This is a genomic window from Ralstonia sp. 110700041-2 (assembly GCF_056280165.1).
In genome coordinates this window covers 225,357-280,579 of sequence record NZ_JBSFAI010000008.1, presented here as the reverse complement: position 1 = coordinate 280,579, position 55,223 = coordinate 225,357, and the positions used below count along the sequence as shown (strand labels likewise).

The 55,223-nt window shown below is 62.9% G+C and carries 57 protein-coding genes, 1 tRNA gene and 1 other annotated feature (1 of these 59 only partly in view); of the genes, 38 read left to right on the top strand and 20 right to left on the bottom strand.

Annotated features, from left to right (window positions below; translation table 11 throughout):
- Positions 1-230: 230 nt before the first annotated feature.
- The gene (gstA, locus tag ACUXH0_RS14510; protein WP_012435366.1) at positions 231-842 is read right to left on the bottom strand and encodes a glutathione transferase GstA; all 612 of its coding nucleotides are present in this window, start codon (positions 840-842) and stop codon (positions 231-233) included.
- Positions 843-1,120: 278 nt separating this feature from the next.
- On the opposite strand from gstA, the gene ACUXH0_RS14505 reads away from it, so the two are divergent.
- The 3 genes from ACUXH0_RS14505 to ACUXH0_RS14495 all read left to right on the top strand — a co-directional run bounded on the left by ACUXH0_RS14505 (position 1,121) and on the right by ACUXH0_RS14495 (position 4,106).
- Positions 1,121-2,355, top strand: a protein-coding gene (locus ACUXH0_RS14505; protein ID WP_182594120.1) for an IS3 family transposase whose coding sequence is annotated in 2 segments (ribosomal slippage) — positions 1,121-1,403 and positions 1,403-2,355 — 1,236 coding nt in all. Because the reading frame shifts where the segments join, the coding sequence is not laid out codon by codon here.
- Positions 1,399-1,515 (top strand) — a sequence feature (AL1L pseudoknot). Its footprint overlaps the gene before it by 117 nt.
- A gap of 33 nt (positions 2,356-2,388) precedes the next feature.
- A complete protein-coding gene (locus tag ACUXH0_RS14500; RefSeq protein WP_220485447.1) occupies positions 2,389-3,027 on the top strand; it encodes an NmrA family NAD(P)-binding protein in 639 nt (212 codons plus the stop codon).
- Positions 3,028-3,041: 14 nt separating this feature from the next.
- Positions 3,042-4,106, top strand: a complete 1,065-nt coding sequence (locus ACUXH0_RS14495; protein ID WP_065851771.1) for an RNA polymerase subunit sigma-70 — start codon at positions 3,042-3,044, stop codon at positions 4,104-4,106.
- Positions 4,107-4,180: 74 nt separating this feature from the next.
- On the opposite strand, the gene ACUXH0_RS14490 is transcribed toward ACUXH0_RS14495, so the two are convergent.
- The 3 genes from ACUXH0_RS14490 to ACUXH0_RS14480 all read right to left on the bottom strand — a co-directional run bounded on the left by ACUXH0_RS14490 (position 4,181) and on the right by ACUXH0_RS14480 (position 7,137).
- Complete coding sequence (locus tag ACUXH0_RS14490) at positions 4,181-5,431, bottom strand: sensor domain-containing diguanylate cyclase (RefSeq protein WP_012435389.1); 1,251 nt, start codon at positions 5,429-5,431, stop codon at positions 4,181-4,183.
- A gap of 130 nt (positions 5,432-5,561) precedes the next feature.
- Positions 5,562-6,338: an EAL domain-containing protein gene (locus tag ACUXH0_RS14485; protein WP_012435390.1), complete on the bottom strand. Its 777-nt coding sequence runs from the start codon at positions 6,336-6,338 to the stop codon at positions 5,562-5,564.
- A 487-nt stretch (positions 6,339-6,825) separates the two neighbouring features.
- Complete coding sequence (locus tag ACUXH0_RS14480) at positions 6,826-7,137, bottom strand: hypothetical protein (RefSeq protein WP_012435391.1); 312 nt, start codon at positions 7,135-7,137, stop codon at positions 6,826-6,828.
- Positions 7,138-7,256: 119 nt separating this feature from the next.
- Between ACUXH0_RS14480 and dusA the strand changes: the two genes are divergently transcribed.
- Positions 7,257-8,276, top strand: coding sequence for a tRNA dihydrouridine(20/20a) synthase DusA (gene dusA / locus ACUXH0_RS14475; protein ID WP_080515818.1), 1,020 nt, complete (start codon positions 7,257-7,259; stop codon positions 8,274-8,276).
- A gap of 72 nt (positions 8,277-8,348) precedes the next feature.
- On the opposite strand, the gene ACUXH0_RS14470 is transcribed toward dusA, so the two are convergent.
- Positions 8,349-8,424 (bottom strand) — tRNA-His (locus ACUXH0_RS14470).
- Positions 8,425-8,514: 90 nt separating this feature from the next.
- On the bottom strand, positions 8,515-8,910 hold the full coding sequence (locus ACUXH0_RS14465) for a nuclear transport factor 2 family protein (RefSeq protein ID WP_012435393.1): 396 nt from the start codon (positions 8,908-8,910) through the stop codon (positions 8,515-8,517).
- 131 nt (positions 8,911-9,041) lie between these two features.
- On the opposite strand from ACUXH0_RS14465, the gene ACUXH0_RS14460 reads away from it, so the two are divergent.
- The gene (locus ACUXH0_RS14460) at positions 9,042-10,772 is read left to right on the top strand and encodes a dipeptidase (protein WP_012435394.1); all 1,731 of its coding nucleotides are present in this window, start codon (positions 9,042-9,044) and stop codon (positions 10,770-10,772) included.
- 16 nt (positions 10,773-10,788) lie between these two features.
- On the top strand, positions 10,789-11,100 hold the full coding sequence (locus ACUXH0_RS14455) for a cupin domain-containing protein (protein ID WP_004626475.1): 312 nt from the start codon (positions 10,789-10,791) through the stop codon (positions 11,098-11,100).
- Positions 11,101-11,446: 346 nt separating this feature from the next.
- Here ACUXH0_RS14455 and ACUXH0_RS14450 read toward each other — a convergent pair whose 3' ends face one another.
- Both ACUXH0_RS14450 and lexA read right to left on the bottom strand, forming a co-directional pair.
- Positions 11,447-11,632 (bottom strand): hypothetical protein, encoded by a 186-nt coding sequence (locus ACUXH0_RS14450; RefSeq protein ID WP_004626476.1) that lies wholly within the window; start codon positions 11,630-11,632, stop codon positions 11,447-11,449.
- A gap of 119 nt (positions 11,633-11,751) precedes the next feature.
- Complete coding sequence (lexA, locus tag ACUXH0_RS14445) at positions 11,752-12,402, bottom strand: transcriptional repressor LexA (protein WP_012435395.1); 651 nt, start codon at positions 12,400-12,402, stop codon at positions 11,752-11,754.
- Between the two features lie 253 nt (positions 12,403-12,655).
- Between lexA and ACUXH0_RS14440 the strand changes: the two genes are divergently transcribed.
- The 9 genes from ACUXH0_RS14440 to ACUXH0_RS14400 all read left to right on the top strand — a co-directional run bounded on the left by ACUXH0_RS14440 (position 12,656) and on the right by ACUXH0_RS14400 (position 19,491).
- Positions 12,656-13,432 (top strand): ferredoxin--NADP reductase, encoded by a 777-nt coding sequence (locus ACUXH0_RS14440; RefSeq protein ID WP_012435396.1) that lies wholly within the window; start codon positions 12,656-12,658, stop codon positions 13,430-13,432.
- Positions 13,433-13,569: 137 nt separating this feature from the next.
- Positions 13,570-14,562: an asparaginase gene (locus ACUXH0_RS14435; RefSeq protein ID WP_004626483.1), complete on the top strand. Its 993-nt coding sequence runs from the start codon at positions 13,570-13,572 to the stop codon at positions 14,560-14,562.
- Positions 14,563-14,655: 93 nt separating this feature from the next.
- Positions 14,656-15,024, top strand: a complete 369-nt coding sequence (gene rpsF / locus ACUXH0_RS14430; RefSeq protein WP_003265889.1) for a 30S ribosomal protein S6 — start codon at positions 14,656-14,658, stop codon at positions 15,022-15,024.
- Between the two features lie 41 nt (positions 15,025-15,065).
- Positions 15,066-15,392 carry a primosomal replication protein N gene (gene priB / locus ACUXH0_RS14425; RefSeq protein WP_004626487.1) on the top strand — a complete coding sequence of 109 codons (327 nt, stop codon included), beginning with the start codon at positions 15,066-15,068 and terminating at the stop codon, positions 15,390-15,392.
- Between the two features lie 12 nt (positions 15,393-15,404).
- Entirely contained in the window at positions 15,405-15,683 is a 279-nt protein-coding gene (gene rpsR / locus ACUXH0_RS14420; RefSeq protein WP_037022304.1) for a 30S ribosomal protein S18, read from the top strand.
- A gap of 24 nt (positions 15,684-15,707) precedes the next feature.
- Entirely contained in the window at positions 15,708-16,160 is a 453-nt protein-coding gene (gene rplI / locus ACUXH0_RS14415) for a 50S ribosomal protein L9 (protein WP_004626491.1), read from the top strand.
- A 141-nt stretch (positions 16,161-16,301) separates the two neighbouring features.
- The gene (locus tag ACUXH0_RS14410; RefSeq protein WP_012435397.1) at positions 16,302-17,690 is read left to right on the top strand and encodes a replicative DNA helicase; all 1,389 of its coding nucleotides are present in this window, start codon (positions 16,302-16,304) and stop codon (positions 17,688-17,690) included.
- 149 nt (positions 17,691-17,839) lie between these two features.
- Entirely contained in the window at positions 17,840-18,466 is a 627-nt protein-coding gene (locus ACUXH0_RS14405) for a DUF47 domain-containing protein (RefSeq protein WP_004626497.1), read from the top strand.
- 14 nt (positions 18,467-18,480) lie between these two features.
- The gene (locus tag ACUXH0_RS14400; protein WP_004626498.1) at positions 18,481-19,491 is read left to right on the top strand and encodes an inorganic phosphate transporter; all 1,011 of its coding nucleotides are present in this window, start codon (positions 18,481-18,483) and stop codon (positions 19,489-19,491) included.
- A gap of 82 nt (positions 19,492-19,573) precedes the next feature.
- On the opposite strand, the gene ACUXH0_RS14395 is transcribed toward ACUXH0_RS14400, so the two are convergent.
- From ACUXH0_RS14395 to ACUXH0_RS14340, 12 genes are all read right to left on the bottom strand, one after another.
- Positions 19,574-20,323, bottom strand: a complete 750-nt coding sequence (locus tag ACUXH0_RS14395) for a C40 family peptidase (RefSeq protein ID WP_012435398.1) — start codon at positions 20,321-20,323, stop codon at positions 19,574-19,576.
- A gap of 141 nt (positions 20,324-20,464) precedes the next feature.
- Entirely contained in the window at positions 20,465-20,890 is a 426-nt protein-coding gene (locus tag ACUXH0_RS14390) for a hypothetical protein (RefSeq protein ID WP_012435399.1), read from the bottom strand.
- A 121-nt stretch (positions 20,891-21,011) separates the two neighbouring features.
- Positions 21,012-22,739, bottom strand: a complete 1,728-nt coding sequence (locus ACUXH0_RS14385) for a PhoH family protein (protein ID WP_004626505.1) — start codon at positions 22,737-22,739, stop codon at positions 21,012-21,014.
- Positions 22,740-23,202: 463 nt separating this feature from the next.
- Positions 23,203-23,667, bottom strand: a complete 465-nt coding sequence (locus ACUXH0_RS14380) for a peroxiredoxin (RefSeq protein ID WP_012435400.1) — start codon at positions 23,665-23,667, stop codon at positions 23,203-23,205.
- A 95-nt stretch (positions 23,668-23,762) separates the two neighbouring features.
- On the bottom strand, positions 23,763-24,656 hold the full coding sequence (locus tag ACUXH0_RS14375) for a 4-deoxy-4-formamido-L-arabinose-phosphoundecaprenol deformylase (RefSeq protein ID WP_012435401.1): 894 nt from the start codon (positions 24,654-24,656) through the stop codon (positions 23,763-23,765).
- 35 nt (positions 24,657-24,691) lie between these two features.
- The gene (locus tag ACUXH0_RS14370; RefSeq protein ID WP_004626510.1) at positions 24,692-25,750 is read right to left on the bottom strand and encodes a bifunctional UDP-4-keto-pentose/UDP-xylose synthase; all 1,059 of its coding nucleotides are present in this window, start codon (positions 25,748-25,750) and stop codon (positions 24,692-24,694) included.
- Between the two features lie 16 nt (positions 25,751-25,766).
- Entirely contained in the window at positions 25,767-26,696 is a 930-nt protein-coding gene (locus ACUXH0_RS14365; RefSeq protein ID WP_024541672.1) for a formyltransferase, read from the bottom strand.
- A gap of 8 nt (positions 26,697-26,704) precedes the next feature.
- Positions 26,705-27,700, bottom strand: a complete 996-nt coding sequence (locus ACUXH0_RS14360) for a glycosyltransferase (protein WP_004626514.1) — start codon at positions 27,698-27,700, stop codon at positions 26,705-26,707.
- 7 nt (positions 27,701-27,707) lie between these two features.
- A complete protein-coding gene (locus ACUXH0_RS14355; protein ID WP_012435404.1) occupies positions 27,708-28,868 on the bottom strand; it encodes a DegT/DnrJ/EryC1/StrS family aminotransferase in 1,161 nt (386 codons plus the stop codon).
- A 40-nt stretch (positions 28,869-28,908) separates the two neighbouring features.
- Positions 28,909-29,280, bottom strand: a complete 372-nt coding sequence (locus ACUXH0_RS14350) for an SMR family transporter (RefSeq protein WP_012435405.1) — start codon at positions 29,278-29,280, stop codon at positions 28,909-28,911.
- Positions 29,281-29,406: 126 nt separating this feature from the next.
- Entirely contained in the window at positions 29,407-31,077 is a 1,671-nt protein-coding gene (locus tag ACUXH0_RS14345) for a glycosyltransferase family 39 protein (protein WP_012435406.1), read from the bottom strand.
- A gap of 4 nt (positions 31,078-31,081) precedes the next feature.
- Complete coding sequence (locus ACUXH0_RS14340) at positions 31,082-31,462, bottom strand: Mth938-like domain-containing protein (protein ID WP_004626524.1); 381 nt, start codon at positions 31,460-31,462, stop codon at positions 31,082-31,084.
- Between the two features lie 298 nt (positions 31,463-31,760).
- Here ACUXH0_RS14340 and ACUXH0_RS14335 point away from each other — a divergent pair, with 298 nt between their 5' ends.
- From ACUXH0_RS14335 to ACUXH0_RS14225, 23 genes are all read left to right on the top strand, one after another.
- Complete coding sequence (locus tag ACUXH0_RS14335) at positions 31,761-33,002, top strand: pyridoxal phosphate-dependent aminotransferase (protein WP_182594121.1); 1,242 nt, start codon at positions 31,761-31,763, stop codon at positions 33,000-33,002.
- Between the two features lie 98 nt (positions 33,003-33,100).
- Positions 33,101-34,420, top strand: a complete 1,320-nt coding sequence (locus tag ACUXH0_RS14330; RefSeq protein ID WP_004626528.1) for a homoserine dehydrogenase — start codon at positions 33,101-33,103, stop codon at positions 34,418-34,420.
- Positions 34,421-34,435: 15 nt separating this feature from the next.
- Entirely contained in the window at positions 34,436-35,881 is a 1,446-nt protein-coding gene (gene thrC / locus ACUXH0_RS14325) for a threonine synthase (protein WP_004626529.1), read from the top strand.
- A 4-nt stretch (positions 35,882-35,885) separates the two neighbouring features.
- Positions 35,886-36,503 carry a uracil-DNA glycosylase family protein gene (locus ACUXH0_RS14320; protein WP_012435408.1) on the top strand — a complete coding sequence of 206 codons (618 nt, stop codon included), beginning with the start codon at positions 35,886-35,888 and terminating at the stop codon, positions 36,501-36,503.
- An 81-nt stretch (positions 36,504-36,584) separates the two neighbouring features.
- Entirely contained in the window at positions 36,585-37,844 is a 1,260-nt protein-coding gene (locus ACUXH0_RS14315) for a molybdopterin molybdotransferase MoeA (RefSeq protein ID WP_012435409.1), read from the top strand.
- A gap of 12 nt (positions 37,845-37,856) precedes the next feature.
- Positions 37,857-38,114, top strand: a complete 258-nt coding sequence (moaD, locus tag ACUXH0_RS14310; RefSeq protein ID WP_004626535.1) for a molybdopterin converting factor subunit 1 — start codon at positions 37,857-37,859, stop codon at positions 38,112-38,114.
- A gap of 16 nt (positions 38,115-38,130) precedes the next feature.
- Positions 38,131-38,652 carry a molybdenum cofactor biosynthesis protein MoaE gene (locus ACUXH0_RS14305; RefSeq protein WP_004626536.1) on the top strand — a complete coding sequence of 174 codons (522 nt, stop codon included), beginning with the start codon at positions 38,131-38,133 and terminating at the stop codon, positions 38,650-38,652.
- A gap of 15 nt (positions 38,653-38,667) precedes the next feature.
- Positions 38,668-39,048, top strand: coding sequence for a fluoride efflux transporter CrcB (crcB, locus tag ACUXH0_RS14300; protein ID WP_012435410.1), 381 nt, complete (start codon positions 38,668-38,670; stop codon positions 39,046-39,048).
- Between the two features lie 146 nt (positions 39,049-39,194).
- Complete coding sequence (locus ACUXH0_RS14295; RefSeq protein ID WP_012435411.1) at positions 39,195-41,372, top strand: 3-hydroxybutyrate oligomer hydrolase family protein; 2,178 nt, start codon at positions 39,195-39,197, stop codon at positions 41,370-41,372.
- Positions 41,373-41,542: 170 nt separating this feature from the next.
- Positions 41,543-44,131, top strand: a complete 2,589-nt coding sequence (clpB, locus tag ACUXH0_RS14290; RefSeq protein WP_012435412.1) for an ATP-dependent chaperone ClpB — start codon at positions 41,543-41,545, stop codon at positions 44,129-44,131.
- A 282-nt stretch (positions 44,132-44,413) separates the two neighbouring features.
- Positions 44,414-45,433: a sulfate ABC transporter substrate-binding protein gene (locus ACUXH0_RS14285; RefSeq protein ID WP_004626544.1), complete on the top strand. Its 1,020-nt coding sequence runs from the start codon at positions 44,414-44,416 to the stop codon at positions 45,431-45,433.
- Between the two features lie 37 nt (positions 45,434-45,470).
- The gene (gene ssuE / locus ACUXH0_RS14280) at positions 45,471-46,094 is read left to right on the top strand and encodes an NADPH-dependent FMN reductase (RefSeq protein WP_004626546.1); all 624 of its coding nucleotides are present in this window, start codon (positions 45,471-45,473) and stop codon (positions 46,092-46,094) included.
- 117 nt (positions 46,095-46,211) lie between these two features.
- A complete protein-coding gene (locus ACUXH0_RS14275) occupies positions 46,212-47,204 on the top strand; it encodes a sulfonate ABC transporter substrate-binding protein (RefSeq protein WP_012435414.1) in 993 nt (330 codons plus the stop codon).
- 5 nt (positions 47,205-47,209) lie between these two features.
- The gene (locus ACUXH0_RS14270; protein ID WP_182594172.1) at positions 47,210-48,241 is read left to right on the top strand and encodes a sulfonate ABC transporter substrate-binding protein; all 1,032 of its coding nucleotides are present in this window, start codon (positions 47,210-47,212) and stop codon (positions 48,239-48,241) included.
- A gap of 43 nt (positions 48,242-48,284) precedes the next feature.
- Entirely contained in the window at positions 48,285-49,448 is a 1,164-nt protein-coding gene (ssuD, locus tag ACUXH0_RS14265; protein WP_012435416.1) for an FMNH2-dependent alkanesulfonate monooxygenase, read from the top strand.
- Between the two features lie 18 nt (positions 49,449-49,466).
- On the top strand, positions 49,467-50,279 hold the full coding sequence (gene ssuC, locus ACUXH0_RS14260) for an aliphatic sulfonate ABC transporter permease SsuC (protein ID WP_012435417.1): 813 nt from the start codon (positions 49,467-49,469) through the stop codon (positions 50,277-50,279).
- A 19-nt stretch (positions 50,280-50,298) separates the two neighbouring features.
- Positions 50,299-51,138: an ATP-binding cassette domain-containing protein gene (locus tag ACUXH0_RS14255; RefSeq protein ID WP_004626557.1), complete on the top strand. Its 840-nt coding sequence runs from the start codon at positions 50,299-50,301 to the stop codon at positions 51,136-51,138.
- A 70-nt stretch (positions 51,139-51,208) separates the two neighbouring features.
- On the top strand, positions 51,209-51,424 hold the full coding sequence (locus ACUXH0_RS14250; RefSeq protein ID WP_004626558.1) for a TOBE domain-containing protein: 216 nt from the start codon (positions 51,209-51,211) through the stop codon (positions 51,422-51,424).
- 40 nt (positions 51,425-51,464) lie between these two features.
- Positions 51,465-52,349, top strand: a complete 885-nt coding sequence (locus tag ACUXH0_RS14245; protein ID WP_004626559.1) for an EAL domain-containing protein — start codon at positions 51,465-51,467, stop codon at positions 52,347-52,349.
- A 10-nt stretch (positions 52,350-52,359) separates the two neighbouring features.
- Positions 52,360-53,034 carry an RBBP9/YdeN family alpha/beta hydrolase gene (locus ACUXH0_RS14240; RefSeq protein WP_004626560.1) on the top strand — a complete coding sequence of 225 codons (675 nt, stop codon included), beginning with the start codon at positions 52,360-52,362 and terminating at the stop codon, positions 53,032-53,034.
- Between the two features lie 117 nt (positions 53,035-53,151).
- On the top strand, positions 53,152-54,066 hold the full coding sequence (gene cysT / locus ACUXH0_RS14235; protein WP_182594122.1) for a sulfate ABC transporter permease subunit CysT: 915 nt from the start codon (positions 53,152-53,154) through the stop codon (positions 54,064-54,066).
- Between the two features lies 1 nt (position 54,067).
- Positions 54,068-55,048, top strand: a complete 981-nt coding sequence (gene cysW, locus ACUXH0_RS14230) for a sulfate ABC transporter permease subunit CysW (RefSeq protein ID WP_182594123.1) — start codon at positions 54,068-54,070, stop codon at positions 55,046-55,048.
- A protein-coding gene (locus ACUXH0_RS14225; protein WP_012435419.1) for a sulfate/molybdate ABC transporter ATP-binding protein crosses the window boundary here: on the top strand, positions 55,045-55,223 show its 5' portion. It continues 931 nt past the right edge of the window; only the first 179 of its 1,110 coding nucleotides appear in the window; it begins with the start codon at positions 55,045-55,047; its stop codon lies off the right edge, out of view. The genes cysW and ACUXH0_RS14225 overlap by 4 nt, the downstream gene beginning before the upstream one ends.

Genomic DNA, 55,223 nt, shown 5'->3' with positions numbered 1-55,223 from the left:
CTACCTGACCCCGATGCAGTTTGCGCAGGGGCATGAGCAAGAGTTTTTAACCTCGGACTCTAACTGTGCTTCGTACTAAAACCGGGGGCAGGTCAATGCCTTTGCCCAAGCCGCGGCTTGCTCCAACAATCATCGCGACCTTTCCGTGCAAACCGCTGCTCGTCGCAGTTGCAGGCACAGGCGTATTTGGTGAGTTCATGGAGTCCTCTTTGACCAGAAGTATTAAGGCGTCACGCGTCGATCAGACCTTGAGCGCGCATTGCTGCAGCGACTGCAGGACGCGCGGCGACACGCCCTTGGAAGCTTTGCAGGTGGCCGAACTGGGAAATATCCAACTGAATGAGCTTCGCCCAACGCGTCAAGGTAAAGAGATACGCGTCTGCGACGCTGAATTGGTGGCCGAGAAGAAACTGCGTGCGTGAAAGCTCAGTGTCGAGTACTGCATAGTGGCGCCGGAGGCTGGACTGTCGCTCTTCGCGGGTCTGAGCCGGCGTCTCGCGGCGAAATAGTGGGCTGTAGCCGCGGTGAATGTCGGTGCCCAGGTAATGCAGCATCTCGTGCAGGCGGGAGCGTTCGAACGTGCCGTTGGGAGGCGCCAATCCGACTGCGGGCGCCTGGTCGGCTAGAAATTGCAGGATCGCAGCGTTCTCCGTTAGAACCTGGCCATCAGACAGTTCAAGAGCCGGAACGAAGCCCTTTGGATTGATAGTCAGATAGTCGATACCGGTATCGGTTTTAAGCGTGGGAATGTCGACAGAGACAGCCGTGATCGGGATACCAGCTTCGGCAGCGACGATGTGCGGTGCGAGAGCGCAGCTTTGGGGCGCGTAGTAGAGCTTCATGATTGATCCATGAGTGGATGGGGCAATCGCCCCTGTCATCTACTCTGGGGCTTACTGATATGACTGGGCATGCGATCGATATTCATCGGTGCGCCAGCAAAATTTCGCTCATCGTCAGGGCGACCGATGAGAAGGGCGGGGCAGATCAGTCTTGTTCAGCAGGGGATCGCAATATCGGTCCCCGCTGGCCCCTCGACTGACTACCCGGAGATACAAATATGCTGTTGCTGAATCGCCCCGGGATTTGAGGAGGCTCCAACTCTTGAGAGAATGGAGCAATGAACAAGACGAACAAGTTCTCACCCGAGGTGCGCGAGCGCGCCGTGCGCATGGTGCAAGAGCACCGATGCGAGTATCCGTCGTTGTGGGCGGCGGTTGAATCCATCGCGCCCAAGATTGGCTGCGTGCCGCAGACGCTGCTGGACTGGGTCAAGCGCGAGGAGGTCGATGGCGGGCAACGTGACGGCCTGACCAGCAGCGAGCGCGAGGAGCTCAAGCGGTTGCAGCGCGAGGTCAAGGAACTGAGCCGCGCCAACGAGATTCTCAAGACGGCCAGCGCGTTTTTTGCGCAGGCGGAGCTCGACCGCCGACTCAAGTCGTGAAGGCGTACATCGACCGCTACCGCGATGCGTACGGGGTCGAGCCCATCTGCAAGGTCTTGCAGATTGCCCCGTCTTGCTACCGGCGCCACGCGGCCCAGCAACGCAAACCGGCGCTGCGCTGCAAACGTGCCCAACGCGACGACGCGCTTATCCCCGACATCGAGCGCGTCTGGCATGCCAACTGGCAGGTGTATGGCGCCGACAAGGTCTGGAAGCCGATGAATCGCGAGGGCATCCGTGTCGCGCGTTGCACAGTCGAACGCTTGACGAAGCGTCAGGGGTTGCGGGGCGTGCGTCGTGGCAAGGTGGTGCGGACCACGACGCCGGATGCTTCGGCGCCATGCCCATTGGACCGGGTCCAGCGAGTGTTCAAAGCCGAGCGGCCCAATCAACTGTGGGTGTCCGACTTCACTTATGTCAGCACTTGGCAGGGCTGGCTGTACGTGGCGTTCGTCATCGACGTGTTCGCGCGGCGCATTGTGGGCTGGCGGGTGAGCAGCACCATGCGTACCGACTTCGTGCTCGATGCCCTGGAGCAGGCGCTGTATGACCGCCAACCCGCCAGCTCTGATGCCTTGGTCCACCACTCGGACCGGGGCTCGCAATACCTGTCCATTCGCTATACCGAGCGATTGGCCGAGGCTGGCATCGAGCCCTCGGTCGGCAGCCGTGGCGACAGCTATGACAACGCACTGGCCGAAACCATCAACGGGCTGTACAAGGCCGAATTGATTCATCGCCGAGCACCCTGGAAGTCCAGGGAATCCGTCGAACTGGCCACCCTGCAATGGGTGCACCGGTTCAACCACATCCGACTGCTTGAGCCCATCGGGTACATCCCGCCGGCAGAAGCTGAGGCAAACTACTGGCGGCAACTCGCCAGCGAGGCCGCTGAAGCAGCCTCAACTTAAACCAACCGGCCTCCTCGAAAGCCGGGGCGATTCATGTTCCGTACGCAAGTGACTTTCATCGACGCCTGTAGAGCGGCTGGCGTTCATCACCTGATCAAGCTATCCGGACTGAACGCAGGACGAGAAACGACGTTCGTGTTCAGCAACATGCACAAGCGGATCGAAGAGCACCTGCGAGGTAGTGGCATGGCGTGGACGAGCCTGAGACCCACGGGTTTCATGCAGGAGTACATTTTTGAAGCACCGAGCATCGTTAACGATGGCTCGCTGTATCTGGCGCTCGACAACATCAAGCTGAGTCCGGTTGATTTGATGGACGTTGGAAAAGTTGGATTCCAGTTGCTTCGTGATGGCGGCTACCATGGGGAGGTGCTGCCCATGACGGGCCCCGACCTTTTGAGCATGGCTGACGTCGCCCAGCATTTGTCGACAGCAACGGGTCGCAAGGTACGGTATGTGCCCATCAGTCCGCTCGAGCGTTGGCGCGCCCTGGTTGCGGCTGGTATTCCTACGGAGGTGGCCGACGCGCTGGACAAGCAAGTCCACGAGCGGCTCCAGGGCGGGTCTGAGTCGACCATTGAACTATCGACGCACAAGCGCTTCAACGTGTTGCCGACGTCTTTTAGCCAATTTGCCGAACGGCATGCCATGGACTTTGGCGCAGGCCAGTAAAGCGGGAACAAAGCATGAAGCCTCAGGACAGCAGGCTGGGAGTTGACCCCGGCAGCGATGAATCAGGTGGCAGGGATATCAATGAACTTCTCGGCGCGGCGCGACGGGAAATCAAGGTGCACTGTTACCGCATGTTGGGGTCACTGCATGAGGCTGATGACGCCGTTCAGGATGCGTTCGTTCGTGCATGGCGAAGCTACGGCACGTTCGATGGCCGCGGTTCGTTTCGAGCGTGGCTCTATCGGATCGCGACAAACGTCTGTCTTGATGCGCTCAGCAAACGGAAAAATCTAGCGCGCCGCCTCCCAGATCAGCTCGACGGCCCCACCACCGCCATGCCGGACGGACAACCTGCGCCTGATGTTGCTTGGCTGGAGCCTTACCCCCAATCGGAACTGGACGCCGTCACCGACCCAGGCCCAACTCCTGAGGCGCGCATCAGCATGAGGGAAGCTACGGGCCTGGCGTTCATGGCGGCTATCCAGCAACTCGCCCCACGACAACGGGCTGCGCTTTTGCTGTGTGATGTACTGGGGTGGTCGGTAGCGGAGACGGCAGGTTTGCTGGGAGGGTCTGTCGCCTCAATCAATAGCGCCTTGCAACGCGCCCGCTCGAAGTTGGCCACTGGTTACAGTTCCGGAGAGATCACCAACGTAAGCGAGACAACGCCAAGCGAAAGGAGTCTTCTTCGCGGCTACGTACAAGCGTGGGAAGAGCGCGATGCCGATCGGTTGGCCACACTGCTCAAGCACGACGCGATCTATACGATGCCACCGCTCGCGCAGTGGTATGCCGGACGAGAATCGATACGAGCCTTCTTCGCATGGGCGTGGCCGGCATATTCGGACATACGGATGAAAGAAATCCGCGCAAATGGCGAACCTGGATTTGCTGCGTATTTCCGTTCGCGCTCCTCACCAATGGCGCCGCTGGCAGCGCACTCACTGCATGTCGTTTCGGTTGATGCAGACGGAATCTCACGGATGACCCTCTTTGTGGGCGGGAATGTGACGCGCCTTTTTGATGCGTTCGGCTTGCCCACGACTATCGCTGACGCTGCTTCTCCGACTCTTTCTTGATCTCAAGGGATCTCCCGGAGGAGCCGCATGACGGTTTCGTTGTCGCGGTGCTCTTCGGCCTGCGATTTGGCCAATCAAGCCGCGATTGACAGCCGGTTGCGCCCGGCGCGTTTCGCATCGTAAAGAGCCGAGTCAGCACGTGCGATGAGCTCATCGATCGCCTCGTCTGGGGCCAGCGTCGCGAGCCCGAGCGAGAGGGTCAGCGCGGGGACTTCCCCATCTTCATGGGCGTTGACGCGATCGAGAATGCGCTTGGCAAGGTCGACGGTATCCGTCTGTGAGCATTCGTCGAGCACGATCATGAATTCTTCGCCACCCCAGCGAATGACAGCGTCGCGGCTGCGGACCGCTTGCCGGAGCATGTCGGCCACCTCGGCCAGTACGCGGTCTCCGGTGGGATGACCGAACTCGTCATTGATTCTCTTGAAGTGGTCGATGTCGCACATGACGAGGGTAAGGGGGCGCTGCAGCGTCCTGGCGGTCCTGTACCGCTCCGCAAGGAGTTGCTCGCCATGGTGACGATTGTGCAGACCGGTGAGCTTGTCTTTGGTGGCTGCACGTAACAGTGCCTGTTCCCGCTCTACGCGTTTGGTAATGTCTTTGCTCACACTAACGTAGTGGCTTATACGCCCTTTCTCTCCGAATATCGGCGAGATGCTTTGTTCTGCATGGTAGAGCGAGCCGTCACGGCGCCGATTGATGAAGGTGGCGCGAAAATTTTGTCCGCTGGCAAGCGAGCGGCGCATAGCCGCATAAAAAGCCTCGTCATGTTTGCCTGACTTGAACATGGCGGGCGTGCTGCCTTGGATTTCGTCGACCGTGTAGCCCGTGGACTTGGCGAAGGCAGCATTCGCGAAGATGATCCGAGCTTTTGCATCCGTAAGCATGACCGGGTCACTTGTTGCATCAAGCGCGCGTGCGAGCAGTCTGTTTGTCTGCTCTGCCTGTTCGTAGTCGGAAATATCCTGTTGCACCGAGACAAAATTGGTGACCAACCCGCTGTCGTCGCGAACTGGTGAAATGCTCCAGCGGACGGTGTAGCTTGAGCCGTCCTTTCGATAGTTCGTTGCGGTGCCCTCGAAGAGTCGCGCCTCTTTCAGGCAGATGCGAAGTTCATCAATCAATGCCGGATCGGTGTCCGGACCTTGAAGAATCCTAAGGGAGTGGCCGCGTAGCTCGTCCAGAGAATAGCCCGTCATGGCTGTGAACGCTGGATTGGCAAATTGCACTCGGCAACCGACAGCGATGTCGGCATCGGTGATCACGATGGCATTCCATGCCTGCGTAATGGCCGCCTCGAATAGTTTTAGCAGTGGTGGGCTCATAAGTTACCGGGCTCGGTTGTCCAATCGAACGGGGTTGATGGGAATCAGCCGTCCGCCAGCCCGGACGGATCGGCCCGAAGCTGGATAGCCGGTGTGCCCGCAGTCGGTCTGGCTAAAGTCCGTGTGACCATCAGCGAGTGTTTGATACCGGTGGCATTGCTCTGAACGTAGGCTTTGCGAACAGATAGCCTTGCATGAGCGTGATACCCGCGGCAGCGAGGAAGTCGCGTTCCGGTGCCGTTTCAACACCTTCGGCAATGACCCGGATCCCGAGGTCGTTGCAGATGCTGAGCACACCGCAAACAATGCGTTGACGCACCAGATCTGAATCGATTCCTCGGATAAGTGCCATATCCAACTTGATCAGGTCCGGCTGGAAATCGGCGAGTAGGGTGAGCCCGGAGTGGCCGGCACCGAAATCATCAATCGCGGTTTGGAAGCCGAACGATTGATATGCCCGAAAGATCTCCAGGAGGTGGGGGCGGTTGATGATGTCTTCGCCCTCGATGGTTTCGAAGATGATCCGATTGATGGGAAAGCCGAATTTTTCGGCCGCTTCAAACGTTGTGCGGATACATGCGGCAGGCTGATACACCGCATTCGGCATGAAATTGATGGATAGAAAGGTGTCCATCCCTATCCCGGCCGCCTGCTCAATTGCGGTGGTGCGGCACCGTTGGTCAAACCGGTAACGGTTTGCCTCGTCCACTTGCGTCAGCACCGATGCCGCAGGCTCTCCGTTGGGTCCGCGTACGAGCGCTTCGTGTGCGTAGGCGTCGCCCGTGCGCAGATCAACGATCGGCTGAAATGCGAAGGCCATCTCGATAGCGGTGCCATCATCGGAGTTGCATCCGGAGCAGCGCTTGTTGGGTGCCGATGGTTGGCTTGCGTTATGGATCTGAATCATCTTGGCAAAACGAGTAAAGGATTTTGGGCAACGGCTTCACGCCTGGTCGGGGCGTGGTCGTTGAACACTGCACGCTCCTGCCAAGCAGGCTTGTGCGACGTTGACTTCACTCGAAGTGCAGTACAGCGCCAGTAGTGGATCGACGCGAGCTAACTTCGCTCACGTGACGGGGAAGGGGGAGTTGGATAATAGATCAATTGCCCATCCCGCGCAGTGCACTCTTAGTCGGCAAAGAGGGGGGCGGGGGATGACCGATCACCGCTGCCGGCGGATCCAGCTCGCCAATGCCAGTAGTACGCACAGGCCAGCCAGCCACAGCGGCAAACGTGTAAGTCCGAAGATCGCCGCTCGGTAGCTCGGGAGTGAGGCGTACCACTCTGCTGGTTCGGGCTGGGCAGACAGCGCGTACGTCAAAAAATGAGCGGTGACGGCGACAAGCCAAGCGCCAACAACTACCCGCGTGCGAGCCATAGCTTGACCGCGTTATTTACTTCGGTGGCGATCTCAGGTGCCACCAACCGGTCCTTGTAAATTGTTTGGTGCGCCTGAGCGGCTGGACAGATTCGCAGATGTACCGATCGATGACCTCCGAGAGCAGCGGATCTTCCTGCTTGGCGGTCTTCAGGGCGCCTGACTGGTCGAGCTCCTTTTCGCGCTTCACGAGCCAGGCCCGCGCAGCCGGCGCACGGTCGAACGTCTTGGTCTCTGTATGTACGACCACGCCGCCTTCCTTCCGGCGGATTTGGGCCGTGTACCCTATACTCCCGTCCCTGCGTTTTCGCTCGCTGATCGAGCCCATTTTTCCTCGGTGCCACGCCGTAGCATTGGGCCGAAAAAATGAGCGGAAACCGCCACAAATCTCATGAAATCGCGCAGAAAACAGTAGGGTGTAAGCGCTTGAATTCAAACCGTATTCCAATGAAATCAACGCCTAGGCGGCTGAGCGTGGCCCCGATGATGGATTGGACTGACAGACATTGCCGGTTCTTCCATCGCCAGATCTCGCGCCACACGTGGCTCTACACCGAAATGGTGACCACGGGCGCGCTGCTGCACGGCGACGTCCCGCGCCACCTCGATTTTGACGAGTTCGAGCATCCCGTGGCGCTCCAGCTCGGCGGCAGTGAACCGGACGATCTGGCCCAGGCCGCGCGCCTCGGCCAGCAATGGGGCTACAAAGAAATCAACCTCAACTGCGGCTGCCCGTCGGAGCGCGTGCAGCGCGGTGCGTTCGGCGCCTGCCTGATGGCTGAGCCCAAGCTCGTCGCGCAGGGTGTCACGGCGATGCGCGATGCGGTGTCGATTCCGGTCACGGTCAAGCACCGCATCGGCATTGATGCAATCGAGACCTACGATTTCGTGCGCGATTTCGTCGGCACCATCGCCGAGGCGGGTTGCGAGACGTTCATCGTGCACGCGCGCAATGCCATCCTGAAAGGCCTGAGCCCGAAGGAAAATCGCGAGATTCCGCCGCTGCGCTACGAAGTCGTCTATCAGCTCAAGCGGGATTTCCCGCATCTGGAAATTCTGCTCAACGGTGGGGTGCAGACGCTCGAGCAGATCGACACGCACCTGGCGCACGTTGATGGCGTAATGATCGGCCGTGAGGCGTATCACCATCCGCATCTGATGGCTGCGTTCGATGCGCGCTACTACGGCGCAGGCACCGAGGCCCCCACGCGCGCCGAGGTGGAAGACGCGATGATCGGCTACGTCGGCCGCTGGGTAGAGCGTGGCGGCTACGCAGGTGCGGCGGTGCGGCACATGCTGGGGCTGTATCGCGGTGTGGCGGGCGCGCGCGGCTGGCGGCGCGTGCTGTCGGACTCCAAGGCGCTGGGCCGCGTCAAGACGCTGGCCGACGCCCATGCACTGTTCGACGAGGCGCGTGCCCACCTGCGGCGTGGCGAAGAATCGAATGAGGAGGCGGTAGCGGTTTGATGCGGGGAAAGGGGCGTTGCCCCGATCGCTGAATGCAAAAAAGCCCGCGAATGCGGGCTTTTTCTTGAAACTTGGGGTGACTGATGGGATTCGAACCCACGACAACCAGAATCACAATCTGGGACTCTACCAACTGAGCTACAGCCACCGTTGTTGCCTGACCGGCGTGTCGCCGTTCAAGGAAACAGCGATTATACAAACATTCTTTCGCCTTGCCTAGAGGGTTTCGCAACGGAGTTCAACGACTCTCCGCCACGATGGTTCCCTGGTGGTATATGACCTTCCAGCCATCCAGCGTCCGCCGCCACAACGTCGCCCGCCGCGTCGTCCGGTTCGACTGCACCAGCGTGTACGTCAGCAGGTAGTTGTCCGGCGCAATCTCTTGGCAGCGGAAATCGCGCGTTTGCCAGAAATCCTCGCCGATGTGGCCGTGCCGGGCATCGAGAACGCCAAGCACATAGCTGCGGCTGTAGCGCTGACCCGAGGCACCGGTTTCCCAGAAGTCTTCCGTGGTCATGCGCTCGAAGTCTTCGCGGCGCGTGCCGAACTCGGGGCGATGGAAGATGGGTTCGCGCCGGCGCAGTTCTTCCAGCACGCTCAACAGACCGGGGGCGGTGTCCAGAGACGGTTCCATGCGGCAAGCCTCCTGGGAAAGCTCCAAGCATACCGCGCAGCGGGCGTGCCTTAGCGTTTTCGCGCTGCACAATGCGTGGCTTGCGCTTCGCCCCTATGATGGCGCCTTCGCCTTTTTCGGAAACCACTTCGATGCAACGCACTGCCCGTATTGGCCTGTCTTCGCTGACGATCGCACTGTCGCTGGCTTGCGGCACCGGCGCCTTTGCCGCCACGATTCAGAAACCGCAACTCGACGCGCTGCTCGCCGCCGAGCAATCCAAGGCATCGGCCGATCTGAACAGCTTTCTTGCGGCAGCCGCGAAGGCCGATCCGCAAGTCGCGGGCAGTGTCGCCGCGTACCAGAAGAAGGCTCCGGTGGCCGGCGATGACCTCGTCAACATCGGGCGCCTGCTGGGTCTGTACAACCGCCTGCACAACCAGCAGGCCGTGATTGGTTCGATCGAAAAGATGGTCGCGCTGCCCACGGTGCGCGACGACAAGATTCCGCAGTACGAAAACCCCGCCATCGTCGCGTTTGGCAAGCTGATCGAGGGCATGGCGCGCGATTTCGGCTTGAAATACCGCAACGTCGACAACCGCGTCTTTGAAGTTACGCTGCCCGGCACCGGCTCGGACGAGTTCGGCATCCTGACGCACGCCGACGTCGTACCCGCCAAGGCCGAGGAGTGGGTGCTCGGCGACGGCACCAAGCTCGATCCGTTCAAGGTCACGCGCGTCGGCAATCTGCTGTACGGCCGTGGCACGATTGACGACAAGGGCTCGATTGCCGCCGCGATGTACGCCATGAAAACGGTCAAGGACAGTGGCGTGCCGCTCGCGCGCACCATCCGCCTGATGATCGAAACCACCGAAGAAACCGGTGGCGATGGCATGAAGTACTACCGTGAGCACACGCAATTGCCTGCGTACAACATCGTGCTCGACAGCAAGTACCCGGCCGTGGTTGCTGAGAAAGGCTCGGGCGCATTGAAGGTGTTCTTCCCTGCGCAAGCTGGCGATGCTTCGCATACGGCCATCGTTTCGATGACGGGCGCGGCGTCGGCAAGCTCCATCCCACAAACGGCCACCGCCACGCTCAAGGGCGGTGATCTGGGCCTGGCCGCCGCCGCGCTCGAAGCCAAGCGCGATGGGTTCGTGAACAGCTTGGCAGGGCAGGGCAAGTTCTCGATCGACATCGCGCGCACGGGCGACAGCATCGTCGTGAAGGTGACTGGCGCCTCCGCACACGGCTCGCGTCCGGAAGAGGGCGTCAACCCGCTGCCGCGCCTCGCGCTGTTCCTGCGTGCAGCCGATCTCGGCTTGGCAGACAACGCCTACGCTCATGCCGTGCGCTACCTCACCGACCTTTACGGCACCGACTACCTCGGCACTACCATGGGCGTCGCCTACAAGGACGACTTCATGGGGCCGCTCACCATTTCGCCTACGGTGATCGGCGACAAGAATGGCCGCGTGGAGGTGAGCGCCAACGTGCGCATGCCGCGCGGCAAAACGCCTGATGCGCTGCGCGGTGAAATCGCCGGCAAGATCAACGCATGGGCCAAGGCCAACCATGTCGCCCTCGAGATCAACCACGATCAAGGCAACTGGATGGCGCGCGATCCGAAGGGCGCGTGGCTGTCGACGCTGCTCAACATTTATGGTGACACCACGGGCCTCGACGCCAAGCCCGTGCCGACGGCCGGCAGCACGACGGCCAAGCTGATGCCGAACGCCATCAATTTCGGCCCGGCCATGCCGGGCAAGAAGTACACGGCGCACAACGCCAACGAGTACAAGGAAGTGCAGGACCTCGACCTCGATATGCAGATGTTCACCGAGATGTTGGTGCGCATCGGCAACCTGCAGTCAATGCAATAACCGACGCACGATCGCCATGAACATCATCCGCGCCAAGTCGTTCACCGCCGAGCGTGCCTGGGGCGCGCTCGATATTGCCAATATGAGTGGCATTACCACGCGCCTGCATTGGACGGACCAGCCTTACCGCTGGCATGTGAACGACGGTGAGGAGGTGTTCGTGGTGCTCGACGGTACGGTCGACATGCATTACCGCGAAGCCGGCGAGGAGAAAGTCGCGACGCTGGAACCCGGCGATATCTTCTTCGCCGGTATCGGCTGCGAGCATGTGGCGCACCCGCGGGGCGAGGCGCGAATCCTCGTCGTCGAGAAAGCGGGGAGCGTTTAGCGGCTCGCCTGCCGGTCGCGGCGCAAAAAAAAGCCCGCAATGTGCGGGCTTCGAATTCAGCGATCTCATTGCCCCTGAGGGCATTAGCAATACTACTGTCACGTACGCCAAACAACATCGGGGTAAACGTCCGTTTCACCGACGGAACATCGTTAAATGTGCCGTTGCAGCAACTTACGAGCAGAAAAAAACAGCCCGCTCAAACGGCGGGCCGAAAATCAGTTGAAGAAAGCCCTGTCCTCAGGGCACGGCAAGTGTATGAAATCAGTTGCGGCGGCAGCATTGGGGTATGCCCTGATCGGCCGCTGCAGCGCGCTTCACAGCCCTCATCGGCCTTCTCTTTCCCTCAGCAGCTTTCGGCGCCAGCAGTGCGCGAGGCCGCTGGAATCGCATCCAGCATGCGGCAGATGGCGGCCATGCTGCCGACCATCGTACGGCGCTGCTCCCCTTGATAGATGCGCACGCCCTGGGTTTGGCGGAAGGGAACCGGCTGTACCGGGCGGCGGCGGGAAGACATCGATCCGAGTCGCATGGCAGACCTCGTGAGTTCGGGTGGAAAAGCGAGTGGCAAGACTCCGCCCCGGCGAGCCGCTGGCTCACCTTCAAGTGGAATCAAACAGCGAAGGTTTGGCGCTGAGATGCGCCGGAGACTTACGGAGCAGCAGGCCGGATCAGACCGACGGCCAAGCCCTCCAGGTGAAACTCATCGCGATCCAGATCAACGTGGATCGGTTCGAAATCGGGGTTCTCGGCAATCAGCTCGACATGCCGGCCCTTGCGCTGGAAGCGCTTGACCGTGACGTCGTCGCCCAGTCGAGCCACGACGATCTTGCCGTTGGTGGCTTCACTGGCGCGCTGCACGGCCAGTAGATCGCCATCGAGAATGCCGGCGTCGCGCATGCTCATACCACGCACCTTCAGCAGAAAATCGGGCTGCGCAGAGAACAGCGACGGATCCACTTGGTACTGGCGATCAATATGCTCGGCAGCCAGGATCGGACTACCGGCGGCCACGCGGCCCACCAGCGGCAGTGTCAACTGCATCAATCCCATCGACGGCAGCGAGAACTGATGCTGCGCCGTGTCGCCCGCCGCCCGCAGCCGAATGCCACGCGAGGCGCCCGGCGTCAGTTCAATCACGCCCTTGCGTGCCAACGCGCGGAGGTGTTCCTCAGCCGCATTGGGCGACGAGAAGCCAAACTCCGCGGCAATCTCGGCGCGCGTCGGCGGAAAGCCCGTGCGCTGGATCGTCTGGCGGATGAGGTCATAAATCTGCTGCTGGCGGGGGGTGAGGGTGGCCATCGGCGTACTGTATATTTGAACAGGTGCTGTGATTTTATACAGTGACGCAGGAAGCGCAAGTGATTTTGTTGTGACCTGTTGCGCAGGCGCCCAGTCCTTATGACCGGCGTCAAAACCCATGCGACTGGTTAGAAGCTTATGCGCAATCCATGCAGGCGCGGCCGCGGCGAATCGCATAAAATCAAGGCCTTGACCGATTTTTGCATCGCCACATAACCCGATTGAGCTTCATTGGGTTGGCCCGAATGTCACCATGTCCGCCTTCAATCAAGAGACCGTTCTGAGCGTCCATCACTGGAATGACTCGCTGTTCAGCTTCAAGACCACCCGCGACCAGGCGCTGCGCTTCCATAACGGCCACTTCGTCATGATCGGGCTGGAGGTCGAAGGCAAGCCGCTGATGCGCGCCTACAGCATCGCGAGCCCGAACTACGAAGAGCACCTCGAGTTCTTCAGCATCAAGGTGCAGAACGGCCCCCTGACGTCGCGACTGCAGCATCTGAAGGTGGGCGACAAGCTGCTGGTGAGCAAGAAGCCGGTCGGCACGCTCGTACTGGATGACCTGCTACCCGGTAAGAACCTGTATCTGTTCGGCACCGGCACCGGCCTCGCGCCGTTCATGAGCATCATCCAGGACCCGGACACCTATGAGCGCTTCGAGAAGGTCGTGCTGCTGCACGGCGTGCGCCAAGTGAGCGAGTTGGCTTATGCCGACTTCATCACCCGGGAATTGCCGAACAACGAGTTCTTTGGCGATCAGGTGCGCGAAAAGCTGATCTATTACCCCACGGTTACGCGTGAGCCGTTCCGCAACATGGGCCGCCTGACGGACCTCGTCGACAGCGGCAAGCTGTCTGTCGATATCGGCCTGCCCCCGATGGATCCGGCAGTCGACCGCGCCATGATCTGTGGCAGCCCGGCCATGCTGGAAGACACCTGCAAGCTGCTCGACGACCGCGGTTTCAAGATCTCGCCGCGCATGGGCGAAGCGGGTGACTACGTGATCGAGCGCGCCTTCGTCGAGAAATAATCGATACGGCTTCTGTTGCAAACGCCGGCCTGGGTGCCGGCGTTTTGTTTTTGCCGGCGCCCCGGGCAATCCCGCGTCGGCAAAGGCGATGCGGGCGGATACAATGCGCGCCTTGCCCACCACGCATGTCTGCAACGATGTCCTTGCCTACCATCGCCATCCTCGCCACCGGCGGCACGATCGCCGGCTCTGCTGACGACGCTGGCTCCGCCGCACGCTATCGCGCTGGCGCCGTCCCCATCGATCAACTGCTCGCGGCCAGCAAGCTTGGTTTGGAGCGCCTCGCCAACGTGCGCGCTGAACAGGTCGCACAGATCGATAGCAAGGATCTGACCTTCGACGTATGGGAAAAGCTGGTGGCGCGTATCCGTCACTGGATCGACGTCGAGCGTGTGGATGGCGTGGTCATCACGCACGGCACTGACACGCTGGAAGAGACCGCGATGCTACTGCACCTGACGCAGCAGACCGATACACCGATCGTCCTGACTGCGGCGATGCGGCCGTCGACGTCGCTGTCGGCGGATGGCCCGCTGAATCTGCTGAATGCGGTGCGGCTGGCGGCCAGTCCGTCTGCGCGCGGGCGAGGCGTGCTGGTGGCGCTCAACCAGCGCGTGCATGCCGCCCGCGATGTCCAGAAGGGTCACACTTACGCGGTTGAGGCGTTTGTTTCGCCGGACACCGGCGCGCTGGGTTTCGTGCTCGACACGCAGGTGCAGTTTCAGCGGGTAGGGCAACGTGTGGCCGCAGCCGACGTGCTGCCGATGCCGCCTGCGGGCCAGTGGCCCTGGGTTGAGGTTGTGGCGAGCTATGCCCAGCCCGATGCTCGCGTGGTGGATGCGCTGGTTGCCGCGGGCGTGAAGGGGCTGGTGATTGCCGCAACCGGTGCGGGTTCCATCCATGCCAATCTTGAAGCGGCGCTGAACCGGGCGAGTCAGCAGGGGGTTTTCGTACTGCGCTCCACGCGTACCGGTGCTGGCGTGGTGCCTGCGCTGCCTAGTGCGGACCGCTGGGCGTCGAGCGGTACGCTCAACCCATATAAGGCGCGTGTGCTTCTGACGTTGCTTTTAGCCTCTGGTCGCGCCCAGGCAGAAGTTGCCTCGCTTCAGCAAGTCATTGATCGATATTGAAAAAGTCGCAAAAGCCTGCGTATAATAGCAGGCTAACCAACCTTGCTGCACCGGAGTGTGACGCCCGGGCGGCTTAATCCACAAGGAGCGTCAATGCGTCATTACGAAATCGTATTCATCGTCCATCCGGACCAGAGCGAGCAAGTGCCCGCGATGATCGAGCGCTACAAGAGCACGGTCACCTCGCAAGGCGGCCAAGTGCACCGCGTCGAGGACTGGGGCCGTCGTCAACTGGCCTACATGATCCAGAAGCTCGCGAAGGCTCACTACGTGTGCCTGAACATCGAGTGCGGCAAGGAAACCCTGGCTGAGCTTGAGCACGCCTTCAAGTTCAACGACGCCGTGCTGCGTCACCTCATCGTTCAGACCAAGAAGGCTGAAACGGCGCCGTCGCCGATGATGAAGGAAGTCGCACGCGAAGAGGCCAAGAAGGCCGCCGCTCAGACCGAACAGGCCGCCTGATGCCGCGCGGTGCTGCGCAAGCCTGATCGCGCATCACCAGCATGAACGAAACCCTCGGGGACAACGCCATCAACCGCCTGCAGCTCGTCGCCACTCTGGTCGAGCGCGAGGTGATGCGATACACCCCAGCCGGCGTGCCGATCGTCAATTGTCTGCTGGCATACAGCGGGCAGGCGGTCGAAGCGCAGACAGTGCGGCAGATCGAGTTTTCGATGGAGGCACTGGCAGCCGGCAAGATGGCTTCCGTTCTGGATCGCATCGCTCCGGGCACCGTCCTGGATTGCGTGGGATTCCTGGCTCGCAAGCACCGCAGCAGTAAGGCACTGGTCTTTCACATCTCCGGATGTAACGTATTCGTAAAGGATTGAATCATGGCATTCATGAACAAGAAGCAGCGCGACGCGAAGAACAAGAAGCGCTTCCAGCAGCAAAACCCGTTGTTCAAGCGCAAGAAGTTCTGCCGCTTTACCGTGGCTGGCGTTGAGCAGATCGACTACAAGGATCTGGACACGCTCAAGGACTTCATCGGCGAGAACGGCAAGATCACGCCGGCCCGCCTGACCGGCACGCGCGCGATCTATCAGCGCCAGCTGGACACGGCCATCAAGCGCGCACGTTTCCTCGCGCTGATGCCGTACACCGATCAGCACAAGCACTAATCAGCGGGATAAGGAGAACTGACAATGCAAATTATTCTGCTCGAGAAGGTCGTCAACCTGGGTAACCTGGGCGACGTGGTGCGCGTGAAGGACGGTTACGCTCGTAACTTCCTGATCCCGAACAAGCAAGCTCGCCGCGCTACGGATTCCGCCATCAAGGAATTCGAAGCCCGTCGTGCTGAGCTGGAAAAGCTGGCTGCTGAAAAGCTGGCAGCTGCACAAGCCGAAGGCGAGAAGCTGAACGGCCTGACGCTGCAACTGTCGCAAAAGGCTGGTGTGGATGGCCGTCTGTTCGGCTCCGTCACCAATCACGACATCGCCGACGCACTGGTTGCACAAGGCTTCAAGGTCGAGAAGGCGCAAGTGCGTATGCCGAATGGCCCGCTGAAGACCGTTGGCGATCACCCGGTCGTCGTGTCGCTGCACACCGATGTGGCAGTCGACGTGACGGTGTTGGTGCAGGGCGACGCAGTCTAAGCACGCAAGCTGCACCTCGCGGCGCCTGGGCAGCCGGCCGGCGCGAGTCAAGAAGGCAGGGACGAAAGTCTCTGCCTTTTTTGTTGTCCTTTGTGTCAGGGGTTCAAATTGAAGACTGAGCAGCGCCGTTATAATCCCGCCATGAACGCGCCCTCCGATCCCCAGCTCGATTCCCTCAAGGTGCCCCCGCATTCCATCGAGGCCGAACAGTCGGTGCTCGGCGGGTTGCTGTTGGATAACGCCGCCTGGGATCGCATTGCCGATTTCATCAACGAGCACGATTTCTACCGCTACGACCACCGGCTGATCTTCCACAATATCGGCAAGTTGATCTCGCAGGCCAAGCCGGCTGACGTGATCACGGTGTACGAGCAACTGCAGGCCGCTGGCAAGGCGGAAGAGGTGGGTGGCCTGGCGTACCTGAACGCGCTGGCCCAAAACACGCCGAGCGCCGCCAATATCCGTCGCTATGCGGAGATCGTTCGCGACCGCGGCGTGCTGCGCCAACTCGTGACGATCGCCGACGAGATTTCCGCTGGTGCCTTCAACCCGCAGGGGCGCGACGTGCGCCAGTTGTTGGACGAGGCCGAATCCAAGGTGTTCGCGATTGCCGAAGAGGGCTCGCGTGGGCAGAAGGGCTTCCTGGAAATTCAGCCGCTGCTGACGCAGGTGGTCGAGCGCATCGATGAGCTGTACCACCGCGATAACCAGAGCGACATTACCGGTGTGCCGACGGGTTTCGTTGACCTCGATCGCATGACCAGCGGTATGCAGGGCGGCGACCTGATCATCGTGGCCGGTCGCCCATCGATGGGTAAGACGGCATTCTCCCTGAACATCGGCGAACACGTGGCGGTGGAGCAGGGCCTGCCGGTGGCTGTGTTCTCAATGGAAATGGCGGGTACGCAGCTCGCCATGCGTATGCTGGGTTCGGTCGGTCGATTGGATCAGCACCGCCTGCGCACCGGCCGACTGCTCGACGAGGATTGGCCGCGCCTGACGCATGCCATCCAGAAGATGAACGACGCGCAGCTCTTCATCGACGAAACCCCTGCGTTGAACCCGATGGAGTTGCGTGCACGTTCGCGCCGGCTTGCACGCCAGTGTGGACAGCTCGGCCTGATCGTCATCGACTACCTGCAGCTGATGTCGGGCTCGGGCAGCGGTGAGAACCGTGCGACCGAAATTTCGGAAATCTCGCGATCGCTCAAGGGTCTGGCGAAGGAACTCAACTGCCCCGTGATCGCATTGTCGCAGTTGAACCGAAGCTTGGAGCAGCGCCCGAACAAGCGTCCTGTGATGTCGGACTTGCGCGAATCCGGTGCTATCGAACAGGACGCCGACGTGATCCTGTTCATCTATCGCGATCAGGTCTACAACCCCGATTCTCCGGACAAGGGTACGGCCGAAATCATCATTGGTAAGCAGCGTAACGGCCCGATTGGGACCGTTCGCCTTACGTTCCTGGGTGAATACACGAAGTTCGACAACTTCACCGGGGGCAATGCCTTCTTTGACAACGACACGTAACGTGTAATTCGTGTCGGCCTGCCACAACGTGCCACGCATGTCGCGAGGCTGGTTCCGGTAAAATATTGCGTTTTAATGACAGCGCCGGCGGTGATCCCGTCCGGCGTTGTTTTTACGACTCCTGCTTTTTTCCGTTCCCAAGGATCATCATGTTCGGTCGCTTCATGCCCACCGAAGGCAAGTTTTTTGAGTACTTCAACCAGCACGCCGAGTGCGCCGTCAAGGCGGCCCACGCGCTGAAGGAGCTGGTCAACGATTTGCCCAATGCCGAAATGCATGCACGCAACGTGCAGAATTTTGAAAAGAAGGCCGATCGCATCACGCATGACACGATCGAACTGCTGCACAAGACTTTCATCACCCCGCTTGATCGCGACGAGATCCACAAGTTGATCACGACGATGGACGACATCCTCGACCTGATGGAAGACGTGTCGCTCACCATCTCGTTGTACGACGTGACCAACGTGACGGACGAGGCGCGCCAGCTCGCGACCATCTGCGTGGCTTGCTGCGAGGAAGTCCGCAAGGCCGTGGCGCTGCTCAGCGACATGAACAACGGCCGCCAGATCCTCACCATTGCCCACGAAATCGACCGTCTTGAGTCGGATGCCGATCGCGTGATGCGCGCTGCCATGGCCAAGCTGTTTCGCACCGAGAACGACATCAAGCTGCTGATCAAGCTCAAGGCGATCTACGAACAACTGGAGAGCATCACCGACCGTTGCGAGGATGTCGCCAACATCATCGAAGGCATCGTGCTCGAAAACGCCTGACGAGACGACGCCTCATGCATACGCTTCAGATCAGTCTCTGGGTGGTCGTTCTGCTGGTGGCGCTGGCCATTGTGTTCGACTTCATGAATGGCTTTCACGACGCGGCCAACTCCATTGCGACGGTGGTGTCGACCGGCGTGCTCAAGCCGCAGCAGGCAGTGGCCATGGCCGCTGCCTGCAACGTGATCGCCATTTTCATCTTCCACCTCAAGGTGGCAACCACGGTGGGACGGGACACGATTGATCCGTCCATCGTCGATCATTACGTCATCTTCGGGGCGTTGGTCGGCGCCATCGCGTGGAACATCATCACGTGGTACTACGGCATTCCGTCCAGCTCGTCGCACGCGCTCATCGGTGGCTTGGTAGGCGCGGCTGTGGCCAAGTCCGGCACGGGCTCGCTGGTGGCCAGTGGCTTGCTCAAGACCGTGGCGTTCATCCTGATTTCGCCGTTGCTGGGTTTTATCCTCGGCTCGCTCTTGATGGTGGCGGTGTCCTGGCTGTTCTTCCGAACGCCGCCATCCAAGGTGGACCGATGGTTCCGGCGCTTGCAACTGCTCTCCGCTTCGCTGTACAGCCTGGGCCATGGCGGCAACGATGCGCAGAAGACCATCGGCATCATCTGGATGCTGCTGATTGCGGGCGGCTACGCGTCGGCCACGGCAACCGAACCGCCGATCTGGGTCATCGTCTGCTGCTATGTGGCGATCGGCTTGGGTACGCTGCTGGGTGGCTGGCGGATCGTGCGCACGATGGGTCAGAAGATCACCAAGCTCAAGCCGGTCGGCGGTTTCTGCGCGGAAACCGGTGGCGCCATGACGCTGTTCTTCGCTTCGGCGTTGGGCGTGCCAGTGTCGACGACGCACACCATCACAGGCGCCATTGTCGGTGTGGGCGCGGCGCAGAAAGCTTCTGCCGTGCGCTGGGGGGTGGCAGGCAACATCGTCTGGGCGTGGGTGTTGACGATTCCCGCGTCGGCGTTCATGGCGGCCATCGCCTGGTGGATCGGTCGACACGTGCTGTAAGCAAAGCCGGCCTCGGATTCACTTCGCAAAAACGAAACGCCCACCAAACCGGTGGGCGTTTTGCATTGGGGCGAGCGATGCGCTACTGCGTGGCAAAGCGCGCGATGGGGTCGTCATCCGCAGGCGGCGTCGCAGCCGCCGGCACGCGTGTCGACATCAGGCTGTCGGCCTGAGCATCGCGTGTGCGGGCGAGGGTACCGAGCGGATCATCGTCGATTGGGCTGGCAGGGCTGACGGGCGCCGGCGTGATGGGGGCGATGGTCGGCGCCGGTGCATCGGGCAGGTTGCTCACGGCCACGACACGGCGTGCGCCCCCGTAGCGGTTGGCCCAATAAGACTTGGTCATGTCTTCAAGGCGCACCGTGCCGCCTGTGGCCGGTGCGTGGACAAACCGGTTCTGCCCGACATAGATGCCCACGTGCGAGTTCGGCTGGCCGGTCGTGTTGAAGAAGACGAGGTCGCCCGATGCAACATCGCGGCGATCCAGTGAGGTGCCGCGGCGGCCCATTTCGGCGGCGGTACGCGGCAGGTTCACAGACGCAGCGCGTTGCACGACGTAGCGCACGAGCCCGCTGCAATCGAAGCCGCTGTCGGGTGTATTGCCGCCGTAGCGGTAGGGCGTGCCGACCAGCGCCATGGCTTCGATGGAGATTTCTTCCAGACCGGCGCTCGGATCCTGGATCGGGGCGCCGCGCGTGCGCAGGCCAGTATCGCGCGAGGCGGTGGAGCGGGTCGGGGTCGAGGAGCATGCGGACAGCAGGCACACCAGCGCCAGCAGGGCGGCGCCTGCCAGTCGCATGTTGCCGTGGGGAAAGCTGTGCCGCGTGAGCATTGGCCATCAGGAGAGTCCGGATAGCGAGCATGCTATGCGCGCCGCGTCAGAAAGCCAAACTGCGTGTTGGCGAGGCGCAACGCCAAGCAGGGCGCGGGTCTGCGAATTTTGCCCTGATGGCGTCGCGCTTTGCGGGCAGGTTTACCAGCGTAGTTGGACGTTGCGCGTGCTGCCCGTCTGCACCGTCGCCCGCTTGGTGGTGCCTTGGTATGTGGCGATGACGTTGTAGCTGGCCGGCGGTGCCTTGATCAGACAGCGCGGGCCGTCGGCGCGGAAGCTTGCGACCTCCTTGCCGTGTCGCGTGAGCTGGACGTCGACGTCGGCCAGATACTCGCCGCGCGCGCCTTGCGTAAACAGCAGAGAGAGGTTGTAGTTGCGGGCTTCACTGTTCAGCGCCTGCTGCTCGTCCTGCGCAACGCCGCCGCAGACGTAGCTGATCTGGCCGGCGGTCTTTGGCGTGAGGTTGTCGGCGAGCGCAATGGACGCGCCGGCGGACAGCATCATCGCCAGCGCGGCCGACGTCAGGGTCAAGCGCGATCGGGTCTGCAGGTTTTGCTGCATGGGCATCATTGGCCTCCATCAGGGAAGAAAAGAGAGGTGCCGAAGATGCAGCAAAAAAAAGGCCACGCAATCGCGAGGCCCGATGGCACAACGGTTTGCGGCTGATGACGTTGCCGCGATGTGATTTCTAAAGCACGTCTGAGGCGTGATCTGCGAGTCGCGAACGCTCACCGCGCGCCAGCGTGATATGCCCGCTGTGGCTCCATCCCTTGAAGCGATCCACCACGTAAGTCAGGCCCGACGAGCCTTCCGTCAGATAGGGCGTGTCGATCTGCGCGATGTTCCCCAGGCAGACGATCTTGGTGCCGGGGCCCGCGCGCGTGACCAGCGTCTTCATCTGCTTGGGCGTCAGGTTTTGCGCCTCGTCGATGATCAGGAACTTGTTGACGAAGGTGCGGCCGCGCATGAAGTTCATGCTCTTGACCTTGATGCGCGAGCGGATCAACTCCTGCGTGGCGGCACGGCCCCACTCGCCGGCATTGTCGTCGGACTTTTGCAGGACCTCGAGGTTGTCGTCGAAGGCGCCCATCCACGGCTGCATCTTTTCTTCTTCCGTGCCGGGCAGGAAGCCGATGTCTTCACCCACAGGCACCGTGGCGCGCGTGATGATGATCTCGTTGTAGAGCTTCTGATCCAGCACCTGCTCCAGGCCTGCCGCCAGTGCCAGCAGCGTCTTGCCCGTACCAGCCTGGCCAAGCAGCGAAACGAAGTCGACTTCCGGATGCATCAGCAGGTTCAGCGCGAAGTTCTGCTCACGGTTGCGCGCGGTCACGCCCCAGACGTTGTTCTTCTGGTGCGTGTAGTCCTTGAGCGTCTGCAGCACGGCGGTTTTGCCGTTCAGCTCCTTGACTTGCGCATACAGCGGCAGACTGCCGTCATTCGGTTCAAGGAAGACAAACTGGTTGACCAGGAACGATGGCACCAGCGGGCCGGACAAGCGGTAGAACGTCGTACCCGTCTTGGGGTCCTGCCAGCTCTCGATGTTTTTGCCGTGCTTCTGCCAGAAGTCCGCCGGCAGGGCCATGATGCCGCTGTAGAGCAGGTCGGTGTCTTCCAGCACGCGGTCGTTGAAGTAGTCCTCCGCCGGCAGGCCGAGGGCGCGCGCCTTGATCCGCATGTTGATGTCCTTGGACACCAGCACGACGGATCGATCCGGACGTTGCTGCTGCAACGCGGCCACCACGCCCAGGATCTGATTGTCGGCCTTGCCCTGCGGCAGACCGTCGGGCAGCTTGATGTCATTCAGACGCGTCTGGAAGAACAGGCGCCCCTGCGCATCGCGGTTGCCGAGCTTGGCGAGCGGCAGGCCGTCGTCCATGACGCCATCGGTGCCCGCCACAAGCTGGTCGAGCGTGCGACTGACCGTACGGGCATTGCGCGCGACTTCGCTCATGCCCTTCTTGTGGTTGTCCAGCTCTTCCAACGTCATCATCGGCAGATAGACGTCGTGCTCTTCAAAACGGAAGAGCGATGTCGGATCGTGCATCAGCACGTTGGTGTCGAGCACGAACAGCTTGGTCGGGCCCTCATCGCGGCGAGCGCGGCGGCGGGCAGCGGTTTCGGTCGATTTGCCGGCTGCGCTCACCTTGTCAACCGCCTTGGCGACGATGCCGGCGTGTTCGCGTGGGCCCTCTTTCGCCATGGGGGAAGCTTCGCCCGAGCGGGCGCGGGCCGGGCTGGCTGCATTGCGTTTAGGTTGCGCACGGCCGGTTTCTGATAACGCCTCGCGCTCGAGCGCTGGCACCGGTTTTCGAGGTTCCTGACCCGCCTTCGGCTTTCCGGCTTTGCCGAAAGGCTTGAATTCAGCCGGGTCAAGCAATTGGGCTGGCTGGGTGGGCATGGTCGGCAGCGGCATGCTTCGATTACCTCTCTGGGTGGAACAACGACGAAACACCGCCCGCGCACGTGGCGAGGCGGTGCTGGCGGAAAACGCGGGAAAACGGATGGGCGCGTCGCGACGTTTGACGCGCAGACGACGGCCACAAAAAAGCCGCCATGACCTGCGAGAGGTGAGGCGGCCTGGATGAACGCCACGACAAGCTGCACGATTCGGACGTTCTGCCCAGCCTGCTTGCCGGGAAAAACGCAGAAGCGGTATCAGGCCAACTTGGCCGCCGGTACCGTCGTGGGCTATCGGAATGGCATCCGGATTTCGTACTCATCGGTTCCGACTGTATCGGAAGCTTTTGTGATTTGCAATCTGTCACATGTGACGTGTGGTGCGGCGCAAACTGATCACGACGGACGATGCGAAATCGACGGAAAAGCAAACGCCAGAAGCCGTACGGGCGCTTTTCCGACGGGTGGCTACCTTGCTGTTACAGCGCGCGTACCGCCGTCAGAACATCATCCACATGGTTGGGCACTTTCACGCCACGCCATTCCCTGCGCAGCACGCCCTTGTTGTCGATCAGGAATGTGCTGCGCTCGATGCCGCGCACGTCCTTGCCGTACATCTTCTTCATCTTGATCGTGTCAAAGATGTTGCAGACGGCTTCGTCGGCGTCGGAAATCAGCTCGAACGGCATCTCCAGTTTCGCCTTGAAGTTTTCGTGCGATTTCAGGCTGTCGCGCGAGATGCCGAACACCACGGCGCCGGCGGCTTCAAAGGCGTCGTACTGGTCACGGAAGTTCATCGCCTCGGTGGTGCAGCCGGGGGTGTTGTCCTTCGGATAGAAATACAGCACGACGATCTTGCCGCGCTGTGACGCCGGCGAGAACGTGATGCCACTGGTGGCCGGTGCGGAGAAATCGGGAAGAGGCTGGTCGAGCGTGACAGGCATGGTGTGTTCCGGAAAACCGCGGGGAAGAGACGGAAAGCTCGTGGACGGGCAATGCTCAGGCGCTGCGCCTGCCGCCCGACTGGAGATCGTGAGGATCAGGCCGGTTGAACGATCAGGCTGCCGCTGCGGCCGGCAACTTCGCCCCACGTGACGGGCTGCACGGGCAGGGTACTGCGATCGAGCGTTGCGTAGTAATCGCCCATCGACCCAAGCCGATGGCCTTGCGCGCGCCAGCCTCGCAGCAACTCGCTGAAGATCGGGGCGAGTTTCTGCCCTTCAAGTTCTGCATGCAAGGTAAATACCTGGTCGCGGTCGGACTCGGTCATCTTCAGGATGTGCCGGGCGACGTTGTCGAGGGTGATGTCTTCCACGCCAATCAGTTCGTCCAGCGTAGGCAGCGTGGTCGGCAATTGCACGTGGTTCAGCGCTTTGCCGTCAACGCTCGGGATGTACGGATGCGTGCCCCGGCCGTCGGAGGCGTAGGCCATGCCCCAGTTGTCGATCTGGCGGAAGGCGTGGTCGTTCATCTGCCAGCCCGCAGCGCCGTGCGTCACGGGAGGCTTGCCGAATACCTGGGTGAAACGCGCGTGAGCCGCGGTCATTTGGCGCGCGGTCCAGCCGGCATCGCGCTGGCGCACGTTGTCCTGCCAGAGAACGTGGTCCCACGTGTGGATGCCAGTCTCGAAACCTGCTTCGCCAATGGCGCGCATTTCGGCAGCGGCTTTGCGGCCGATGTCTGGTCCGGGCAGCAGCACGCCGTACATCAGCGTACGAAAGCCGTAATGCTCGACGACTGACGTGCGGGAGACTTTTTTCAGGAAACCGGGGCGGAAGGCCCGGCGCAGCGCCCAGCCGGTGTGATCCGGGCCGAGGCTGAAAAGGAAGGTTGCGCCAGCTTCGTGCTCGCGCAGCATGCGCGCGAGGTTGGGTACGCCTTCGCGGGTGCCGCGCAGGGTGTCGACGTCAATCTTGAGGACGATGAGGGCCATGAACCTGCGCGGAAGGTGCGACTGAGATGCGGCTTTTACTTGTTGCCGTTGCCGTCTTCGACCAGGCTGCGGGCTTCAGCCACGTGCGTGCGATACGCTTCGAAGATGTTCGCCAGCGCGTCCTTCATCACGGTGGTCGGCTTCCAGCCGAGGTCTTCCATGGTGTTGGCGATCTTCGGCACGCGGTTCTGCACGTCCTGGTAGCCGGTGCCGTAGTAGGCGCCGGAGGTCGTTTCCACCAGTTGGACCTGCTTGGCGGTGTCCTTGTACTCGTCGATCTTGGCGGCTTGTTCCAGCATCATGTTGGCCAGCTCGCGCACCGAGTAGTTGTTTGACGGGTTGCCAATGTTATAGATCTTGCCCGAGGCCACGCCGTCCTTGTTGGCGATGATGCGTACCAGTGCGTCGATGCCGTCATCGATATACGTGAAGGCGCGTTTCTGGCTGCCGCCGTCGACGAGCTTGATGTTCTCGCCGCGCACGATGTGACCGAGGAATTGCGTCACAACGCGCGACGAACCTTCCTTCGGGGTGTAGATCGAGTCGAGGCCCGGGCCGATCCAGTTGAACGGACGGAACAGCGTGAAGTTCAGGCCTTCCATGCCGTAACCCCAGATCACGCGGTCCATCAACTGCTTGGAGCATGCGTAGATCCAGCGCGGCTTGTTGATCGGGCCGTAGACCAGCGGCGAGGCTTCTGGATCGAATTCCGAATCGCTGCACATGCCGTAGACCTCGGAGGTCGACGGGAAGACCAGGTGCTTGCCGTACTTGGCTGCCGAGCGAACGATCGGCAGGTTGGCTTCAAAGTCCAGTTCGAACACGCGCAGCGGGTCTTTGACGTAGGTCGACGGCGTGGCGATGGCCACCAGCGGCAGGATCACGTCGCACTTCTTCACGTGATACTCGACCCACTCCTTGTTGATGGTGATGTCACCCTCGAAGAAATGCATGCGGGGGTGGTTGACCAGGTCGCCCAGACGCTCGGTCTGCATGTCCATGCCATAGACCTCCCAATCGGTGGTCTCCAGGATGCGCTTGGACAGGTGGTGGCCGATGAAGCCGTTGACGCCGAGGATCAGTACTTTTTTCATGAAGGCAAACTCAAGATCAGGAGAGGGCGAGCTGGCTGGCGAGCTGCTGCGCAGTCACGACAGACGTTCCGCTGGCAGCTTGGGGCTCGACGCGCCAGAGCTCGTGAATGGCGATGGCTCCCCCATCGCCGCACACGCCGAACATCGCATTATCCACGACGTGCAGGCCCGGCGGCAAATTCGTAAAGGTTTGATGCGCCAGACGGGCTCGAGCGACAACGTAGCGCTCGCTGCTGGCGTCCGTAAAGGCGCCAGGGTAGGGCGGCGCCACGGCACGGATCAGGTTGTAGACCTGCTGGGCCGGTTTGGACCAGTCGATCCGGCCGTCTTCGGGTTTGCGGCCGCCGAAATAGCTGCCGTTGGCCAACACGTTCGGGTGCCGCGGAATGTGCCCGGCAATCATCGCGGGAAGCGCACGCCACAGGGTTTGCTCGGCCGCCACCGTGGCCTTCTCGAACACTTCGTGCGAGGTGTCGTCCGGCAGGATCGGCACGATGGTCTGGTCGACGATGTAACCGGCATCGGGCTTTTCGACCATCTCGTGCAGGGTGGCGCCGGTCTCGGTCTCGCCGTGCAGAACCGCCCAGTTGATGGGCACGCGGCCACGGTACTTGGGCAGCAGCGAACCGTGCATGTTGAACGCGCCGAATTTGGCAAGGCTCAACAGGCGCATCGGGATCATGTGCCGGTAATAGAATGAAAAGATAAAGTCCGGCGCAATGGCGGCGATCCGGGCGTGCAGGTCTTCACCGTTTGCATTGTCTGGCGTGATGTAGGGGATACCCAGTTCTTGTGCGGTCGCGCGCACGCTGCCGAACCAGATGTTCTCGGTGGCATTGTCTTCGTGCGTGACAACGAGTTCGACCTGGATGCCGCGGGCGGCCAGCACGCGCAGGCAGCGTACCCCGACGTTGTGATACGCAAAAACGACGGCGCGCCGCTTGATGTCGGAACTCATGCAACACCTCGCTGCGAGCCCGTCTTCAGATCGGCAGCGCCTGCTTCATGCAAATGTGAGGTTTCCTCCAGCACGCCCTGCACCAGATAGCGCGGGCGCTCACGCACCTGTTGATAGATGCGGCCGATGTATTCGCCCAGCAAGCCGATACCAAACAGCAGTACGCCCATCAGGAAGAACGTGATGGCGAACAGCGTGAACACGCCCTGGACTTCAGCGCCCAGGACGAACCGCCGTACCACCAGCAGGATGAACAGGACCGCCGAGGCGAACGACAGCAGCATCCCGATCGCCGAGAACCATTGCAGCGGTACCACCGAGAAGCCCGTCACCAGGTCGAAATTCAAGCGTACGAGCTTGTACAGCGAGTACTTCGACTCGCCCGCGAAGCGCTCTTCGTGGTCGACTTCGATTTCGGTGGGGTTCTTGCTGAAGGTGTAGGCCAGCGCCGGGATGAAGGTGTTGACTTCGCGGCAGCGGTTGATGGTGTCGACGATGGTGCGGTTGTAGGCGCGCAGCATGCAGCCCTGGTCGGTCATCTTGATGTGCGTGATGCGCTCGCGAAGCGAGTTCATCGCACGCGACGCGGTGCGGCGGAACCAGCTGTCCTGGCGCACGCGCCGGATGGTACCGACGTAGTCGTAGCCTTCGTCGAGCTTTTCCACCAGGCGGCCGATTTCCTCCGGCGGGTTCTGCAGGTCGGCATCGAGCGTGACGACGCGTTCGCCGCGCGCATGTTCGAAGCCGGCCAGGATGGCCATGTGCTGGCCATAGTTGCCGTTGAACAGCACGACGCGCGTGCTGTCCGGGCGCGCGCGGAACTGTTCGGCCAGCATGGCGGCGGAGCGGTCGCGGCTGCCGTCGTTGACGAACACGACTTCGTACGAAATGCCGAGTGCATCGAGTGCGGGATACAAGCGCGCAAACAGCGCGGCGAGCCCGTCTTCTTCGTTGTAAACAGGAATGACGACCGAGAGAGCGGGTGTCTTCATTATTGGATTATTGGTACTGGGCGCAAAGTTGGCGGACCGCGCTGACCACGCGATCCACATCGGAATCTTCCATGCCGGCAAACATCGGCAGCGTAACGATGGCACGGCCAATGCGTTCGGCCACCGGGAACATGCCCGGCTTCCAGCCGAGTTCGCGATAGAGCTTGAACAGGTGGATCGGCGGATAGTGCACGCCCGCGCCGATGCCCAGCGTCTTCAGGCCAGCCATGAACCCGGCGCGATCGACCTTCAGGCGATCCAGCGGCAGCACGATCTGGAACATGTGCCAGTTGGTATTCGTAAAGTTCTCCACCGGCAGCTCGACGCCGAACGACTCGATGTCGGCTGCGCGCATGCCGGCAAAGTAGCGGCGGGCTAGCGCTGCGCGGCGTGCAGTGACGGCTTCCAACTGAGCGAACTGGCCCAGGCCGATGGCGGCATTCACGTCCGTCAGGTTGAACTTGCCGCCCACCAGATCGACTTCCATGCCGTCAAAGCCGGTGCGCACGACGCCTTGCAGGCGATATTTTTCGGCCAGCACGGCTTCTTCGTGCGTGTTGAGCACCAGCGCACCGCCTTCGATGGTGGTGATGTTCTTGTTGGCCTGGAAGCTGAAGCTGACCAGGTCGCCGATCTGTCCGATGCGCTTGTCGCCCCAGCGCGAACCAATGGCCTGTGCAGCGTCTTCCACCACGCGCAGCTTATGGCGGCGCGCGATGTCGTACAGACGATCCATATCCACGGGCAGCCCAGACAGATACACCGGAATGATCGCCTTGGTACGCGGCGTGATGGCGGCCTCGACCTTGTCCAAGTCGATGTTGCGCGTCACGGGGTCGATGTCGACGAAGACGGGCTTGGCACCGACCGTCAGCACCACGTTGGACGTGGCGACCCACGAGATCGGCGTGGTAATCACCTCGTCGCCGGGGCCGATGCCCGCGATGCGCAGCGCGACTTCCATCGTGGCCGTGCCATTGGCGAATGTGCGCACGATGCGGCCGCCGAAGTATTCCGACAGCGCGGCTTCGAATGCGGCAACCTTGGGGCCCGAGGTGATCCAGCCCGAGCGCAGCACATCGGCCACGGCGGCGATGGTCGCCTCGTCAATGGTCGGGCGTACAAAGGGCAGGAACGGCAGCTCGGCAGTGGCGGTGGTTTGCGTCATGACTTGAATAGGGTTGGGTACTGGGCGCGCGCAGATCGGCTCACGAGCGAGCCAGCACAAGCACGCCGACGAGGATGATTGCGATGCCGATCAGGCGCTGCACCGACAGCACTTCGCCAAACAGATACCACGCCAGGAAGGCGTTGACTACGTAGCCCAGCGAGAGCATCGGATACGCGATGGTCACATCCACGCGCGACAGCCCGAGAATCCACACCACCACCGAGATGACGTAGCACGACAGGCCGCCAACGATGGGCCACTGCGTTGCAAGCTTGATGCCGATCGGCAGGATGTTGTCGGCCGAAAACGCAAAGCGGCCGATATTGTTGACGCCCGCCTTGAGTAGCAGTTGAGCGCAGGCATTGAGCATGACGCCTGTCAGGATCAGCCCGAAAGTGACCAGATTCATGTGTTCTTTTGATGTTTTGCAGACTGCGGCGGTTTCCCCGTGCGGATGTTCTCAATCCCGCCGTCGGGGCGCATGTTACGACAATTCCGCTTGCGCGCCCCTTTCGAGAATCCGTGGCGGTAAAACCTAGTTGCGCCGGACAATCACGCGGCGGGCATCGCGGGCGATCACGATCATCGGTACGCTCTGGGCTGTCAGCCGGTCATAGGTGCCCGGTCCCATCATGGCGACAGCTTGGCCGCCGGCTTTCCAGCGGGCCACGAACGCTTCGGTGGTCGGAACCCATTTGGCCGGCTCCTGTTCGACGCCAAAGGCCAATTCGTCGGGTTCCTGCACCATGATGATGGCCCTGCCGAGGTAAAACGGCATTGTATGGTCCAGACGCTCCACCGCATAGAACGGAACGTCTGGCTTGAGCCACGCCTTGACGGCCGGTACGAGATCGATACCCGACATGGAGCGCCCAAATGCCTCGTGACCGAGCATCGCCGCTGTAAAGGTAAGGAACCAAGCGCACGCAAATGCAGCCACGCTTTCAAAGCGCCTGTCCGCCAGGCGAAGCGCGAGCCACGTCAACCCGGCTCCCGCCACGAACGCCACAACCAGGAACATCGCAAACCTAGAAAACACTGCGTTCGGGTACATCTCCGACGACATGGTTGCCACGTAACCGCTGGCCGCAAGGCCAACCAGTGCCAGCGCCAGGAAGGCCTTGAGTTGCCAGCGCCATGCGGGCTCGCTGGTGTGCTCGAGCACCAAGGCCGCCAGAATCGCCAGCGCGGGAATGATCGGGAAGATGTAACCCGGCAGCTTCGAGTCCGAAATGCTGAAAAACGCGAAGATCAGGACGGCCCACAGGCCGAGCACCAGCGTCGGGCGGAAGCCGTTACTCGCGGTTTCGGCGCGCGCCATGGTTAGGCGCGCGGCGCCGGGCAATTGTGCCAGCCAAGGCAGGAAACCGGCGACCAGCAGAGGAACGAAATACCAGAGCGGCGCGTTGCGGTTGTGCACGGTCGACGTGAAGCGCTGGAAGTGCTCGTGCACGAAGAAGAACCAGGCGAATTCGGGGTTGCGCATCGAGATCAACACAAACCACGGCGCGCCCACGGCAAAGAAGACGATCAGTCCGGTCAGAAGATGCAATCGTTTCCACAGGGCCCAGTCGCGCGCGATCAGCGTGTAGACCACGAGCACAAAGCCTGGCAGCACCACGCCGATCAGGCCCTTGCTCAGCACCGCGAGCGCCATCGACGCCCAGCAGGCCCACATCCAGCCGCGTTGTTGAGCGCGTGTGGCATCCGGATGCTGGGCGAGCAGCAGCGCACCCAGCGCCATCGTCATGCAGCCGGCCACGCCCATGTCGAGCGAATTGAAGTGCGAACCGACGTTCCACAGGGGCGCGCTCACGAGCACCAGCCCGCTGATGATCGCCGTCCGCTTGCCCCACCAGCGCGCCGCCGCCAGCATCGTGAACACAATGCCGACGATGCCGGAAAGCGCGGTGAACAGGCGCGCCTGCCAGTCGCCGATGCCGAACAGCGTATAGGCGAGTGCGGTGCCCCACATCTGCAGCGGCGGCTTTTCGAAATACTTCAGGGCGTTGTAGCGGATGGTTACCCAGTCGCCGGAGACGAACATCTCGCGCGCGATTTCGGCGTAGCGGCCTTCGTCGGTGGGAATCAGGTGCCGATAGCCCAGCGTACCGAGCCAGACAGCGAGCAACGCAGCAGCCAGCAGCCACAGGGAGGCATTGCGCCAGGGTAGGGAGGGCGCTTGAGCGGTGCGGTCGATCGGCATGCGGTCAGGCACGCTCGATCAGCAGGGCGGCGGCCACCTTGCGGCCTTCCAGCATCAGGATGTTGTACGTGCGACCGGCCGCCTGCAGGTCCATGGCGTCTACGCCGATGCGCTTTTCGGTGAGCGGCACCGTCAGCCGCGGGTGCGGGAAGCGCAGCTTGTTGCCAGTTCCGAAGATCACCACTTCGGCGCCCAGTTCGAGCAGGCGGGCGAAATGCTCGGACGTCAGGTCTTCAAATCGCGACACATCCCACGGCACCACGGCGCCTTCAGGCATTACCAGCACGGAGTGCTCGTAGCGCATCTTGTTGATTTCGATATAGCCGTCGCCATAGCCGGTAACGGTATTGAGAATGGTCGACGAATCGGATGAATGGAGCTTCAAGGCGGGAATCCTATCGGGCGCGATGACCGCGGCACACAAGGCAGCATGCGGACAAAGGCGCTAGGTTTCAGACTTCCGGGCCGCTTTCGCTGCGTTGCAAAAATGCGCGCCTAAGTCTGTCATAATGGGCTAAATTATATCTTTTTCTCTCCTTCGCCCGCCGCGCCATAAGCGATGTCCGGCAAGGAACAAGCGCAGCGGCGCCTGCCGCTGTGTGGCGTTACCGTCGCCGCTTTGCTGCGCCACAGAATGCCCCGTAGTTCAAGCCCGTTCAACGTCGCCAATCGCCGCCTTGCCCGTGAAAACGATCCAGAAATCCGCCAAGCTCAACAACGTCTGCTATGACATTCGCGGCCCAGTGCTCGAGAAGGCCAAGCAGATGGAAGAAGACGGCCACAAGATCATCAAGCTGAATATCGGCAACCTTGCCCCATTCGGTTTCGATGCCCCGGAAGAGATCCAGCTGGACATGATCCGTAACCTGCCCAATTCGGCCGGCTATTCGGATTCCAAGGGCATCTTCGCGGCGCGCAAGGCGGTGATGCACTACACGCAGGAACAGGGCATCAAGAACGTCACGCTGGACGACATCTATCTGGGCAATGGCGCGTCCGAGCTGATTTCGCTGGCCACCAACGCGCTGCTCGATGCCGGCGACGAGCTGCTGCTGCCGGCTCCCGACTACCCGCTGTGGACCGCCGTGACCAGCCTCTCGGGCGGCACGCCGGTGCACTACACGTGCGACGAAGCCAACGGCTGGATGCCGGACCTGGACGACATCCGCGCCAAGATCACGCCCAACACCAAGGGCATCGTCGTCATCAACCCGAACAACCCGACCGGCGCATTGTATTCAGACGAGCTGCTGCTGGGCATCGTCGCCATTGCGCGGGAGCACGGCCTGGTGATCTTCGCCGATGAGGTGTACGACAAGGTTCTGTTCGACGACAACAAGCACACCGCGATCGGTTCGCTGTCGGAAGACGTGCTGACGGTGACGTTCAACAGCCTCTCGAAGAGCTACCGCTCGTGCGGTTACCGCGCGGGCTGGATGGTCGTGTCCGGCGACAAGCGCCCGGCCAAGGATTACATCGAAGGCCTGAACATGCTCTCGTCGATGCGTCTGTGCGCTAACGTGCCGGGCCAGTGGGCGATCCAGACCGCGCTGGGCGGCTACCAGAGCATCAAGGACCTGGTGGCGCCGGGCGGCCGCATGCGCCGTCAGCGCGACCTTGCGCACGAACTGATCACGGCGATTCCGGGCGTGACCTGCGTGAAGCCCAAGGCTGCGCTGTATATGTTCCCGCGCCTGGACCCGGTGGTGTACCCGATCGAAGACGATCAGACCTTCATCCGCCAACTGCTGGAAGAAGAACGTGTGCTGCTGGTGCAGGGCACAGGCTTCAACTGGCACTCGCCGGATCACTTCCGCATCGTCTTCCTGCCCCACGAAGACGACCTTCGCGAAGCGATCGGCCGAATTTCGCGCTTCCTGGAGCGGTACCGTCAGCGTCACGGTACTGGCATCCGGGCCGCATAACATCGGTCTTCCGCCAGATCAGTAATTGCGGGGCAGACCGAGGTGTCTGCCCTGTGTTTTTTTGCCTTTCGCTTTTTCGTTTCTTTACGACACGTCTCATGAATCCCATCAAGATCGGCCTGCTCGGGCTCGGTACCGTCGGTGGCGGTACCCTCAAGGTTCTGCAACGGAACCAGGAAGAAATCCGCCGTCGCGCGGGTCGCGGCATTGAAGTCGCCATGATTGCCGTGCGCAATCTCGACCGGGCCCGTGCCATCGTGCAGGAGGCCGGTGCGACCGTGCCGGTGGTGAACGACCCGTTTGCGATTGTGGATTCGCCCGAGATCGATATCGTCGTGGAGCTGATCGGCGGCTATGACCTGACGCGCGAGCTGGTGCTGCGCGCCATCGCCAACGGCAAGCACGTTGTCACCGCCAACAAGGCGCTGCTGGCCGTGCATGGCAACGAAATCTTCAAGGCCGCGCAGGACAAGGGCGTGATGGTGGCATTCGAAGCCGCCGTGGCCGGTGGCATCCCCATCATCAAGGCGCTGCGCGAAGGTCTGACGGCCAACCGCATCGAGTGGATCGCGGGCATCATCAACGGCACCACGAATTTCATCCTGTCCGAGATGCGTGACAAGGGTCTGGATTTCGATACGGTGCTCAAGGAAGCCCAGCGCCTGGGCTACGCTGAAGCCGATCCGACGTTCGACATCGAAGGTTTTGACGCCGCGCACAAGCTCACGCTCATGAGCGCCATCGCCTTTGGCGTGCCGGTGCAGTTCGAGCGCGCATATGTGGAAGGCATCACCAAGCTGGAAGCCGTCGACATCCGCTACGCCGAAGAACTGGGCTACCGCATCAAGCTGCTGGGCATCACGCGCCGTGTCGAGGCGGGCATCGAGCTGCGCGTGCATCCGACGCTGGTGCCGACCAAGCGCCTGATCGCCAACGTCGAAGGCGCGATGAATGCCGTGGTCGTCAACGGCGATGCCGTGGGCCCGACGCTGTACTACGGCAAGGGTGCCGGTGCTGAGCCGACCGCTTCGGCCGTGGTCGCCGATCTGGTGGACGTGACGCGCCTGCATACGGCTGACCCCGAGCACCGCGTGCCGCATCTGGCGTTCCAGCCGGACGCGCTGTCCGACACGCCGGTACTGCCGATCGACGAAGTGCGTTCGAGTTACTACCTGCGCATGCGCGTGGCGGATGAAACCGGCGTGCTGGCCGACATCACGCGCATCCTAGCCGAGGGCGGCATCTCCATCGACGCGATGCTGCAGAAGGAATCGCGCGAAGGCGAGCCGCAGACCGACATCATCATGCTGTCGCATGTGACGGTGGAAAAACGCGTGAACGCCGCCATCGCCGCCATCGAAGCGTTGCCGACCGTGCTGTCGAAGGTCACGCGCATCCGCATGGAAGAACTGAACTAAGCGCAGGACATGAGCATGCAATACCGATCGACCCGCGGCCACGCAGAGCCGCAAAGCTTCTCCCGCATCCTGCTGGGCGGCCTGGCGCCGGACGGTGGCCTGTACCTGCCTGAGCAATACCCGCAAGTCAGCGTTGATGAACTGACCCGCTGGCGCGACCTGCCGTACGCCGACCTCGCGTTCGAAATCCTGCGCAAGTTCGCCACCGACATTCCCGAGGATGACCTGCGCGCACTGACCCGCCGCACCTACACGCCTGAGGTCTACAGCAACGCGCGCGCCGGCGACAATACCGCCGACATCACGCCGCTGCACAAGCTGGGCGAGGAGGGCGGCACGTCGCTGTCGCTGCTGTGCCTGTCCAACGGCCCGACGCTGGCCTTCAAGGACATGGCGATGCAGCTGCTGGGCAACCTGTTCGAATACGCGCTCGACCGTGAACACGCCGAGCTGAACATCCTCGGCGCCACCTCCGGCGACACGGGCAGCGCAGCCGAATACGCGATGCGCGGCAAGCGCGGCGTGCGTGTATTCATGCTGAGCCCGCATCGCAAGATGAGCGCGTTCCAGACCGCGCAGATGTTCAGCCTGCAAGACAAGAACATCTTCAACATCGCCATCGAAGGCGTGTTCGACGACGCGCAGGACATCGTCAAGGCGGTGTCGAACGATCTCGAATACAAGGCACGCCAGAAGATCGGCACGGTCAACTCGATCAACTGGGCGCGCGTCGTCGCCCAGGTCGTCTACTACTTCAAGGGCTACCTGCTGGCTGCCCCCAAGATTGGCGACAAGGTGTCGTTCTGCGTGCCGTCGGGCAATTTCGGCAATGTTTGCGCGGGCCACATCGCACGCATGATGGGTTTGCCGATCGACAAGCTGGTTGTGGCCACCAACGAGAACGACGTGCTCGACGAATTCTTCCGCACCGGCACGTACCGCGTGCGTTCGGCTGCCCAGACGTATCACACGTCCAGCCCCAGCATGGACATCAGCAAGGCGTCGAACTTCGAGCGCTTCGTGTTCGACCTGTTGGATCGTGATCCGGCGCGCCTCGCGCAACTCTTCCGCGACGTGGACGAAAAGGGCGGCTTTTCGATGACGGGCAAGCCGGAGTTCGACCGCATCGCCGAGTTCGGCTTTGTCTCGGGCCGCAGCTCGCACGAAGACCGCGTCGATACAATCCGCGATGTGTTTGCCACCTACGGCACCATGATCGACACCCACACTGCCGATGGCGTGAAAGTGGCGCGCGAGAACCTGACGCCGGGCGTGCCGATGGTGGTGCTGGAAACGGCGCTGCCGGCCAAATTTGGCGACACCATTCGCGAAGCGCTGGACCGCGAGCCGGAACGTCCGGCTGGCTACGCCGATATCGAATCGCTGCCGCAGCGCTTCGAAGTCATGCCGGCAGACGCTGACCGCATCAAGGTCTATATCGCCCAGCACACCGGTCTTTAAAGCGATGAAAGCAGTGCCGGATGACGTGGCCGGAGCAGCGTTCGCGCGCTGCCTGCACGACATCCGCGCCTGCCGCGAGTGCAAGGGCGCATTGGCGCACGAGCCTCGCCCGGTGGTCGTGGCGGACCGCCGCGCCCGTGTCCTGATCATCGGACAGGCGCCCGGCCGCATCGTCCACGAAACCGGTATTCCCTGGAACGACCGTTCTGGGGACCGCCTGCGCCAGTGGCTGCAGATCTCATACGACGATTTTTATGCCGACCGGCGCATCGCCGTGGTGCCGATGGGTTTTTGCTTCCCGGGCACCGGTGCGAATGGCGACTTGCCGCCCCGCCCGGAATGTGCACCCAGATGGCACCGGCCCCTGCTGACGGCGATGCCCGACGTGAAACTCGCGCTGCTGGTGGGCACGTATGCCCAGCGCAACTACCTCGACGTGCCGCGCGACTGGTCGCTGACCGACGTGGTGCGCAACGGCCCCGTGCAGGACGCCGACGGCCGTGTGCTCCTCCCGCTGCCGCATCCGAGCCCGCGCAATCTGGCCTGGTTCAAACACAACCCGTGGTTTGACGCGCACATCGTGCCGACGCTGCGGGCCGCGCTGGCCGACGCATTCGCTTGATACGCCTGGGCTGATGCATGGCATTGGCCTGGAACCGATACAATCGAAATCTCCTTTTCGATTTCGCTTTCCCATTCCCGCATGTCCGCCAACGATGCTCCCGCCGTCAAACCGTCCTTGTTGACGCTCGATGCGGCGCTGTCGCAACTGCTTGCCGCAGTGCGCGCTTTGCACGAGACCGAAACCGTGTCGACGTTGCACGCCAACGGGCGCGTGCTCGCGCAGGCCGTGCGCAGCAGCTTGAACGTGCCGCCCGCCGACAACACGCAGATGGACGGTTACGCCGTGCGCGCCGCCGACATCACCGCGCCGGGTGCCCGCCTGAAGGTGGCGCAGCGCATTCCCGCGGGCCACGTCGGCCAACGGCTGAATCCGGGCGAGGCGGCGCGTATCTTTACCGGCGCGCTGATCCCGCCAGGCGCCGACGCGGTGGTCATGCAGGAGCAATGCAAGGCTGACCCGGACACGGGCACCGTCACCATTGACCACGTACCCGAATCCGGCGAATGGATCCGCCGCGCCGGCGAGGACATCGCCGACGGCGCCGAGATCCTGCCGCGCGGCACGCGCCTTGGCCCGCAGCAACTCGGCCTGGCGGCTTCGGTCGGCTGCGCCAACCTGCACGTGGTGCGTCGTCCGCGCGTGGCCGTGTTCTTCACCGGCGACGAGCTTGCCATGCCCGGCGAGCCGCTCAAGCCCGGCGCCATCTACAACTCCAATCGCTTTACGCTGCGCGCGCTGCTGGAAAACCTCGGCTGCGACATCACCGATTTCGGCATCGTGCCCGACACGCTGCAGGCCACGCGCGACACGCTGCGCGAAGCGGCCGAGGAGCACGACCTCATCATCACCTCCGGGGGCGTGTCGGTGGGCGAAGAAGACCACATCAAGCCCGCCGTGGAAGCTGAAGGGCGCCTGAACCTATGGCAGATCGCCATCAAGCCGGGCAAGCCGCTGGCCTTTGGCGAGGTTCGCCGCCCCGAAGGCATGGTGGGCGGCCCCACCGCATTTTTCATTGGGCTGCCGGGCAACCCGGTGTCGAGCTTCGTCACCTTCCTGCTGTTCGTGCGGCCGTTCATCCTGCGCCTGCAGGGCGTGGCCGATGTGGCCACGAAACGCATCCCGATGCGCGCCGACTTTGCGCTGCCCAAGGGCGATCGCCGCAACGAGTTCCTGCGTGCGCGCATCAACGCCAACGGTGGGCTGGACCTGTTCCCGAATCAAAGCTCGGGCGTGCTGACCTCCACCGTGTGGGGTGATGGCCTGATCGACAACCCGCCCAACCAGCCGATCGCGCAGGGCGATGTTGTCAGCTTCCTGCCGTTTGCAGGCCTGGTGTAAGGAGCGATGGCCATGCAGATCGAGCTTCGTTTCTTTGCCAGCGTGCGTGAACAGCTGGGAACCTCGCAGGAGCGGGTGGTTGTGCCGGAAGCGGTGCGCACCGTGGGCGATGTGCGCCGCTGGCTCGCGCAGCGGGGTCCGGTCTGGGGCGAAACGCTGGCCGAAGGCCGTGCGCTGCGCATGGCGGTGGACCACCAGATCGTACCGGCCGATACCGCCGTGCACGACGGCTGCGAAGTCGCCTTCTTCCCGCCCGTGACCGGCGGCTGAGCGCAGGAGACCGACCATGTCCGTCCGCGTACAGGAAGCCGACTTCGACCTCGGCGCCGAGATTGCAGCGCTCCGTGCCGGCCGCCCGAACATTGGCGCGGTGGCCAGCTTCATCGGCACGGTGCGAGATATCAACGACGGCACAGGTGTGTCGGAGATGGAGCTGGAGCACTATCCCGGCATGACCGAAAAGGCGCTCGCCGATATTGTGAGCGCGGCCATGCAGCGCTGGGAGCTGATCGACGCGCTTGTCATCCACCGCGTTGGCAAGCTCAAGCCGCAAGACCAGATCGTGCTGGTGGCGGTCGCGTCCAAGCACCGCGGGGAATCCTTTGCCGCGTGCGAATTCATCATGGATTACCTCAAGAGCGAGGCGCCGTTCTGGAAGAAGGAACAGACGCCCGAAGGCGCGCGCTGGGTTGATGCGCGTGTCACCGACGACAAGGCGCTCGCCCGCTGGGGCATTGCCACCTCCAACGGCGCGGCGAGCACGGCCAATCAGCCCGGCGCATCGGCGCAACCCAACGACTACGAATAACAAGGACGCGACCGCATGAGCGGAATGGGCTTTCTGGCAGTTGGGGTGGGTGCTGCGCTGGGAGCCTGGTTGCGCTGGGCGCTCGCCATCTTGTTGAACGCCGTCAATCCGGCCTTGCCGTATGGCACGCTGGCAGCCAATCTGGTGGGGGGCTACCTGATCGGCGTTGCGGTGGGTTTTTTCGATACGCATGCGGGGCTGCCACCGGAATGGCGTTTGCTGGTCATCACCGGTTTTCTGGGCGGGCTCACCACGTTCTCGACGTTTTCCGGCGAGGTTGTCGCCAACATCCTGGCCGGCGACCACGTGATCGGCGTGCTGCACATCGTGGCGCATCTGGGCGGCTCGCTGTTTCTCACCATGCTGGGTTTCTGGACGGTGCGCACGTTCAGTTGATGGCAAGGCCGATCGCGCGAGTTGAGTTGTAAATGAGAAGTTTGATTCACATACTGGTAGTGCCTGCGGTGGCGTAGGGACGTGCAGTATCGAGGGCCGCCGTGGGTTGCTTTGTGTTGTTCCATCCATAACGAGAAGGAGACGCAATGAAACCAACCCGAACGGCGCGCCTGCGAAGGCACGTCTCGCCAAGCAACCTCATCGCTGTCGGAGCCGTGCTGCTGGCCGGCTGCGGCGTGTTGAGCGCCTGCGGCGGCAGCAATGACGGCAACAACGTGCCGGGCAATACCAAGCCCGCCTTTGCCGGCAAGGTGACCATCAACCGGTACGACGGCATATCAGACGACCTGCTGACCGCCGGCCTGGGCGCAAGCGGCCTGGCTTCGGCCACTGCGCCCGCCATCGCCAACCCCACGGCGCCCACGGCAGCCGAGCTGCGCCGCCTGGCGATCTACGCCAACTACCGTGCGCTGGTCGACACGGCGGCCAAGGGCGGCTACGGCACGCTCTATGGCCCGAACGTCGATGCCAGCGGCAACGTCACGCAGGGCTCCGGCATGATCCCCGGCACCGAATACGTGACGTACTCCGACGACGGCACAGGGCAGCAGAACGTCGTGCTGCTCGTGCAGATTCCGGACAGCTTCGACGTCAACAACCCCTGCATCATCACCGCCACCTCGTCGGGCTCGCGCGGCATCTATGGCGCGATTTCCACCGGCGAGTGGGGCCTCAAGCGCAAGTGCGCCGTTGCTTATACCGACAAGGGCACCGGCGCCGGGCCGCACGACCTGGCTACGGACACCGTCGCCCTGCAGGACGGCACGCGCACCACGCGCAGCGCAGCCGGGTCGAACGCGCACTTTGCTGCGCCGCTCACCAGCAGCCAGTTGGCTGCCTTCAATTCGGCCACGCCGAACCGGCTGGCGTTCAAGCATGCGCATTCGCAGCGCAACCCAGAGAAGGATTGGGGCTTGTTCACGCTGCAGGCCGTGCAGTTCGCGTTCTGGGCGATCAACGACAAGATCGCTGGGACGAGCGGTGCGCTGGTCGGCAGCGCACTGCCGGTCCGTCCGGACAACACCATCGTCATCGCGTCGAGCATCTCCAACGGCGGCGGGGCGGCCATCGCGGCGGCAGAGCAGGACACCGGCGGGTGGATCGACGGGGTGGCCGTCGGCGAGCCCGGCCTGAACCTGCCGCCCAACACCGGTGTGCAGGTCGTGCGCGGCGGCACCACGCTGCCGACGACTGGCAAACCGCTGTTCGACTACGTGAGCTATGCCAATGTATTCCGGCTGTGCGCGGCGTCGTCTGCGAGCGTTGCCACCGCACCCGCGCAGGCGTTCTTTACGAGCCTCACGACGTTCCCGGCAGGCGTGCAGGCCAATCGCTGCGCCGCGCTCAAGGCGGCTGGGCTGCTGACGTCCACCACGGCGGCTGCCCAGGCCGACGAAGCGCTGCAGAAGATGCGCACCTACGGCTGGGAACCGGAGTCGGACCTGGTGCATGCGTCAATGTCGTTCTACGAGATCGACCCATCGGTGTCGACCACATTTGGCAACGCGCTTTCTCGCGCCAGCGTGACCGACAACCTGTGCGGGCTGAGTTTCGCGGCAACCGACGCGTCGTTCCATCCGACGGCGGTGAACGCCACGGCGCTTGCGCAGATGGCGGCGGTTGGCAACGGCATTCCGCCCACCTCCGGCGTGCAACTCGTCAACAACAACGCCCAGGGCGGCCCGACGCGCAGCAACCAATCGGTCGACTCCACCGGCACGCAGGCCGCCAACCTCGATGGCGCGCTTTGCCTGCGCAACCTGTTGACGGGCGCCGATGCCGCTTCACAGTCGCTGCAGGCCGGCATCAGCCAGACGTTGCGCACCGGCAACCTGCAGGGCAAGCCGGCGTTGATCGTGCAGGGCCGCAACGACGCGCTGCTGCCGGTCAACCATGGTTCGCGGCCTTACCTGGGGCTGAACGCCAGGGTGGAGGGCGGCTCGAGCAAGCTGTCGTATATCGAGGTGATGAACGCGCAGCATTTCGATGGCTTCATCGACCTCGTGCCTGGTTACGACACGCTCTTCGTGCCGCTGGTGCTGTATGAGCAGCGCGCGCTGGACGCCATGTACGCCAACCTGAAGAACGGCACGCCGCTGCCGCCTTCACAGGTGGTGCGCACCACTCCGCGCGGTGGTACGCCCGGTGCTGCACCGGCCATCAACGCGGCCAACGTGCCGAACTTCACGAGCACACCGGCCGCGGGCGACCGCATCTCGGTGACTGTGTCGGGCGGCGTTGCGACGGTATCGGTGCCCAACTGATGCGATAGCCAGGACGGTATTGACGCACTTGGGACGGCGGCGTGGCCTGCAGGCGCGCCGCCGTTTGTTCTGGCGCAAATCTGCGTCAAAACTCGCGTTTCCATGCTTGAAATGCCACCGAAGCTCCCTATCTTTCGGAGCAGTGAAACATTTTCCGCAAGGGGTTTTTAATGCGTTTGGACAAATTGACCACCCGCTTCCAGGAAGCGCTGGCCGACGCGCAGAGCCTGGCGCTGGGCAACGACAATCCGTACATCGAACCCGTCCACCTGTTGCTGGCCATGCTGCGCCAGCCGGATGGGGCCACCAAGAACCTGCTGGCCCGTGCGGGCGTCAATACCGGCGCCCTCGACACGGCGCTGGACCGTGCCATCAAGCATCTGCCGCAGGTGCAGGGTGGCGAACAGGTGCAGGTCGGCCGTGATCTGGGCAACCTGCTGCAGCAAACCGAGAAGGAAGGCATCAAGCGCGGCGACCAGTTCATCGCCAGCGAGCTGTTCCTGCTGGCCGCGGCTGACGACAAGGGTGAGGCCGGGCGCATTGCGCGCGAGCACGGCCTGTCGCGCAAGCCGCTCGAAGCCGCCATCGACGCCGTGCGCGGCGGCCAGACCGTCGGCAGCGCCGAGGCCGAAAGCCAGCGCGAAGCGCTCAAGAAGTACACCATCGACCTGACCGAAATGGCCCGGATCGGCAAGCTGGACCCCGTCATCGGCCGCGATGATGAGATCCGCCGTGCCATCCAGATCCTGCAGCGCCGCACCAAGAACAACCCGGTGCTGATCGGCGAGCCGGGCGTGGGCAAGACGGCCATCGTCGAAGGCCTGGCGCAGCGCATCATCAACGGCGAGGTGCCTGAAAGCCTGAAGAACAAGCGCGTGCTGGTGCTTGACATGGCAGGCCTGCTGGCCGGTGCCAAGTACCGCGGCGAGTTCGAGGAACGCCTGAAGGCGGTGCTCAACGACATCGCCAAGGAAGAGGGCCAGACCATTCTCTTCATCGACGAAATCCACACCATGGTGGGCGCGGGCAAGGCCGAAGGCGCGATGGATGCCGGCAACATGCTCAAGCCGGCGCTTGCGCGCGGCGAGCTGCATTGCATCGGCGCGACCACGCTGGATGAATACCGCAAGTACATCGAGAAAGACGCCGCGCTGGAGCGCCGCTTCCAGAAGGTGCTCGTGGGCGAGCCGAGCGTGGAGGCCACCATCGCCATCCTGCGCGGCCTGCAGGAGAAGTACGAACTGCACCACGGCGTGGAGATCACCGACCCGGCGATCGTGGCCGCGGCTGAACTCAGCCACCGCTACATCACCGACCGCTTCCTGCCGGACAAGGCCATCGACCTGATCGACGAAGCTGCGGCGCGCATCAAGATGGAAATCGACTCGAAACCCGAGGCGATGGACAAGCTCGACCGCCGACTGATCCAGCTCAAGATCGAGCGCGAAGCCGTCAAGAAGGAAACCGACGAGGCATCGCAGAAGCGCCTGGAGCTGATCGAGCAGGAAATCGAGCGTCTGCAGAAGGAGTACGCCGATCTGGATGAAATCTGGAAGGCCGAGAAGGGCGCCGCGCAAGGTGCGGCTGCGCTCAAGGAAGAGATCGACAAGATCAAGCTGGAGATCACCAAGCTGCAGCGCGAAGGCAAGCTCGAGAAAGTGGCCGAACTGCAATACGGCAAGCTGCCCGAGCTGGAAGGCAAGCTGAAGGCCGCCACCGCCGCCGAGTCTGCCGGCCAGAAGCAGCCGAACAAGCTGCTGCGCACGCAGGTGGGTGCCGAAGAGATTGCCGAAGTCGTCAGCCGCGCCACGGGCATCCCCGTGGCAAAGATGATGACCGGCGAGCGCGAGAAGCTGCTGAAGATGGAAGACCGCCTGCACGAGCGCGTGGTCGGCCAGGACGAGGCCGTGCGTTTGGTGTCGGATGCCATCCGCCGTTCACGCGCCGGCATTGCGGACGAGAACAAGCCCTATGGCTCGTTCCTGTTCCTGGGTCCGACGGGCGTCGGCAAGACCGAGCTGTGCAAGGCGCTGGCCGGCTTCCTGTTCGATTCGGAAGAGCACCTCATCCGCATCGACATGAGCGAGTTCATGGAGAAGCATTCCGTGAGCCGCCTGATTGGCGCGCCGCCGGGCTATGTCGGCTACGAGGAAGGTGGTTACCTGACCGAAGCCGTGCGTCGCAAGCCGTACAGCGTGGTGCTGCTCGATGAAGTGGAGAAGGCGCACCCGGACGTCTTCAACGTGCTGCTGCAAGTGCTGGACGATGGTCGCCTGACCGACGGCCAGGGCCGCACGGTGGACTTCAAGAACACGGTGATCGTGATGACGTCGAACCTCGGCTCGCAGCTCATCCAGCAGATGGCGACCGAACCGGCGGACGTGATCAAGGGTGCCGTGTGGCAGGAAGTGAAGACGCATTTCCGCCCCGAGTTCCTGAACCGGATCGACGAGGTGGTGGTGTTCCACGCGCTGGACCAACGCAACATCGAATCGATCGCGCGGATCCAGCTCAAGCGCTTGTCGGCACGCCTGGCGCACATGGACCTGGCGCTGGAAATCAGCGACGAAGCGGTGGCCAAGCTGGCCTCTGCGGGTTACGACCCGGTGTTTGGGGCACGGCCGTTGAAGCGGGCGATCCAGCAGCAGATTGAGAATCCGGTGGCGCGGATGATCCTGGAGGGCAAGTTCGCGCCTAAGGATGTGGTGCCGGTGGATTATCGGGACGGGCAGTTCTCGTTTGAGAGGATTGTGCACTAAGGCTGTTGCTGGGCTTCAAAGAACCGCTCTGGTTTTTCCAGAGCGGTTTTTTTTTGTTCTGTTTTTTTGTTGGTGGTGCATCTCTTGTTTCACCCCCTGCCGGGCCCGGAGGGTACGAGACAAGGGATGGACCATCATAGTTTTCCTTCAGCCACGAGCCTCACCGACCTATATGCAAAAAACGATGAACATTCCCTGAAACCATTCGTTCCCCGTACAAGACCCGCTCGGTAGTCTTGCTCCTATTCCAAATCCATCAGAGATCAGAAACGGAGCTGCAAGATGATTCGCAAGTTTGTTTTCAACACGCTTGTACGTGCTACAGCGGCTGCCATCGTGGCGGGGGGAACCGTGGGTGCGCATGCGGCGACGACACTGCTGAATGTGTCGTACGACCCGACGCGCGAGTTGTATAAGGAAATCAACACCGAATTCGCCAAGAAGTGGAAGGCCGAAACGGGTGAGGACATCACCCTGCGCGCTTCGCATGGCGGTTCGGGCAAGCAGGCGCGCTCCGTGATCGACGGGCTGGATGCCGATGTGGTGACGCTGGCGCTCGGCTATGACATCGACGCGATCGCCGAGAAAGGCCTGACCGGCAAGGACTGGCAGAAGCGCCTGCCGCACAACGCCTCGCCGTACACGTCGACCATCGTCTTCCTGGTGCGCAAGGGCAACCCGAAGGGCATCAAGGACTGGAATGACCTGGTCAAGCCGGGCATCGCCGTCATCACGCCCAACCCGAAGACCTCCGGTGGTGCACGCTGGAATTACCTGGCCGCCTGGGCCTATGCGCTGAAGCAGCCGGGCGGTTCGGATGCCACCGCCAAGGACTTTGTGCAGAAGCTCTACAAGAACGTGCCGGTGCTCGATTCGGGCGCGCGCGGTGCGACCACCACCTTTACCGAGCGTGGTATCGGCGATGTGCTGATCGCGTGGGAAGACGAGGCGCTGCTGGCGGCGCGCGTGGAAGGCAAGGACAAGTTTGACGTGGTGGTGCCGTCGATTTCCATCCTGGCCGAGCCGCCGGTGGCGGTGGTCGACAAGGTGGCCGACAAGAAGGGCACGCGCAAGGCCGCGGAGGCGTATCTCAAGTTCCTCTACACGCCGCAAGGGCAGGAGATCGGTGCGAAGAACTTCTATCGCCCGACCGATCCGGCCGTGGCCAAGAAGCACGAGAGCGAATTCCCGAAGGTGAAGCTCGTGACCATCGACGACACGTTCGGCGGCTGGCAGAAGGCGCAGAAGACGCACTTTGCCGACGGCGGGCAGTTTGACCAGCTCTATCAACCGGGCAAGTAAGCCCCACACGACGTAACGACATCGGGTGATCCGCATCATGCAAATCCTGACGATTTCCGGCAGCCCTTCGGCGCAATCGCGATCTGCGCGCCTGCTGGGCCACGTGCGTGCGCAGCTCGAACGCGCCGGCGAGCAGGCGGACCACCTGGACCTGCGCAGCCTTCCAGCCGACGCGCTGCTCGGCGCGCAGGTGTCCGACCCCGCCATCGCCGATGCGGTGGCGCGGGTGGAAGCGGCGGGCGTGGTGATTCTTGCCACGCCGGTCTACAAGGCGGCCTACAGCGGGCTGCTCAAGACGTTTCTCGATCTGCTGCCGCAGAGCGGGCTGCGCGACAAGGTCGTGCTGCCGATTGCCACTGGCGGCAGCCTGGCCCATACGCTGGCGATCGATTACGCGCTGCGCCCCGTGCTGACGGCGCTGGCGGCGCGCTCGATCCTGCCCGGCATCTTTGCAGTCGACTCGCAGATCGTCGTGGCGGATGACGGCGTGACCGTTGACCCATCGCTGCAGCAGCGCCTGGATGACGGCGTGGAGCGCGTGCATCAGGCACTGGCGCTGGCACGGCATCCGGCCGTGGCGCAGGTCATCGTTTCGAGCCGCAGCGCGGTGCGTGCCACGTTCCAGGCCGCCGACGAAGAACGAATGCGATGTCTGGCGTGATGCGCTGAACGCGCCGCCGTATACACACGCTCTCTGGATTTTTCCGTTGTTGTCACGCCGCGCGGCTGCCGCGCGCGAATCGTGTCGCCCATACACCCCGCATCGATCGAACTTGCCATGAAAACCCACTCGCCCCTGCGCAGGACTTTGACCATTGCCGCCACGTTGCTTGCAACGCTTGGCGTGCCCGCCGCATTTGCCAATAGCGATGCGCCGCCCCCGACCGCAGCCAAACAACTGCGCATCGGCTATCAGAAATACGGCACGCTGACGGTGCTCAAGGCACGCGGCACGTTGGAAAAGCGCCTTGCCGCTCAGGGCATCGAAGTGAAGTGGACCGAGTTTCCGGCAGGCCCGCAGTTGCTGGAAGGCCTGAACGTGGGCGCCATCGATTTCGGCACCACGGGTGAAGCACCGACAATCTTCGCGCTGGCTGCCGGGGCGCACCTCGTCTATGTCGGCAACCAGCCGCCCGCGCCGGCCGGCGAGGCGATCATCGTGCCGAAGACGTCGCCGCTCAAGAGCGTGGCCGATCTCAAGGGCAAGCGCGTTGCCTTCAACAAGGGCTCGAACGTGCATTACCTGCTGGTGAAGCTGCTGGAAAAGGCCAATGTGCCCTACAGCGATATCCAGCCCGTATACCTGACCCCCGCCGATGCGCGTGCCGCCTTCGAGCGCGGCGCCATCGACGCCTGGGTGATCTGGGATCCGTTCTTTGCCGCGGCCGAACAGCAGCTGGGCGCGCGCGTGCTGGCCGATGGCACGGGCGTGGTCAACAACTCGCAGTACTTCCTGGCATCGAAGGGCTATGCAGGCGCGCGGCCCGATGTGCTGAACATCGTGCTCGATGAGCTGAAGAAGACCGACACCTGGGCCGCTGCCAACCCGAAGGATGTGACAAACATTCTTGGCCCGCAGCTCGGCCTGGAGCCGGCCGTGGTGGCGCGTTCGGTGTCGCGCATTGCCTATGGCATCCAGCCCGTCGGGCCCGAGGCCCTGGCTGACCAGCAGCGCATTGCCGATACGTTCCACACGCTCAAGCTGATCCCGCGCCCCGTCAAGGTGGCCGACTCTGCGTGGCAGCCGACGACGCAGCAAGCCGCGCGCTGATCGCCATGATCGTCAACATCCAACGCCGCCGCCTGTTGAGCGCCACCGTGGCGGGCGCATCGCTGGCCACGCTCGGGCCGGTCGCACACGCCGCTAATGCCGCAACCGCCACCCCCGCGGCTGCCGGTCTGCCCAAGGTGACGCCGCCGGCGCAGCTGCGCATTGGTTTCCAGAAGAGCGCAGTCAACCTCGTCATCGTCAAAGAGAACCGGGCGCTGGAGCAGCGCTTTCCGGGCACCAAGATCAGCTGGCTGGAGTTTCCGGCCGGGCCGCAGCAGCTCGAAGCGTTGTCCGCGGGCAGTCTCGACCTCGCCATCACGGGAGATACGCCGCCGGTGTTCGCGCAGGCTGCCGGCAAGGACCTGCGCTACGTGGGCGTGGAGCCGCCCAAGCCGGACAGCTCCGCCATCCTCGTGCAGCAGGATTCGACGCTCAAGACGCTGGCCGACCTGAAGGGCAAGCGCGTGGCGCTGCAGAAGGGTTCGAGCGCGCATTTCCTGATCGTGCGGGGCCTGCAGAAGGGCGGGCTGAGCTTTGCCGACATCCAGCCCGTGTACCTGACGCCGGCTGATGCGCGCGCCGCCTTCGAGCGCGGCGCCATCGACGCCTGGGTGATCTGGGATCCGTACTACGCCGCCACCGAACTCGCGATCAAGCCGCGCGTGCTGGCCACCGGGCGCACGCTGTCGTCCAACAACTCGTTCTATTTCGCGCCGACGGCCTTTACGGAAAAGCACGGCGACACCATCGCCGCCATCTTTGCGGAGCTCTCGCGCGCCGACCGCCTCGTGCAGGAGAACCGAAAGGAAGCCGCGCAGCGCATTGCGGACTTCTCCGGGCTGTCGCTGGCGACGGTGCATCTGTTCCTGTCGCGCCGGCCGCCTTCGCCCGTGCGGCCGGTCACGCCGGAAGCGGTTGCCGAGCAGCAGCGCGTGGCCGATGCGTTTCACGGGTTGGGGCTGATTCCGCGCCCGGTCAAGCCGATCGAACTGGTCTGGCACCCGACCCCGGCGCAACTGGCCATTGCCCGCGCTTGAGTTGTTGCGTTGATCTGAGAACAACACAGTCCAAGGAGCTGTCATGCAAGTTTTCTGGTTCATCCCGACGCACGGCGACAGCCGCTATCTCGGCACCGCCGAGGGCGCACGCCAAGTCGATCACACCTATCTGCAGCAGGTGGCCGTGGCCGCCGATACGCTCGGCTACGAGGGCGTGCTGATTCCCACCGGCCGCTCGTGCGAAGACCCGTGGGTCGTGGCCGCGAGCCTGATTCCGGTCACGAAGCGCCTGCGTTTCCTGGTGGCGGTGCGCCCCGGGTTGATGGCGCCCACGCTGGCTGCCCGCATGGCCGCCACGTACGACCGTCTGTCGAATGGCCGCTTGCTGGTGAACCTTGTCACGGGTGGCGATCCTGCAGAGCTGGCCGGCGATGGCCTGTTCCTGGATCACGCGCAACGCTACGAGGCCTCGGAAGAGTTCATCCGCATCTGGCGTGAAACGCTGGCGGCAAGCCACGAAGGTGCAGCGCTGGACTACACCGGCAAGCACCTCAGCGTGAAGGGCGCGAAGGTACTGTATCCGCCCGTGCAGCGGCCGCATCCGCCCGTGTATTTCGGTGGGTCGTCGGAAGCGGCGCACGAGCTGGCTGCGGAACAGGTCGACTCGTATCTCACCTGGGGCGAACCGCCTGCCGCCGTGGCCGAAAAGATTGCCGACGTGCGTGCGCGCGCTGCCAAGCATGGCCGCACCGTGCGCTTCGGTATCCGCCTGCACGTGATCGTGCGCGAGACGGAAGACGAAGCCTGGGCGGCCGCCGACAAGCTCATCAGCAAGCTCGACGACGACACCGTGGCCCGTGCGCAAGAGGCTTTCCGCAAGATGGATTCGGCCGGCCAGCAACGCATGGCCGCGCTGCATGCCAACGGCGTCAAGCGCACGCGCGCCGATCTGGAGATCAGCCCGAACCTGTGGGCCGGCGTGGGTCTGGTGCGCGGTGGTGCCGGCACGGCGCTCGTGGGCGATCCGCAAACCGTGGCCGCGCGCATGAAGGAATACGCCGATCTGGGGATCGATACGTTCGTGCTGTCCGGCTATCCGCATCTGGAAGAGGCCTATCGGTTTGCCGAACTGGTGTTCCCGCTGCTGCCGCGCTCGGTGCGCGACAAGCTGCCGGGCAACGTGCTGAACGGCCCGTTTGGCGAAGTGATCGCCACCGGTATCGTGCCGCGCGTGGCGGCAAGCTGAGCCGAAAGGAGCAGGGCAATGGCATCCCAATCCAAACCGAAACCGAAGGCAAACACCTTCCTGCGTACCGCCCGGCAACGATTGGCGCCGTGGATCGTGCCGCTTGTGCTGCTGGTGCTGTGGCAGGCCTCTGCCCAATGGGGCTGGCTGTCGAACCGCATCCTGCCGGCACCTCTGGACGTGGCGAAATCCGCCGTTGCGCTGGCGCGCTCTGGCGAGCTGTGGACCCACGTGGCCGTGAGCACCTGGCGCGCGCTGCTGGGCTTTGTAATCGGCGGCTCGCTGGGTCTGGCGCTGGGGCTGCTGACCGGCACCTTCCGCACAGCCGAGACGCTGCTCGACACCACGCTGCAGATGGTCCGCAACATCCCGGTGCTGGCGTTGATTCCGCTGGTGATCCTGTGGTTCGGCATCGATGAATCGGCCAAGCTGTTCCTGGTATCGCTGGGCGTGTTCTTCCCGATTTATCTGAACACGTATCACGGCATCCGCTCTGTCGACCCTGCCCTGGTGGAGATGGCCCGCAGCTACGGCCTGTCGCGTGCGCAGTTGTATCGGGAGGTGATCCTGCCCGGTGCGCTGCCGCAGATCCTGGTGGGCGTGCGTTTCTCGCTCGGCCTGATGTGGGTGACGCTGATCGTGGCGGAGACGGTGTCTGCGCAGGCCGGCATCGGCTACATGACGATGAATGCGCGCGAGTTCCTGCAGACCGATGTGGTGCTGCTGGGCATCCTGCTGTATGCGCTGCTCGGCAAGCTGGCGGATTGGTTGTCGCGCGGGCTGGAACGTTACTGGCTGCGCTGGCACCCTGGGTATCAAGCGGCGGCCTGAGGCTGAATTGGAGAGACGCATGCAAAGCAATGCCACTGAACACGCCGCGCTGGCCGGCACCGCCCTGCACATCGAACACGTCGTCAAACGCTACGGCGATCGTGAAGTGCTGCATGGCATCGATCTGGACATCACGCCGGGCGAGTTTGTCGTCATCGTTGGCCGCAGCGGCTGCGGCAAGAGCACGCTACTGCGATTGATTGCCGGGCTGGAAGGCATTGACGACGGCCACCTGCGTCGCGACGGTGAAGCAGAAGACGGCCTGCACGACGATGCCCGCGTGATGTTCCAGGACGCCCGTCTGTTGCCGTGGAAGAAAGTGCTCGACAACGTCGCGCTGGGCTTGCCGAAAACGCAGCGTGCGCAAGCCGCTGAAGTGCTTGCGCAAGTCGGACTGGCCGAGCGGGCAGGGGAATGGCCGGCACGCCTGTCAGGCGGACAGCGCCAGCGCGTGGCATTGGCGCGTGCGCTGGTGCATCGACCGCGCTTGCTGCTGCTGGATGAGCCGCTGGGCGCGCTTGATGCGCTCACCCGCATCGACATGCAGAACCTCATCGAAGGCCTGTGGCAGCGCCTGGGCTTTACGGCAGTGCTCGTCACGCACGACGTGGCCGAAGCGGTGGCGCTGGCCGACCGCGTGGTGCTGATCGAAGACGGCCGCATCACACTCGATGAACGCATTGATCTGCCGCGTCCGCGCCATCGTGGTTCGCCCGCGTTTGCGCGGCTGGAGGAATCCATCCTCAACCGTGTGATGCAGCGCAAGATCGATCCGAATGAAGTGACCGATGTGCGTTCGCACACGGCGTGGGCATCACCCTTTGACGTGTCCGCCACATCCGTGCGCTGGGCCGTGTAAGGCGCTGCAAACCTTTCTCCTGAAAACATTCATTGGCACGTAGTGCCGTTGTCATCTAAGAAGGATCATCATGAGCATCCAAGCGATTAACGTACGCAACCAGTTTCGCGGGCAGATCAAGGAGATCATCCGGGGCGACGTGCTCTCGGAGATCGACGTGGAGACGCCGGCCGGCATCGTCACCTCGGTCATCACCACGCGCTCGGTCGACAGCCTTGGCCTGAAGATCGGCAGCGAAGTGGTTGCGCTGGTGAAGGCGACTGAAGTATCGATCGCCAAACTGTAAGGATGGGGAGGAGACGGCGACCCAACAAGGAGCCTCACCCATGAGCCTGATGCACACCACAGCACTCGCACAATTTCTCGGCACGCTGCCGAGCGCCCCGACGCCGGACCGCCAGTTGTGGCGCGACGCCGCCGGCCGCGTGCAGGGCCAGTTCTTCCACTGCGCGCTGACCAGCCTGTTTGAACCGGTCTGGCAACTGGCTGCCGATGGCGCGCTGGCGCCCGCCGGCCACGAAGCGCTGATGCGCACGTGGACGCGCGACGGCGATCTGGGCCTGAACCCGTGGAAGGTGTTTTCGCTGGCGTCGGATGACGGCACGCTGGTCGAACTGGACCGCCTGTGCCGGCTGGTGCATACGCTCAACTATTTTTCCCGCACCGATGCGCGGCGGCTGGTCGTCAATGTGCACGGCCGGTTGCTGGCGGCGGTGGCGGCCGATCATGGCAAGGCATTCCACCGTGCGGTGACGGCGCTTGGGCTGCATCCCGAGCAGTTCGTCATCCAGGTGCCGTCCACGGCCAATGACGATCTGGGGCTGCTGCTGTTCGTGGTGGACAACTATCGGCGCAACGGTTTTGCCGTGGCGGTGCAGGCATCGGACCCGGCGGAAGCCGGCGCGCTGCTCGTGCATGCCCGGCCCGCCTATCTGAAGCTCGATGCACGGCGCGACTGGCGTACACGAAACGTGGTGTCGCTGGCCGATTCCGCACGGGAGTTGGGCGTGACGCTGGCTTTGCGGCGGTGCGAACGCCCGAGCGACCTGGAGCTGGCCCGCGCTGCCGGTATCGCCTATGTGCAGGGCAGCATCCTGCCCGGCGCGGAGCCCGAGCCGGACGCTGTGCCCACGCCACTGGTGGTACCGATGGCGCAGGCGCCGCTGGTGCAACAGCAGCAGTGCGCCGCCGGCCTTTCTCTGACGCAATGAGCACGACCCCATGGCACGCAGCGCACCCGCAACCGCATCGGACGCACCCGCCTGGCAGTGGCCGGCAGACGCCGTCATCCTGACCGTTCCCGGCTTGCATGGCAGCGGCCCTGGCCACTGGCAGACGCGCTGGGAGCAGCGCTTTCCGGCGTGGCGGCGCGTGGTGCAGACGGATTGGTCAACGCCGGACCTGCCACGCTGGTCTGCCCGTGTGGGCGAAGCGGTGCATGCGGCGGTTGCCGAGCGTGCGCCAACCCGCAGCAGGCGCCCTGTGATTCTGGTGGCGCATAGCTTCGGCTGCCTGGCGTCGCTGCACTGGGCGGCTCAGACCAAGGAGGCCGTGGCTGCGGTGCTGCTCGTCGCGCCGGCCGATCCGGACAAATTCGGTGTGCGGGATCTGCTCCCGGCGCGCGCCTTGCCGTTCCCGGCCACGCTGGTCGCCAGTCGCAACGACCCCTGGATGCCGCAAGGCAACGCCATCGACTGGAGCGCGCGCTGGGGCGCCGAATTCATTGACGCAGGCGAGGCGGGCCATATCAACGCCGATTCCAACCTCGGCGAATGGGAAGCCGGCCTGGTCTTGCTCGACCGCCTGATCGGCCGCGCAAGTGCGCAAGACACCACGCGCGATGGCGCCGACTGGCAGGCGCAGTGGGATGTCTTACCGAGCACCCCTTATATCTAAAACGATGATGCACATGCGCAAATATTCGTTTTCGTCATAAGAACAGTCCGCCACAATTGGTTCATCTGCATATCGGCCGCAGTGTTTTGCTCTGCGGCCATTTTTATCGGTGCGCTGATGAGCCTGCCTTCCGCGTTTTTTTCGTCCAAGCGGCGTAAGCCCGCCAACGTGCTGCCCGGCTTCGGGCTGGCGCTGGGCTTTTCGCTTCTGTACCTCGCGCTGATCGTCCTGATCCCGCTGTCGGCAACCGTCCTCAAGACGTTCACCATGACGTGGGATGCGTTCTGGACCACCGTCACCGCGCCGCGCGTGGTGGCGTCGTACAAGCTGACCTTTGGCGCCTCGCTGATCGCTGCGGTGATCAACCTCGTGTTCGGGCTGATCGTGGCGTGGGTGCTGGTGCGCTATCGCTTTCCGGGCAAGCGGTTGATCGACGCGCTGGTGGATCTGCCTTTTGCGCTGCCGACGGCCGTGGCTGGTATCGCGCTCACCGCGTTGTATGCGCCGAATGGCTGGATCGGCTCGCGGCTGGAACCGCTGGGGCTGAAGGTCGCTTTCACACCGCTGGGCATCGTGGTGGCGCTCACGTTCATCGGCTTGCCGTTTGTCGTGCGCACGGTGCAGCCGGTGCTGGAAGATCTGGAGACCGAACTGGAAGAGGCGGCTGCCAGCCTGGGTGCCACGCGCTGGCAGACCTTCATTCGCGTGATCCTGCCGACCTTGCTGCCTGCATTGCTGACCGGTTTCGCGCTGGCGTTTGCGCGTGCCACGGGCGAGTACGGCTCGGTCATCTTCATCGCCGGCAACATGCCGATGGTCTCCGAGATCACGCCGCTGATGATCTATTCCAAGCTGGAGCAGTTCGACTATGCGGGCGCCACGGCGATTGCCGTCGTCATGCTCGGCATCTCGTTCACGCTGTTGCTGGTGATCAACCTGCTGCAGGCCTGGACGCGCCGCCGCGGCAATCGCAACGACACCATCGAACGCGCCCCTGAACCCTTGACCGCCAACGCGGCAGCTGGAGCCTGACATGGCCGGTACTGTTTCCCGTCAACTTGGTCAGTCGCCCGCTGTTGGCCGCCGTGGGGCCACCGCAGAATCCGCTTGGGTGCGCGCCACGCTGATCCTCATATCGTTCGTGTTCCTGGCGCTGTTCCTGTTCGTGCCGCTGGCGAGCGTGTTCTACGAGGCGTTCAAGAAGGGCGTCGACGTCTACCTTGAAGCACTGATCGAGCCCGATGCGCTGTCCGCGATTTACCTGACACTGACGGTCGCGGCGATTGCGGTGCCGCTGAACGTGGTGTTTGGCGTAGCCGCGGCGTGGGCGATCGCCAAGTTCGAGTTTCGCGGCAAGAACCTGCTGCTCACGCTGATCGACTTGCCGTTCTCGGTATCGCCCGTCATTGCCGGCCTGATCTACGTGCTGCTGTTCGGCGCGCAGGGCTGGTTCGGGCCTTACCTGTCCGACCACGACTTCAAGGTCATCTTTGCTGTGCCGGGCATCGTGCTGGCCACGGTGTTCGTCACGTTTCCGTTTGTGGCCCGCGAGCTGATTCCGCTCATGCAGGCGCAGGGCAGCGAAGAGGAAGAGGCCGCCATCGTGCTCGGCGCCTCGGGCTGGCAGACGTTCTTTCGCGTGACGCTGCCGAACATCAAGTGGGGCCTGCTGTACGGCGTGATTCTCTGCAACGCGCGGGCGATGGGCGAGTTTGGCGCGGTGTCGGTGGTGTCTGGCCACATTCGCGGGCTGACCAACACGATGCCGCTGCACGTCGAGATTCTCTACAACGAATACAACTTTGCGGCCGCGTTTGCCGTGGCGTCGTTGCTGACGTTGCTGGCGCTTGTGACGCTGGCACTGAAGACGCTGGTCGAATGGCGCAGCCGCCGCGAGCTGGCAGACGCAGATGCCGGCGTGGGCGAGGGGCCGGGCCAGCGCGTTACGCAACAAACACCGATTTCGAATTCGCACGTCGCCGTGCAATCTCCGCTCGAAGGGAGCGCAGCATGAGCATCCAGGTTCAACACATCACCAAGCGCTTTGGCAACTTCGTTGCCCTCGACGATGTTTCGCTCGACTTCAAGCAGGGCGAGCTGACTGCGCTGCTCGGCCCGTCGGGCTGCGGCAAGACCACGCTGCTGCGCATCATTGCGGGGCTGGAGCATGCGGATTCGGGCAGCATTCA

What these genes read in the sequence shown, in the direction of transcription:
- gstA (WP_012435366.1), bottom strand. Translation starts at nt 842, where the DNA reads ATGAAGCTCTACTACGCGCCCCAAAGCTGCGCTCTCGCACCGCACATC.
- ACUXH0_RS14500 (WP_220485447.1), top strand. Translation starts at nt 2,389, where the DNA reads ATGTTCCGTACGCAAGTGACTTTCATCGACGCCTGTAGAGCGGCTGGC.
- ACUXH0_RS14495 (WP_065851771.1), top strand. Translation starts at nt 3,042, where the DNA reads ATGAAGCCTCAGGACAGCAGGCTGGGAGTTGACCCCGGCAGCGATGAA.
- ACUXH0_RS14490 (WP_012435389.1), bottom strand. Translation starts at nt 5,431, where the DNA reads ATGAGCCCACCACTGCTAAAACTATTCGAGGCGGCCATTACGCAGGCA.
- ACUXH0_RS14485 (WP_012435390.1), bottom strand. Translation starts at nt 6,338, where the DNA reads ATGATTCAGATCCATAACGCAAGCCAACCATCGGCACCCAACAAGCGC.
- ACUXH0_RS14480 (WP_012435391.1), bottom strand. Translation starts at nt 7,137, where the DNA reads ATGGGCTCGATCAGCGAGCGAAAACGCAGGGACGGGAGTATAGGGTAC.
- dusA (WP_080515818.1), top strand. Translation starts at nt 7,257, where the DNA reads ATGAAATCAACGCCTAGGCGGCTGAGCGTGGCCCCGATGATGGATTGG.
- ACUXH0_RS14465 (WP_012435393.1), bottom strand. Translation starts at nt 8,910, where the DNA reads ATGGAACCGTCTCTGGACACCGCCCCCGGTCTGTTGAGCGTGCTGGAA.
- ACUXH0_RS14460 (WP_012435394.1), top strand. Translation starts at nt 9,042, where the DNA reads ATGCAACGCACTGCCCGTATTGGCCTGTCTTCGCTGACGATCGCACTG.
- ACUXH0_RS14455 (WP_004626475.1), top strand. Translation starts at nt 10,789, where the DNA reads ATGAACATCATCCGCGCCAAGTCGTTCACCGCCGAGCGTGCCTGGGGC.
- ACUXH0_RS14450 (WP_004626476.1), bottom strand. Translation starts at nt 11,632, where the DNA reads ATGCGACTCGGATCGATGTCTTCCCGCCGCCGCCCGGTACAGCCGGTT.
- lexA (WP_012435395.1), bottom strand. Translation starts at nt 12,402, where the DNA reads ATGGCCACCCTCACCCCCCGCCAGCAGCAGATTTATGACCTCATCCGC.
- ACUXH0_RS14440 (WP_012435396.1), top strand. Translation starts at nt 12,656, where the DNA reads ATGTCCGCCTTCAATCAAGAGACCGTTCTGAGCGTCCATCACTGGAAT.
- ACUXH0_RS14435 (WP_004626483.1), top strand. Translation starts at nt 13,570, where the DNA reads ATGTCCTTGCCTACCATCGCCATCCTCGCCACCGGCGGCACGATCGCC.
- rpsF (WP_003265889.1), top strand. Translation starts at nt 14,656, where the DNA reads ATGCGTCATTACGAAATCGTATTCATCGTCCATCCGGACCAGAGCGAG.
- priB (WP_004626487.1), top strand. Translation starts at nt 15,066, where the DNA reads ATGAACGAAACCCTCGGGGACAACGCCATCAACCGCCTGCAGCTCGTC.
- rpsR (WP_037022304.1), top strand. Translation starts at nt 15,405, where the DNA reads ATGAACAAGAAGCAGCGCGACGCGAAGAACAAGAAGCGCTTCCAGCAG.
- rplI (WP_004626491.1), top strand. Translation starts at nt 15,708, where the DNA reads ATGCAAATTATTCTGCTCGAGAAGGTCGTCAACCTGGGTAACCTGGGC.
- ACUXH0_RS14410 (WP_012435397.1), top strand. Translation starts at nt 16,302, where the DNA reads ATGAACGCGCCCTCCGATCCCCAGCTCGATTCCCTCAAGGTGCCCCCG.
- ACUXH0_RS14405 (WP_004626497.1), top strand. Translation starts at nt 17,840, where the DNA reads ATGTTCGGTCGCTTCATGCCCACCGAAGGCAAGTTTTTTGAGTACTTC.
- ACUXH0_RS14400 (WP_004626498.1), top strand. Translation starts at nt 18,481, where the DNA reads ATGCATACGCTTCAGATCAGTCTCTGGGTGGTCGTTCTGCTGGTGGCG.
- ACUXH0_RS14395 (WP_012435398.1), bottom strand. Translation starts at nt 20,323, where the DNA reads ATGCTCACGCGGCACAGCTTTCCCCACGGCAACATGCGACTGGCAGGC.
- ACUXH0_RS14390 (WP_012435399.1), bottom strand. Translation starts at nt 20,890, where the DNA reads ATGCCCATGCAGCAAAACCTGCAGACCCGATCGCGCTTGACCCTGACG.
- ACUXH0_RS14385 (WP_004626505.1), bottom strand. Translation starts at nt 22,739, where the DNA reads ATGCCGCTGCCGACCATGCCCACCCAGCCAGCCCAATTGCTTGACCCG.
- ACUXH0_RS14380 (WP_012435400.1), bottom strand. Translation starts at nt 23,667, where the DNA reads ATGCCTGTCACGCTCGACCAGCCTCTTCCCGATTTCTCCGCACCGGCC.
- ACUXH0_RS14375 (WP_012435401.1), bottom strand. Translation starts at nt 24,656, where the DNA reads ATGGCCCTCATCGTCCTCAAGATTGACGTCGACACCCTGCGCGGCACC.
- ACUXH0_RS14370 (WP_004626510.1), bottom strand. Translation starts at nt 25,750, where the DNA reads ATGAAAAAAGTACTGATCCTCGGCGTCAACGGCTTCATCGGCCACCAC.
- ACUXH0_RS14360 (WP_004626514.1), bottom strand. Translation starts at nt 27,700, where the DNA reads ATGAAGACACCCGCTCTCTCGGTCGTCATTCCTGTTTACAACGAAGAA.
- ACUXH0_RS14355 (WP_012435404.1), bottom strand. Translation starts at nt 28,868, where the DNA reads ATGACGCAAACCACCGCCACTGCCGAGCTGCCGTTCCTGCCCTTTGTA.
- ACUXH0_RS14350 (WP_012435405.1), bottom strand. Translation starts at nt 29,280, where the DNA reads ATGAATCTGGTCACTTTCGGGCTGATCCTGACAGGCGTCATGCTCAAT.
- ACUXH0_RS14345 (WP_012435406.1), bottom strand. Translation starts at nt 31,077, where the DNA reads ATGCCGATCGACCGCACCGCTCAAGCGCCCTCCCTACCCTGGCGCAAT.
- ACUXH0_RS14330 (WP_004626528.1), top strand. Translation starts at nt 33,101, where the DNA reads ATGAATCCCATCAAGATCGGCCTGCTCGGGCTCGGTACCGTCGGTGGC.
- thrC (WP_004626529.1), top strand. Translation starts at nt 34,436, where the DNA reads ATGCAATACCGATCGACCCGCGGCCACGCAGAGCCGCAAAGCTTCTCC.
- ACUXH0_RS14320 (WP_012435408.1), top strand. Translation starts at nt 35,886, where the DNA reads ATGAAAGCAGTGCCGGATGACGTGGCCGGAGCAGCGTTCGCGCGCTGC.
- ACUXH0_RS14315 (WP_012435409.1), top strand. Translation starts at nt 36,585, where the DNA reads ATGTCCGCCAACGATGCTCCCGCCGTCAAACCGTCCTTGTTGACGCTC.
- moaD (WP_004626535.1), top strand. Translation starts at nt 37,857, where the DNA reads ATGCAGATCGAGCTTCGTTTCTTTGCCAGCGTGCGTGAACAGCTGGGA.
- ACUXH0_RS14305 (WP_004626536.1), top strand. Translation starts at nt 38,131, where the DNA reads ATGTCCGTCCGCGTACAGGAAGCCGACTTCGACCTCGGCGCCGAGATT.
- crcB (WP_012435410.1), top strand. Translation starts at nt 38,668, where the DNA reads ATGAGCGGAATGGGCTTTCTGGCAGTTGGGGTGGGTGCTGCGCTGGGA.
- ACUXH0_RS14295 (WP_012435411.1), top strand. Translation starts at nt 39,195, where the DNA reads ATGAAACCAACCCGAACGGCGCGCCTGCGAAGGCACGTCTCGCCAAGC.
- clpB (WP_012435412.1), top strand. Translation starts at nt 41,543, where the DNA reads ATGCGTTTGGACAAATTGACCACCCGCTTCCAGGAAGCGCTGGCCGAC.
- ACUXH0_RS14285 (WP_004626544.1), top strand. Translation starts at nt 44,414, where the DNA reads ATGATTCGCAAGTTTGTTTTCAACACGCTTGTACGTGCTACAGCGGCT.
- ssuE (WP_004626546.1), top strand. Translation starts at nt 45,471, where the DNA reads ATGCAAATCCTGACGATTTCCGGCAGCCCTTCGGCGCAATCGCGATCT.
- ACUXH0_RS14275 (WP_012435414.1), top strand. Translation starts at nt 46,212, where the DNA reads ATGAAAACCCACTCGCCCCTGCGCAGGACTTTGACCATTGCCGCCACG.
- ACUXH0_RS14270 (WP_182594172.1), top strand. Translation starts at nt 47,210, where the DNA reads ATGATCGTCAACATCCAACGCCGCCGCCTGTTGAGCGCCACCGTGGCG.
- ssuD (WP_012435416.1), top strand. Translation starts at nt 48,285, where the DNA reads ATGCAAGTTTTCTGGTTCATCCCGACGCACGGCGACAGCCGCTATCTC.
- ssuC (WP_012435417.1), top strand. Translation starts at nt 49,467, where the DNA reads ATGGCATCCCAATCCAAACCGAAACCGAAGGCAAACACCTTCCTGCGT.
- ACUXH0_RS14255 (WP_004626557.1), top strand. Translation starts at nt 50,299, where the DNA reads ATGCAAAGCAATGCCACTGAACACGCCGCGCTGGCCGGCACCGCCCTG.
- ACUXH0_RS14250 (WP_004626558.1), top strand. Translation starts at nt 51,209, where the DNA reads ATGAGCATCCAAGCGATTAACGTACGCAACCAGTTTCGCGGGCAGATC.
- ACUXH0_RS14245 (WP_004626559.1), top strand. Translation starts at nt 51,465, where the DNA reads ATGAGCCTGATGCACACCACAGCACTCGCACAATTTCTCGGCACGCTG.
- ACUXH0_RS14240 (WP_004626560.1), top strand. Translation starts at nt 52,360, where the DNA reads ATGGCACGCAGCGCACCCGCAACCGCATCGGACGCACCCGCCTGGCAG.
- cysT (WP_182594122.1), top strand. Translation starts at nt 53,152, where the DNA reads ATGAGCCTGCCTTCCGCGTTTTTTTCGTCCAAGCGGCGTAAGCCCGCC.
- cysW (WP_182594123.1), top strand. Translation starts at nt 54,068, where the DNA reads ATGGCCGGTACTGTTTCCCGTCAACTTGGTCAGTCGCCCGCTGTTGGC.